We start from the raw sequence: 57,671 nt of genomic DNA, 5'->3' as shown, positions 1-57,671 counted from the left end.
TTTCTCCTCGGCTCCGGGCTACCGGGATCATAACCGGCCCGCTGTCAGGGAGATGCTCAGACAGGTGGGACATCTTGAACTGGATGATGAAGGTCTTGCGGTAAAAGGCCTGATTATCCGCCATCTTGTCCTGCCGGACGGGTTGGCGGGAACGCGGGAAACCCTGTCGTGGATTGCCGAAAACCTTGGGACGGAAACCCACATTTCGCTGATGCGCCAGTATTTCCCGGCCCATTTGGCCGTGGATATGCCGTCGCTGGGCAGGAAGATCACCGACGACGAGTACGCCGAGGCGGTGCAGGCGCTGGAGGATTTCGACCTGGAGAACGGCTGGGTGCAGGATTGAGCGAAGGAGTCTATGAGGCTATGGAGAGCACAGGCAAGCATTCGGGCGATTGTCATATCTTTGAGATCTGCGCAAAGATCGAAGCCCAAACTGCGGAACTCTATCATTACTACAGCGAGCTTTTTCACGAGAATCCCGACGCGGCCCAGTTGTGGCACAAGACGGCGATTGAAGAGGAAAATCACCTCCGGCAGTTTGAACTCGCCGACAGGCTCTACCGGAAAGCCGATTTTGCCCTAGCGGTCGATACCGATAGAGCTGAACGGGTATGCCACAAGCTGGGTGCGCTCCTGTCCCATGTCCGGCAGCAGCCCCCCGATCTGGAAACCGCCCTGGTTCGGGCCATCGAGATGGAGGAATCGCTGGCCGACCTGCATGTGGAGAGTGTCGTCAGGTTTACCGATGGTTCCATTCAAAAGATTTTCAGGGCGATGATGTCTTTCGATCAGGAACATGTCCAGTCGCTGAAGAGATTCCTGGCCATCATAACCCTTGCGCGGACGGATATGACCGGATGAGAACGGTAGGGCTGCTGGTACTATCCAACATCTTCATGACCTTTGCCTGGTATGCCCACCTCAAGAACCTGCGGACCCGGCACTGGCTGATCGCCGTGGCGGTTTCGTGGGGGATCGCGTTCTTTGAATATCTGATTCAGGTGCCGGCCAACCGCATGGGTTACGGCCGTTTTTCCCTGGCGCAGTTGAAGATCATGCAGGAGGTCATCACCCTGTCGGTCTTTGTACCCTTTGCCGTACTGTACATGGGCACCACCCTGACCTGGAACTATCTCTGGGCCGGTTTTTGCCTTGCCGGAGCAGTTTTTTTTATATTCCGCTAATCACAAGAAGGAGTCATGCATATATGCCGAAACGTACCGACATCAAGAAGATCCTCATCATCGGAGCCGGCCCGATCGTCATCGGCCAGGCCTGCGAATTCGATTACTCCGGCACCCAGGCCTGCAAGGCGCTGAAGGAGGAGGGGTTCGAGGTGGTGCTGTTGAACAGCAACCCGGCCACCATTATGACCGATCCGGATTTTGCCGACCGGACCTACATCGAGCCGGTAACCCCCGAAATCCTGGCCAAGATCATCGAACGGGAGCGGCCGGATGCCGTGCTGCCTACCCTGGGCGGCCAGACGGCGCTGAATACCGCCGTGGCGGTGGCCGAAGCAGGGGTCCTGGACAAATTCGGCGTGGAGTTGATCGGCGCCAAGCTGCCGGCCATCAAGAAGGCCGAGGACCGCACTCTATTTAAACAGGCAATGGAGAAGATCGGTTTGACCGTTCCGTCTTCCGGCCTGGCCCACAACTACCGGGAAGCCATGGAGGTCGTCAAGTCGGTCGGGTTTCCGGCGATCATCCGGCCGTCGTTCACTCTGGGCGGCACCGGCGGCGGGATCGCCTACAACATGGAAGAGTACGAAAGGATGGCCCTGGCCGGTATCGACGCATCGCCGACCGATGAGATCCTGGTGGAGGAGTCGGTCATCGGCTGGAAGGAATACGAACTGGAGGTAATGCGCGACACGGCCGACAACGTGGTGATCATCTGCTCCATCGAGAACTTCGACCCCATGGGGGTCCACACCGGCGACTCCATCACGGTTGCCCCGGCCCAGACCCTGACCGACAAGGAATACCAGATCCTGCGGGATGCGTCCCTCAAGATCATCCGCGAGATCGGCGTTGATACGGGCGGCTCCAACATCCAGTTCGGCATTAACCCCCAAAACGGCCGCCTGGTGGTGATCGAGATGAACCCGCGGGTTTCCCGGTCGTCGGCCCTGGCCTCCAAGGCCACCGGCTTTCCCATTGCCAAGATCGCGGCCAAGCTGGCCGTGGGATATACCCTGGACGAGATCACCAACGACATCACCCGCGAGACGCCGGCCTGTTTCGAACCGACCATCGATTATGTGGTCACCAAGATACCCCGCTTTACCTTTGAGAAATTTCCGGCAGCCGATGCCATCCTGACCACCCAGATGAAATCGGTGGGTGAGGTAATGGCCATCGGCCGCACCTTCAAGGAGTCGTTCCAAAAGGCCCTGCGCTCCCTGGAGATCGGTTCCTCCGGTTTCGAGTCGCGCCTGTTCGATCTGGGCGCCGAAACCCGCCGGGCCCTGACTGCCGAGGAACAACAACTCCTGGTGGAGAAGTTGCGCGCCCCCAATTGGGAACGGCTCTGGTACGTGGCCGACGCCCTGCGCAGCGGCATGACCGTGGCCGAGATTCACAAGAACACCGCCATCGACCCCTGGTTTCTGCATAATATCCGCCAGATCATCGAGATGGAGAGCCGGCTCAAGAAGGTCGAGCCGAAAAGCGAGGGTAGGGAAGAGCTGAAACAGATCATCCGCGAAGCCAAGCAGATGGGTTTTGCGGACAGGTTTCTGGCGCAACTCTGGAAGATGGGCGAGGACGAATTGCGTGCCCTGCGCTGGTCCCTTGGGGTCCGTCCGGTGTACAAGCGGGTGGACACCTGCGCTGCCGAGTTTGTGGCCTATACCCCGTACCTGTACTCGACCTACGAGGAGGAGTGCGAGGCCGAACCGACCGACCGCAAAAAGATCATGATCCTGGGAGGCGGCCCCAACCGCATCGGCCAGGGGATCGAGTTCGACTACTGTTGCGTGCACGGGGTCTTTGCCCTGGCCGAGGACGGTTACGAGACCATCATGGTCAACTGCAACCCGGAAACGGTTTCCACCGATTACGATACCTCCGACCGCCTCTACTTCGAACCGCTGACCCTGGAAGACGTGCTGGAGATCGTGGCCAAGGAAAAACCGACGGGCGTGATCGTGCAGTTCGGCGGCCAGACGCCCCTCAAGCTGGCTGTGGCGCTGGAGAAGGCCGGTGTGCCGATCATCGGAACCTCCCCGGATGCCATCGACCGGGCCGAGGACCGGGAGCGGTTCCAGGAGATGCTCCACAAATTGGGGTTGCGCCAGCCGGAGAACGGCACGGCCCGCTCTTTCGAAGAGGCCGAGAAGGTGGCCAACCGCATCGGATATCCGGTCGTGGTACGGCCATCCTACGTGCTGGGCGGGCGGGCCATGGAGATCGTCTATAACGTGGAAAACCTGCTGCGCTACATGACCACCGCCGTTCAGGCTTCCCCTGAACACCCCATCCTGATCGACAAGTTCCTGGACGAGGCCATCGAGATCGACGTGGATGCCCTTTGCGACGGCAGCGAGGTGGTGATGGGCGGCATCATGGAACATATCGAGGAGGCGGGCATCCACTCGGGCGATTCGGCCTGTTCGCTGCCGCCGTACTCCATTTCAGCCGAAACCGTGGCCGAAATTCGCCGCCAGACCGTTCTGATGGCCCTGGAACTGAACGTCAAAGGGCTTATGAACGTGCAGTATGCCGTCAGGAACGGCGAGATCTACATCCTGGAGGTCAATCCGCGGGCCTCCCGCACCGCTCCTTTCGTCTCCAAGGCTACCGGCCGCCCCCTGGCCAAGGTTGCGGCCCGGATCATGGCCGGTAAAAGCCTCAAGGAATTGGGGGTCTCCGGCGACATCGTGCCGAAACATATATCGGTGAAAGAGGCGGTCTTCCCCTTTGTCAAATTCCCCGGTGTGGATACGATTCTCGGCCCCGAGATGAAATCCACCGGCGAGGTGATGGGCATCGGCGACACCTTTGCCGAGGCCTTTGCCAAGTCGCAGCTGGGGGCCAACGTGAAGATGCCCATGTCCGGCAACGCCTTCATCAGTGTTCGTGACGTGGACAAGAAACATGTTGTAAGCACGGCGGAAAAGTTGTATAAAAATGGTTTCGGCATCTTGGCAACCGGCGGTACTGCCGCGTTTCTGGAGGAAAAGGGGATCCCGGTCCGACGGATCAACAAGGTCATGGAAGGGCGCCCCCATGTGGTCGATGCCATTAAAAACGGCGAGATCAGCTTCGTGGTCAATACGACCCAAGGCGCCCAGGCGGTGGCAGATTCCTTCTCCATCCGGCGGGAGTCGCTGATGCACGGCATTGCCTATTACACCACGGTGGCCGGTGCCAGGGCCGCAGTAGACGGCATCCTCACCCTGAAGGGGCAGGATCTGACGGTCCGGACCCTGCAGGAATATTTGAACGGTTAGCGCCACCGGGTAGAGTGCCGCTGTTATCATACATTGCCGGTTTTGTATCAATTTTGTGTTCAGGAGCTTATGAGTAGATGTCCCATTCCATCCCATTGACAAAAGAAAGTTTTGAGGCTCTGCAAGAGGAGTTGAAACGCCTGATCCGCGAGGAGCGCCCCAAGGTTATTCAGGATATCGCCGAGGCGCGCAGTCATGGCGATCTTTCGGAAAATGCCGAGTACGATGCCGCCAAAAATCGCCAGGCCTTTATTGAAGGACGCATTCAGGAATTGAACGGCAAGCTGGCCCGCGCCTACGTTGTGGATCTTTCCGGCATGAAGCCGGACAAGGTGGTCTTCGGTTCTACCGTAACCCTGTACGACACAGCCTCCGAGGAGGAGGTGAGCTACAAGATCGTCGGCGAGGATGAGGCGGATATCAAGCTGAGCAAGATCTCGTGTACGTCCCCCGTCGGTAAGGCGTTGATCGGCCACAAGCTGGACGATACCGTCAAGGTGACGGTCCCGTCGGGGACCAAGGAATACGAGATCATCGACATCAAATACGAATAAATACCCTTTCTGCAAGGAGAGACAATCATGGCGGATACGATCACCAAGAATATGACATTTTTTGAAGTTATGCGCATGCACCCCGAGGTGGTTTCGGTGCTGCAGAAGTACAACCTGGGATGCATCGGCTGCATGGGCGCCCAGAATGAAAGCCTTGAACAGGGGGCCAATGCCCACGGTATCGACGCCGATGCGCTGGTGAAGGATCTCAACGCAGCCATTGCCGCCTGATCCCGTAGCGGGCCATCCGTTACCTCAAGCCCCCAGGGAATCCCTTCCTTGGGGGCTTTTTACGTTTTGCGCAGGAAGTGGTATATAATAAAAAAAGAGTAGCTTTACGGAAGGGGTCGCCATGCGCCTCTTTATCGCCATCGAGCTTCCCGACACCATAAAACGGCACCTTGAAAAGATACGTGCCCACATCCCCGGAAGCCGTTGGGTGCCGATGGAACAGATCCATCTGACCCTTGCGTTCCTCGGCGAGGTCGACGAAGTCACGATTGAACGGCTGACCGGGTCGTTGGCCGCGATCCAGTCACCCGGATTCAGCCTCCGGTTCAGCGGCGCCGGTTGCTTCCCCGATCGTAGCCGGCCCCGGGTGCTGTGGGTCGGGCTGGAACCGGAACCGCGCTTGAACAGACTGGCCTCCCTGGTTCGCGAAACGGTGCTGGCCTGCGGCATCCCTCTGGAGGAGCGCCCCTTCTCCCCTCACATAACCCTGGCACGCCTCAAGCTTCCCGTTCCCCGCGAGGTGGAGGCCTTTCTGGGCGACCACGGGAAGATGTGTCTTCCGTCGGTTGACGTGCGGAGGTTCATCCTCTTCAAGAGTCTCCTGACGTCGCAGGGAGCCGTCCATACGCCTTTGAAGGCCTTTACGCTTTCGCCGACGTAGGAGGGTGGGAATAGCCATCCGGTCAATCGGAGAACCTCCCCGCGAAGGTCGGGAAAGTCCCTGCCCATAAGTCTCCGCCATTACCCGTTTGAGGTGGATTTTGGCGCTGCTATGGTGTATAAAGAGCACATTATCTCTGACTGCGAATATCGGAAAAATTGCCGTCTCATGGCCCAGGCCATTCATCATCCCGTGCCTTTGATAAAACCGCCCGCCGTTCCGGCGGAGCGCAAACCGTATCGGTATCGAGAGCCTTTCCGTGCCAAAGCTGACCCTTTCAGCCGAAAACGCCCTGATCATTCCCCCCGAACTCCGTAATCATCTTGGTGTCGGGCCGGGTGACGCTGTTTCCGTGGAGATGGGGGAGAAAGGCATGCTGGTGCTTCGTGCGTCACGGGAATCCGTTCCCCTCCCTCCCCGGGAAAAGGAAAGCGGGGCTGCGGCAGGACCGGTTCACCCGCAGGAAGACGGCGCGGCGCTCAAGGAGGCCATTGCCCGCAAAAACCTCCAGACCCGCATGCAATTCATCAAGGGGGTCGGGCCGAAGCTCTCGGAGCTTTTGGAAAAGCGGGGGGTGATGTGCGTCGAGGACGCCCTGTACCTGCTGCCGCACCGTTATGAGGATCGCCGCGAGTTGACCCCCATCGTCCGTTTGAAACCGGGCACCAGCGCGGTCTTTTCCGGCAAGGTGCTTTCGGCGGATATCACGGCCACCAAGGGGGGGAGGCGGTTCTTCGAGGCTCTGGTTGCGGACGACAGCGGTACCATCGCTTTCAAGTGGTTCAACGCCAACCCGACCTTCATGAAGCGGGTCTGGAAACCGGGCCGGAGCGGCATCTTCACCGGCGAGGTATCTCAGTTCGGCTACCAGCGCGAGGTGCACCACCCGGACGTGGAGTGGCTGGAGGAGGGGAAACGCGTTCAGGATGTGCTTGCGGCAGACCCGGTCAACTTCGGGCGGATCGTGCCGGTCTACCCGCTGACCGAGGGGCTGGGCCAGAAGGTCATGCGCAAGGTGATGAAAGAGGTGGTGGACGGCTTCCTGGGCTCGCTTCAGGAATTGGTGCCCGCGGCCATTTTGGAGCCACTGTCGCTGCCCGGCCTGCGGCAATCCGTGCGGGATCTGCACCTGCCGCCGCCGGAAGCCGGTCTGGACGACCTCAATCAGGGGCGTACCCCGGCCCACCGGGCCATCGCCTTTGACGAGTTTTTTTTCTGGGAGTTGGGGCTGGCACTCAAAAAAAGAGGGGTTGCGTTGGAAGAGGGTATTGCCTTCCAGGTGACCCATCGCTACACGAAACAATTGGCCCGGTTGCTCCCCTTCGAGTTGACCGGCGCCCAGCGCCGGGTTTTGTCCGAGATCAAGACGGATATGATGGCGCCTCATCCCATGCACAGGCTGGTGCAGGGAGACGTGGGGAGCGGCAAGACGCTGGTGGCGCTGATGGCGGCACTGGTTGCGGTGGAAAACGGCTATCAGGTGGCCATCATGGCCCCCACCGAAATCCTGGCCGAACAACACTGGCACACTATCCACCGTTTTTGCACCGAACTGGGCATTGAAACCGTGTTGATCACCGCGGGCATGAAAGGCAAGGCCAAGTCCGAAGTTCTGGCGCGCGTAGCCAACGGCAGCGCCCAGATTGTTATCGGCACCCATGCCGTGATTCAGGAAAAGGTCGAGTTTGCCCGCTTGGGACTGGGCATCATAGACGAACAGCATCGCTTCGGCGTTCTACAGCGGGGTGTCCTCAGAAAAAAAGGGTGCAACCCCGATATCCTGGTGATGACCGCCACCCCGATCCCCCGGACCCTTGCCATGACCCTGTTCGGCGACCTTTCCTTGTCGGTTATCGACGAGCTTCCGCCGGGACGTACGCCCGTGGAAACCCGAATAGCCTTCGAATCCCGGCGGTCGCAGGTATACGCCGCGATCCGCGATGAAGTACGTCAGGGGCGGCAGGCCTACGTCATCTATCCGCTGGTGGAGGAAACCGAGAAGTCGGACCTCAAGGCCGCCAGCCAGATGGCCGAGCTTCTGAGCCGGGACGTATTCCCCGATTTGCGCATCGGACTGCTGCACGGCCGTATGGCGCCGGACGAGAAGGAAACCGTGATGGGGTCCTTCAAGGCCCGCGACCTGGATATTCTGGTGTCCACCACGGTTATCGAGGTGGGAATAGATGTCCCCAATGCCACGGTAATGGTCATCGAACATGCCGAGCGTTTCGGCCTCTCCCAGCTCCATCAATTGCGGGGTCGGGTGGGACGGGGCAGTGCCAGGTCGCGCTGTATCCTGTTGACCGCCGGCAAGCTCTCCGAGGATGGCGAGAGGCGGCTCAAGGTCATGGAGTCTACGACCGACGGTTTTCGCATTGCCGAAGCCGACCTGGAAATTCGCGGTCCCGGCGATTTTCTCGGTATTCGCCAGTCGGGCATGCCCGATTTCCGGGTGGCCAATATCCTGCGGGACGGCAGCCTTCTGGAGCAGGCACGGCAAGCGGCGTTCGGCCTGCTGGAGCGTGACCCCGAGTTGTCGGCTGCGGGCCACGCATCCCTCAAGGATGAGCTGTTGCGGCGTTGGGGACAGCGGCTGGAACTGGCGTTGATCGGGTAGTTTTTATTTCTTAACAGGAAATGGGATGTTTGCTGCATGCGTCTACTGACTGGTTCTGATGTTTTCAAGCATAACTTTGATAATTCCGTCATAACTATCGGTAATTTCGACGGAGTCCATCGAGGACATGCCGAACTGTTTCGACAGGTGAAGGTTGCGAGCGCCCAGCGCGGACTCCCCTCGGTTGTGGTAACCTTTGATCCGCACCCGCTGGCGGTGCTGGCGCCCGATGCCGCTCCACCACTGATCACCACATTCGCCCAGAAAAAACTCCTCATTGCCGAAACAGGAGTTGACTGCCTGGCGGTGATCGAATTCACGCCCGAATTCTCCCGAATGCCGGCTGAGGCGTTTGTACGCGATATCCTCGTAGGATTTCTGGGGATGAACCATATCATTATCGGCCACGATTATGCCTTTGGGAAGGATCGCCAAGGGAACCAGGCTACTTTGGAGCGCCTGGGGAGTGCATGCGGCTTTACCCTGGAGGATATAAGCCCGATCGGGGAGGGGGAGGTCGTTTTCAGCAGCAGCCTGGCGCGTCGCCTCATCAACAGCGGAGACATGCCGGCCGCCAGCGGCATCCTGGGGAGGTATCACGTCATCTCCGGCACGGTCGTGCACGGGCGGGAGATCGGCCTTACCCTGGGATTCCCCACTGCGAACATCTCGACCCGTAACGAACTGGTGCCTCCCGATGGCGTTTACGCGGTCATGGTTTCCGTGGATGGCCGCATTCTCAAGGGTGCCTGCAACATCGGCAACAACCCGACCTTTGAAGGTGGCGGGCGCACCATCGAGGTCTTTCTGCTGGATTTTTCCGGCAAACTCTACGACCGCGAGATTGCCATCTGTTTCGTGCAACGCCTGCGGGGGGAAGCGAAATTCCCGGACGCCGCTGCGCTCATCAAAGCTATTCAACAAGATGTGGCCACGACCAGAACGGTCCTGGACTCGGCCGATAGCAGCCTGATCAAGCCTTTACTCTCCCCGGTACGGATCGGAGAATGATGTGAAGAAGCATACTTTTGACCTGAAATTCTGGCTTGGGATCGGCATCAGCGTCTTTTTCATGACGCTTCTTTTCAGGAAAATTGATTTTCACCAACTGGCCGCCGCTCTGGAAATGGTGGATTACCGCTATATCGCCCTGGCAGTCGTGTTCACCTTTATCAGCTATTTCTTGCGGGCGGTACGCTGGCATTATCTGCTGATCTCCGAAAAGGTCATCTCGCTGGCTTCGCTCTATCCGGCAACCATCATCGGATATATGGCCAACAACCTTCTGCCGGCCCGGCTGGGCGAGTTCGTGCGGGCGTATGTGCTGGCCCGGCGCGAGGGATTGGAAACTCCGGCGGTCTTCGCGTCCCTGGTGATCGACCGGTTGTTCGACGGATTTACGGTACTTCTGATCCTGCTGGCAACCCTGTTCACCCTGCGCCTGCCCGGTGACATGGCCGACGCCGAAACGGCGCTGAGAGCCGGCGGCCTGGTAATGTTCCTGCTCTACTGCGGTGTGCTTGTATTCCTGTACCTGCTGAAACGGCAGACCATGAGGACCCTTGGTTTGGTGTCCTGGGTACTGAAACCGTTTCCCCAAAGGGTGAGCGAACGTGTTATTCCGCTGTTGGGCTCGTTTATCACCGGAATCAGGCTGTCCAGTCGGAGTGGGCATATCCTGGCCATGCTGGTGTCGTCTCTTTTGATCTGGACGTTTGCGGTGCTTCCGGTGGATATGGCGCTCCGAGGGTTCGGTATTCACCTTCCCATTACCGCGTCCATGTTCATTCTGGTTCTTTTGGTATTTGCCGTCATGGTTCCGGCCTCGCCCGGCTTTATCGGCACCTACCACTACGCCTGTTTCAAAGGACTTTCCGCCTTCGGCATTGCCGACAACACCTCGGTCAGCATCGCCCTGATCATTCACGGTACGGCTTTCTTCCCGGTTATCATCGCCGGTTTCTACCATCTCTGGAGCGGTGGTATTTCGCTTAACTCGGTTCGAAAGGCTGGTGAGGCTGCATGAAGAAGAAAATCTCATTCGGTTTTTGGAAACACATTCTCCCAGAGGGCGTGGACCCATACCTGATCCTTGCATTCACCATCCCCTTTGCCGTCTATATGGCGACCCTGGCCCCCTCGGTGACCTTTTTCGACAGCGGCGAATTCCTGACCGCCACATATTCCCTGGGATCGGCCCACTCGCCGGGCTATCCCCTGTTTCTCATGTACGCGAAACCGTTTACCTGGCTGCCGTTCGGCAATATCGCCTTTCGCATCAATATGGCCACGGCCTTTTCTTCATCCCTGGCCTGCATGAGCGTGTATCTTCTGACGATCCACCTCCTCAAGGAGGTGCGGATTGCGGAAGATGAACGTTTAGCCGGCTTTGCCGTCAAGGCGGCGGGGTTGGCCGCGGCGCTCGCCTTTGGTGTCACCCCGCGGCTCTGGCTCCAGTCAAATCACGATAAACCCTATCCGATACTGGCCTTTATCACGGCGATTATCTTTCTCCTGCTTTTGAAATGGCGAGAGCATTTCAAAAACGGCAATGAGCAGCCGGCCTATATCTACGCCTGTACCTTTCTGGCCGGCATGAGTATGGCGGCCCACCAGTCGGTCGTTCTGCTCCTGCCGTCCTGGTTCTTGCTGATCATGCTGACCGACTGGCGTATGATCCTGCGGATCAAGGAGTTGATCCTGGCAACCGCCTTTGCCCTGTTCGGTTTTTCCGTACACCTGTATCTGCCGTTGCGGGCAACCCAAAATCCGTTGCTCAACTGGGGCGATCCCAAGACCTACGGGCAGTTCATGTGGCATTTTCTGCGCAAGGGCTACCCGTCCGAGCCCCACCCGCGGGACGCGGCCTTGTGGTGGGCACAGATCAAGGCTTTCAACATCCCTCACGAATTTACCTGGCTGGGCGGGGTGCTGGCCGTATTTGCCCTGGTATGTCTCTGGCGACGGCAGAGGGAGGTGGTCATAGTCTATGGGGTGGGCGTTGTTACATTTCTCGCCGTCATCGCAGGTTATCTGAACACCCCTTATGAAACCATTTTTCTGACCGAGGAGTTTTTTACTCCACTCTATCTCCTGACCGCCGTGCTGATCGGCGTCGGCCTGTTCCATCTGCTCGGGTTTGCGTTGCGCAAGGCGCAGCTTCCCGGGCACTATGACCTGCGGGTGTATCTCCTGGCAGGGGTCATGTTCTTCGTACTCCCGGTTTCCCTGTGCGCCGTGAACTATTACGAGAATGATCAGCACAACAACTATATTGCCTACGATTATGCCACCAATTCCCTGCGATCCCTGCCCCAGAATGCGATAATGTTCACCTGGGGCGACAGCGGCGCCTTCCCGCTCTGGTACCTGCAAGGTGTCGAGCGGATGCGCGAGGATGTGGACCTGCCCCATACACCACATTTGGTATTCGACTGGTACCTTGATTCCATGCCGCGGGTATTCCGTAATTCCAACCTGAGAAGGGTGGATACCCAATCGCTGGACCCTGAGAACTGCCTGCGCATAGCCATTGCCGAAAAGATCGATCAGCGGCCGGTGTTCATAGACTTTTCGACCCGCTATTCGGTCACGTTCAATGAGTATATTCCGGTTCAAAAGGGACTCGTCTATCGCATCCGCCGCAGTTCCGAACCGGTGGGGCTACCCGATATCTCGGTATGGGAGAACTATAATAACCGGGGAATCCTGGAGAAGATATCCTTCCTTGACCTGGATACCGGCAAGGCGATCCTGATCTACGCCAACAGCTATCTTGAAACCGGCGAATTCCTGCTCAGTATCGGCCGTTCCAACGAGGGGATGCGGATGCTGGTCATGGCGGAGCAGATCTCACCCGAAATGAAGCCCAACGTTCAACAGGTACTCGTGCGCTATGGCCTCGCGAGATAACGGCATGCTTTCCTCTCTGAGCGGATCAAGTATGGTTTTCGGGATCATCGGCCATCCCGTGCGCCACTCCCTTTCCCCTGCCATGCAAAATGCCGCCCTTAAGGCAAGCGGCTGTAACGGCGTCTTTGTTCCGTTCGACGTTCATCCGGAGCACCTGGGTGAAGCTGTTGCCGGCCTGCGCGCGCTGGGGCTCAGGGGGGTGAATGTGACCATCCCCCACAAGACCGCCGTCATACCGTATCTGGACGAACTTGACGAAAGCGCTGCGGCGGCAGGCGCCGTCAATGTCATCAGCAATGAGCACGGCCGCCTGATCGGCTACAATACCGACGGCGACGGCCTGGTAAGATCCCTGGCCGATGAATTTGCCTTTGCACCCGAAAACAGCACGGTCGTGGTCATCGGGGCCGGCGGCGCCGCCCGCGGGGCCGTTGCCGCCATATGCCGGGCCGGCGCCCGGCGGATCATTATCGCCAATCGCAGCAGGAAAAGGGCCGAAGACCTGGTTGCAGCCGTGGCGGGTCGCTACCCCGATACCATTCTGACGGTGGTCGAATACGGCGCGCCGTTGACCTCTTTCCTTCCTGATGCCGATCTGGTGGTGAATACCACATCACTCGGCATGAACAACGAGGCCATTGCCGGCCTCGACCTCGGGGCGCTTGACCGTAGCGCGGCCGTCTACGATATGGTCTACGCGCCGCCGGTTACGCCGTTGCTCCGGGAGGCCCATCACGTGGGGCTGCGCCACGCAAATGGACTCGGGATGCTGGCGGCCCAGGGGGAGTTGGCCTTTCGTATCTGGACCGGGATGATGCCGCCTCCTGGCCTTATGAAACGCGTTCTGGCCGGAATATGCGCATCATGACTTGGATTTTTTTGTAATTATCTTGACAAACCGACCGCATTACATATACTAACTAGCTTTCACTTTTAAGCGCTGTCGTTTGACGACGGATACGGATTGATACATGAAGATAAGTGTTGACCATCTTCAGGAAAAAGCGCTTACCATACAAATAGATGAGTCGGCTGACGCCTTTCCGGTGCTTTCGGGGATGCAGGCCGACGGTTCCTGCGTCTTCAGCGGTCCGGTCAAAGGTCAGATCAGTGCGGTGCGGGAATATGATCATGTGCGGGTTGCGGGCGCCGTCGCCGTACCGGTGACGCTGACCTGTTCCCGTTGTCTTGCATTGTATGAAAAACAGATCGGTGCGAACTTCACGATCTTTTTCCGCAAAGGCGCGCCGGGCCTGGAAAGGGACGAGGATGAGGTCGAGCTGAATGAGCAGGATCTTGTCTCGGCCACCTACAGCGGTGACGAGATCGACCTTACCCATGAGATCGAAGAACAGGTCGCCATGGAGGTTCCGTTTAAGCCGTTGTGCAGTGAGGCATGTAAGGGGTTGTGCCCGACGTGCGGGAAGGACCTGAACCAGGGCGACTGTTCCTGCGGGCGCGACGAAGTGAATTTCAAGTTCAGCGCCTTGAAGGATTTCAAGGTTTCCCGATAATTATCAAGGTGCCGGCTTTGCCGTGCCACCGAAAAAAGGAGAATCGACATGGCAGTACCCAAGAAGAAAACCTCCAAATCCCGGAAAAATATGAGAAGGGCTCACGATTTCCTGACAACCCAGTCGGTTTCGTCCTGCCCCCAGTGCAAGTCTCCCAAGCTTCCCCATCGCGCCTGCCCGACCTGCGGCACGTACAAGGGTAAAGAAGTCATCGATCTCTCCTCGGCGCAGTAACCGTCTGTCGTCCGTGTTACTACCGGGAATGATGAGAGTTGCCGTTGACGCAATGGGGGGGGATAATGCCCCGGCCGTGGAAGTTGCGGGAGCCGTTGCCGCCTGTCGTGAATTTGGCATAGCGATCACGCTGGTGGGGGACCGTGCCAGACTTGAGGCCGAATTGTCCCGGCATCAGGCCAATAACGGTCTCGACATAGACATCTTCCATGCCAGCGAGGTCGTCGGGATGCACGACTCGGCCTCGGATGCGGTGCGCAAGAAGAAAAATTCTTCCGTACGGCTGGCGTTTGAGCTGGTCAAGGAGGGGAAGGCCTGCGCCGCAGTCAGTGCCGGAAACTCCGGCGCCACCATGGCCGCCGGCATGTTCGTGCTCAAGCGTATCAACGGCATAGAACGTCCCGCCATTGCCCAGATATTCCCGACCCTCAAGGGACAGACCCTGGTGCTGGATGTGGGGGGCAACGTCGACTGCAAGCCGCAACATCTTGCCCAGTTTGCCATCATGGGCGAGGTCTATGCTCATTATGCCATGGGGATCACCAACCCCGCCGTCGGTCTTTTGTCAAACGGCGAGGAGGACTCCAAAGGCAACGAGCTTACCCGTGAAACCAATGCCATCCTGCGGGAGACGTCACTCAACTACGCCGGCTATGTGGAAGGGCGCGATCTTTTCAAGGGAACCGTGGAGGTGATCGTCTGCGACGGTTTCGTGGGGAATGTGGTGCTCAAGCTGTCCGAAGGGCTGGCTGAGGCGGCGGGTATGATGTTGAAGGAAGAGATCGTTAAGAGTTGGGTGTCGAAACTCGGCTATCTCTTTGTGCGCGGCGCTTTCCATCGATTCAAAAAGATAGTCGACTACGCCGAATATGGCGGCGCACCTCTTTTGGGCATCAACGGTGTGGGCATGATCTGTCATGGCGGCTCCAACGTGAAAGCCATCAAAAACGCCATCCGTTTTGCTCACGATTATGCCAAAAGCGGCGTCACCGAACGGGTGGCCGAGAAGCTGTCGGAAAACAGCATGGTCAATGCGGCCCGCGACAACCAGAAAACGCAGGCAATCGCATGAAGGAGTGTGCCATGTCGAGAGCCAGGATAATCGGAACCGGTTCGGCCCTGCCGGACAAGATCATAACCAACCGCGATCTGGAACAGATGGTTGAAACCAACGATGAGTGGATTACCACCCGAACCGGCATTAAAGCGCGCCGGATCGCCTCGGAAGGGGAATATACCTCGACCTTCGCCGTTGAAGCCGCTCGCCGCGCCCTTGCCATGTCCGGAACCGGCGCCGACGAGCTGGATTTGATCATCCTCGGCACCGTGACCCCTGATTTTCCTTTTCCGGCCACCGCATGCATCATACAAAAAGAACTCGGAGCACATAAAGCGGCGGCGTTCGATCTCTCGGCCGCCTGTTCCGGTTTTCTGTACGGCCTCTCCATCGCCACAACCTATATCCGTGCCGGCGTGGCAAAAAAGGCCCTGGTCATAGGTGCCGAGGTCTTGTCGCGCGTGGTTGACTGGACGGACCGCAATACCTGCATCCTCTTCGGGGACGGTGCCGGTGCGGCGGTCATAGAGGCCGTCGAGGGAGAAAACGGCATCCTTTCCACACACCTGTTCAGCGACGGCTCTCACTGGGACCAGCTCTACCTGCCCGGCGCCGGGAGCAGGAATCCCGCTTCCAGTCCGCGCACCATCGACGAACGTCTCTATTACATCAGGATGGAAGGCAACGACGTGTTCAAGCACGCCGTTCGGGCCATGGAAGAAGCCGCAACCGCAGCCCTTGGCGCTAACGGCATGTCGCCTTCCGATATATCGCTCTTCATCCCGCATCAGGCAAATCGCCGCATCATCGACGCCACCGCCAAACGTTTGGGGCTTTCCGAAGACAAGGTGTTCGTGAACCTGCACAACTACGGCAATACGTCGGCCGCTTCAATCCCGATCGCCCTGGACGAGGCGAACCGTTCCGGCGTCATCAAGGCAGGCGACATCATACTGATGGATGCCTTCGGCGGCGGGTTTACGTACGGTTCCGCCCTGGTCCGCTGGTAGGTTGCACCTTCCGGTTTCTGTTCGTAGAGGGAATCCAAACGACTATCAATTTATTGAAAGGTGTTCTCATGGGTAAAACCGCTTTCATATTCCCTGGCCAGGGTTCCCAGTATCCGGGTATGGGCAAGGAACTGGCCGATGCCTTTCCGGTTGCCCGGCAGGTGTTTGAAGAGGCCGATGATGCGCTTGGCGTGAAGCTGTCCGCCACCTGTTTTGCAGGCAGTGAAGACGAATTGAAGCTCACCGCCACGACCCAGCCGGCCATCCTGACCGCAAGCATCGCCGTTCTGCGGGTGGTCGAGCAGGAAACCGGCCTCAAGGCCGACTACCTGGCCGGGCATTCCCTCGGCGAGTATTCGGCCCTGGTCTGTTCGGGCGCCCTTGGCTTTGCCGATGCCGTCAGGACCGTCCGGGCGCGCGGCACCTTCATGCAGGAAGCGGTGCCGGTCGGCACCGGCACCATGGCTGCCATGTTGGGTATTGAGAAAGAGATGCTTGAGGATATCTGCCGCGAGGCGGCCCAGGGAGAGATTGTCGCCCCGGCCAATTTCAATTCGCCCGGCCAGATCGTTATCGCCGGACATAGCGCCGCTGTGACCCGCGCCATAGAAATCGCCAAAGGCCGCGGCTTCAGGAAGGCCATGTTGCTGCCGGTCAGTGCCCCGTTCCATTGCGCCCTCATGAAACCGGCCGCCGAACGGCTCGCCGGGGTGCTGGATAAGGTGGCGACCAACCCGATGAAGCTCCCGGTGGTCGCCAACGCCGATGCTGTGCCGAATAGCGACAATGGCCGTGTCAAAGAACTGTTGGTGGCCCAGGTATGCGCCCCGGTCCTGTGGGAACAGTCGGTGAACGCCATGGTGGGGCAGGGTGTGGAGAAATTCGTCGAGATCGGTCCCGGGAAGGTCCTGTCGGGCCTGGTCAAACGAATCACAAAGGAAGTGGAAATCGCAAATATCGAGGATATTGCCGGCCTGAAGGCGTTCACCGCGTAACCGCAATCAAACCAGGGGGAGACTATGCTCGATATCAACGAAATCATGAAGATCCTGCCGCATCGGTATCCGTTTTTGTTGGTGGATCGCATAGTTGAACTGGAAACAGGCAAACGCATCGTCGGCATAAAGAACGTTACGGTCAACGAACCGTTCTTTCCCGGGCACTTTCCCGGACACCCGGTCATGCCGGGGGTTCTGATCATCGAGGCCATGGCCCAGGTGGCTGCAATCCTGGCCTATGTCTCGTCCGACGAAAGTGTTCGCTCGAAGGTCACCTATTTTGTAGGTATAGACAATGCCCGCTTCCGTAAGCCGGTCGTTCCCGGAGACCAGCTTCGCCTTGAACTTGAGGCGGTCGGCTGCAAACGCGGCATCTGGACTTTTTCCGGCAAGGTGCTGGTAGCCGGCAAACTGGTCGCCGAAGCGGATCTGAAAGCGACTTTTGCCGACAAATAACGTTGAGTACTATTCTCACTTCAGCGGCATGAGTTGCTGAAAGAAGAAAGGAGTAGATAATGCCAAAAGATAGAGTAGCCGTTATCACGGGTGCATCCCGTGGCATAGGCCGGAGTATCGCCCTGGCCCTGGCAGCCCAGGGGGCCACAATCGTTGCCGTTGATATGGATCAGGCTGCAACCGATGCCGTCGTCGCCGAACTGAAGGCCGCCGGCGGGAAAGCTCTGGGGGTTGTGGGAAACGTAACGGTCCCCCAGGACGCGGAGCGGATGATCGAGGCCGCCATGGAGGCCTTCGGGCGGGTCGACATTCTGGTGAACAACGCCGGCATTACCCGTGACGGTCTTCTCGTGCGGATGAAGGACGAGGACTGGGACGCCGTGCTCACGGTCAACCTGAAAGGCGCATTCCTGTGCACCCGTGCCGCTTCCAAGGTGATGACCAAGCAGCGTTACGGCCGGATCATCAACATCGCTTCCGTCGTCGGCCAGATGGGAAATGCGGGCCAGGCGAACTACTGTGCAAGTAAGGCCGGCCTGATCGGGCTGACCAAGTCCAATGCACGTGAACTTGCCAAACGCAGCATCACGGTCAATGCCGTTGCCCCCGGCTTTATCGCCACCGCCATGACCGATGCCCTCTCGGACAAGGTGCGTGCCGAGTTGACCGCCCAGATTCCCCTGGAACGCTTGGGCAGCGCCGACGATATTGCCAATGCGGTAGTGTTCCTTGCCGGCGAGGCTTCGGGTTACATCACCGGGCACGTTCTTTCCGTCAACGGCGGGATGTATATGTAACGATTCCAGGAGGTTGTTGAAAAACAGCCATCAGGCCTTCATCCTCGAAAGCCCTTTCGTGCGGCGTAGCGCTGCTACGCCTCCTCAGGTCATTCTGCGGGTGCGACGATCTGACTATTTTTGAACAACCTGGGGCTTTTCAACAACCTGCTAATCCGGAATCAAATAAATCTTTGACTTTTGATTCGTTCATTGTTAAGAAGCTGTAGCTCAAATCGACGACGACCTGTTACGGGTTACTACAACACGGAGGTGAAAGATGTCTGACATTGCAAAGCGAGTAAAGGAAATAGTTGCGGAACAATTGGGTGTGGAAGAGGCTCAAGTGGTTCCCGAGGCATCCTTCATGGATGATCTTGGTGCCGATTCGCTGGACACCGTTGAACTGGTCATGGCCCTTGAAGAGGAATTCGATATCGAGATTCCCGACGAGGATGCCGAAAAGATCCAGTCTGTTCAGGATGCCATCGAGTACATCACCGAGCACAGCTAATTCGCGAGGCAGATTACGGAACAGGGGAGGGGATACGCTCCCCTCTTTTTGTTTATCCGGGTCACTAATCTACCAGGAGTACACAATCATGAGAAGAGTTGTAATTACCGGCGTTGGGGTCGTTTCTCCTTTGGGATGCGGGAATGCCAAAAACTGGGATGCCCTTGTAAATGGCAGGTCCGGCATCGGTCACATTACCCGTTTTGACGCCTCGGCCATGCCGGTACGCATTGCCGGCGAGGTTAAGGACTTTAATCCCGAGGACTTCATTGATAAAAAAGAGATCAAAAAGATGGATCTCTTTATTCAGTACGCACTGGCCGCTTCTCAGTTTGCCATGGAGGATTCGGGCCTGGCCATCACGGAGGAGAACGCCGAGCGGGTCGGTGTGCTCGTTGGGGCCGGCCTCGGCGGACTGCCGACCATCGAAAAGTACCATACGGCACTTCTCGAGGGCGGCTACAAGAAGATTTCACCCTTCTTTATCCCGATGCTGATCATTAATCTGGCGCCCGGCCACATCTCCATAAAGTACGGTGCCAAAGGACCCAATATCTCGTCCGTTTCGGCATGCGCCACCGCCACCCATTCCATCGGAGATGCCTACCACATCATCAAGCGGGGCGACGCCGACGCCATGATCGCCGGGGGAACCGAGTCAACGGTAACACCGCTCGGTATCGGCGGCTTCGCCGTCATGAAGGCGCTCTCCGACCGTAACGACGATCCCCAGGCCGCTTCGCGCCCCTTTGAGAAGAATCGCGACGGTTTTATCATGGGAGAAGGCGCCGGAATCGTGATCCTGGAGGAGTACGAGGCTGCCAAAAAACGCGGCGCCAAGATCTACGCGGAAGTCGTCGGCTATGGCTTGACCGGTGACGCCTACCATCTGACCGCACCGGCGCCGGGTGGCGAAGGGGCGGCGCGCTGCATGAAGATGGCCCTCACCAATGCCGGGGTCAATCCCGAACAGGTGGGCTATATCAATGCCCACGGAACCTCGACGCCCATGAACGACCTGTATGAAACCATGGCCATCAAGACCGTTTTCGGCAACTATGCCCACACGGTGAAGATTTCCTCGACCAAGTCCATGACGGGCCACCTCCTGGGCGCTGCCGGAGGAATCGAGGCGGTTTTCAGCTGCATGGCCATGGAAAAGGGTGTGGTCCCGCCGACCATCAACTACGAGGAACCGGACCCTGAGTGCGATCTCGATTACACCCCGAATACCGCATGCGAGGCCAAGATCGAATACGCCATGAGCAACAACTTCGGCTTTGGCGGCACCAATGCCTCGCTGCTCTTCAAGAAGGTCTGACATGAAAATCGCGTTAGGAAGTGACCATGGCGGCTTCGGCCTGAAACAGTCTTTGATTCCTTTTCTGCAGGGCCGGGACATTGAGGTGGCCGATGCAGGCACCAACTCGGAAGATTCGGTGGATTACCCCGATTTTGCCGAGCGGGTGGCGCTCCTGGTTGCCCACGGCGAGGCGGATGCAGGCATTCTGGTCTGCGGAACCGGCATCGGCATTTCCATTGCCGCCAACAAGGTGCCCGGTATTCGCGCCGCTCTGGTGACCGATGTCTTTATGGCCCGTATGTCCAAGGAGCACAACAACGCCAATGTTCTGGTGCTGGGTGGCAGGGTGATCGACGAAACCACGGCTCAGGAATTGGTGACCGCCTGGCTGGAGGCCTCCTTTGAAGGGGGACGGCATCAGAAACGGCTGGACAAGATCGCCCAACTGGAACAAAAATATCGTTGCAGTTAAGCACCTGCCGGGTGCATTATAGCTATATAACGGTAGCGGGACTTGTTTTCATCAAGTCCCGCTCCCTGTTTTTCACCCCCTGTTGTCTGAATCCATACCCTAAAGGAGTAGACGCCCCATGTCGATTCTCGACCAATTTGACCCCCAGGTCGCCGAAGCCATTCGCCACGAAACCGAACGCCAGGAGAATAATCTGGAGCTGATCGCTTCGGAAAACTTTGTCTCCGAGGCGGTGCTTGAGGCCCAGGGCAGCATCCTCACCAACAAATATGCCGAAGGCTATCCGGGCAAACGATACTACGGCGGCTGCGAGCAGGTGGATGTGGTCGAGAACCTGGCGATCGAGCGTGCCAAGGAGCTGTTCGGCGCCGAGCATGCCAATGTTCAGCCCCACTCCGGCTCCCAGGCCAATATGGCGGTCTATTTTGCCGCTTGTAAGCCCGGAGATACCGTCCTGGGCATGAACCTCTCCCATGGCGGCCACCTGACCCACGGCAGCCCGGTGAACTTCTCCGGCAAGCTGTTCAACATCGTGCCCTATGGCGTTTCCCCCGAGACCCAGACCATCGATTACGCCGAAGTGGAACGCCTGGCCGAACAACACAAACCGAAGATGATCGTCGTAGGCGCCAGCGCCTACCCGCGTATCATCGATTTTCCCGCGTTTCGCGCCATTGCCGATAAGGTCGGGGCGGTGGTCATGGTCGACATGGCCCATTTTGCCGGCCTGGTGGCGGCAGGGGTGCATCCCAGCCCGGTTCCCTATGCGGAATACGTGACCACCACCACTCACAAGACCTTGCGCGGCCCGCGCGGCGGTATGATCCTCTGCCGCGAGGAACTGGCCAAGGGTCTCAATTCCCAGATATTCCCCGGCATCCAGGGCGGCCCCCTGATGCACGTCATCGCCGCCAAGGCGGTGGCCTTCAAGGAGGCGCTCCAGCCGGAGTTCAAGGCGTATCAGCAACAGATCGTGAACAATGCCAAGGCGTTGGCTGAGGCTTTGATGAAAAAGGGCTTCAAGCTGACCAGCGGAGGCACCGACAACCATCTGATGCTGGTCGATTTCTCCGGCACCGAGATCACCGGCAAAGCGGCCGAGGAGGCCCTGGACAAGGCGGGCATCACGGTCAACAAGAATACCGTCCCCTTTGAAACCCGCTCTCCGTTTGTCACCTCCGGTATCCGGGTCGGCACGCCGGCCGCCACGTCCCATGGCCTGAAAGAGACGGAAATGATTCAAGTCGCTGATTTTATTGCCGATGCCGTGGCCAATATCGGCAACGATGAGAAACTAGCCGCCATCAAGGTGCAGGTCAATACCATGATGAAGCGGTTCCCGCTCTACGCCAACCGGTTGAAGTAGGAAAGATTCCGCCACTTTTGGGGTCAGGACCCGTCGGGCAACCGGCGGGTCTTTTTGTTGTGCGCCCGGTAGGGCGCGTGGGGCGTAAGCCCCATTGATTCAGTTGTGGTGACTGGATCAAGACTTGGAGGTGCAAGTCCTCTACGGCCCCTGATGGTGGGAACCGTTGCAACATCTATGTCAGAACCCGGCGTTCAGCGGAACGAGTTATGGAGTCCATCACAAACTTCTTTGAAACGCGCCTGAAACTCACGGTCAACCAGGATAAAAGTGCTGTTGACCGTCCCTGGAAGCGAATCTTTCTCGGCTTATGGTTCAATGATGTCGAAATATTTTAAATATAATGAAATTATTGTTGAAATGTTTGTTTTGACAGGTTACAGATACCTCATCTCCTCTTCCCGAGAAGAGCAGCTAAAAATGAGGAAGGAGTCTGTATGCTGAATTTGAAAAGTTTTCTGCTTGCTCTCGTTGTTTTTATTATTGCCGGGTGCGGCAATGATGGTGGCGGCAGTACCGCTTCGGTAAGCGAGACTGTTGCGGCTGGTTACAATAGTAACGGCACCACGGACGTCGCCTGCTACTGGGTCGGGACGACCAGAACCGATCTGGGCGATGGGACCCACTCCAGCATGGCGCTTGCCGCACAAAAGGTCAACGGCACGGTTTACACGGCTGGGGTGTATAAAAACGACGCAGGGGTAACCATCCCCTGCTACTGGGTCGGGACGACAAAGATAGACCTGGCGGGGGACGGTACACACACAGCCGTCGCCACAGGGATTTTTGTCGCCAACGGCACGGTTTACACGAGCGGCTATTATAACGATGGGACCAAAGACATCCCCTGCTACTGGACCGGCACAACCCGGACCGACTTGGCGGGCGACGGCACACATCGCGCCGATGCCTCTGCAATTTATGTTGCCAACGGCACGGTTTACACTGCCGGCTTTTATTATAATGGGACAACAAACATCTCGTGCTACTGGGCTGGCACGACAAAGACCGACCTGCCGGTCGGCACGGGTACGAGTGCTCTTGTAACTGCAATAACCGTTTCAGGCGGCACGGTTTACACCGCCGGAAGCTATTACGACGGCACGAAAAGGGTTCCCTGCTATTGGGCCGGCACAACAAAAACCGACCTGCCCGGCGACGGCACCAATGAGGCCTCTGCAGCCTCGATTGCCGTATCGGGCGGTACGGTCTATACCTCGGGAAGCTATTATAACGGCACCACAAGCATTCCCTGTTTCTGGACGGGAACCACCAAGACGGATCTGGCCAATGATGGTACGCATGAGGCCGCCGCCGAGGTGATTACCGTATCCGGCGGCACGGCGACCGCCTATGGATTCTATGACAACGGCACGGTAACTCGTCCGTGTTCCTGGACCGGCGCCACCAGGACCGATCTTGGCATCGGGACGTATGAGGGTGCGATCGTGTCAATTTTCACCCTGAAGTAGCCCGGTAGGGTCGTGAAGAGAGAGAACTCCGGAACTATCGTTGCAATAAAAAAGCGTGCTTGGCCGATTATGGTCAAGCACGCTTTTTTATTGTCGCCTGTACGCCCACCGCTGTTATGTGCAACCAATACCTGACATTCAAATCCTTGCCTGAAATAGCTGGAAGCGATCAAGAATGTCGATGTAGCTTCTATGATCTGTTCCGGATAGGCATCGCCGAAATCTGCCGGAGGAATAAAGGCTCCAAGTTCTTGACGCTGGTCTACCAAATCGACGACGGGTGCAAAATGAGGCCCCTGGTGGAATTCAGGAGCCTCGCATATATGAACCAAGCCTTTGATACATCCTACTTGACGAAACTGGGACTACTCTCACTCCTCACCCGGTTTCACAGCTTTCAGCACTAACGTGAACCGCCGTGTACGGAACCGTACGCACGGTGGTGTGGGAGGACGGCGGGAGTAATCCCGCCTCCTACCCGATGAATATGGTGGCAGTGACGTCTGATCCTCTCGTCTTCCTTGACTTTGTTCCCGCTCTTTGGCTAGTATGCCAAGTTATGAAAAAGCTAACCAGACAGATACGGGTCGGATCGGTTCTCGTTGGGGGCGACGCCCCTTGCGCGGTCCAATCCATGTGTTCCACCGATACGCGGGACGTTTCCGCCACCCTTGCCCAGATTGCCGGATTGGCCGCCGGCGGTTGCGAGATCATTCGCTGCGCCGTGCCGGACATGGATGCGGCCGTGGCCCTGGGAGCGATCAAACGCGAAAGTCCCATTCCGGTGATCGCCGACATCCATTTCGACTACAAGCTGGCCTTGCAGGTGCTGGAGGGGGGCATAGACGGGCTGCGGCTCAATCCGGGCAATATCGGCGACAAGTGGAAGGTGGGCGAGGTGGTCAAGGCGGCGGCGGAACGCCAAGTGCCTATCCGGATCGGCGTCAATGCCGGGTCGCTCGAAAAGGAGTTGCTGGAGCGTTTCGGGCACCCCACGGCCGAGGCCATGGTTGAATCCGCCCTGGGCCATGTACGCATCCTGGAGGAATTGGGGTATCAGGAGATCAAGATATCCCTCAAGGCTTCGGATGTGATGAAGACGGTTTCCGCCTATCGGCTGCTCTCGGAACGGGTCGACTATCCTCTGCACATCGGCATCACCGAGGCCGGAACCATCTTTTCCGGGACGGTCAAGTCATCGGTCGGCCTCGGTATCCTCCTGGCCGACGGCATAGGCGATACCATGCGGGTTTCCCTGACCGGAGATCCGCTGGACGAGGTCAGGGTAGGGTACGAGATCCTGAAGAGTCTCGGGTTGCGCCAACGCGGCGTCAACTTTGTCTCCTGTCCCACCTGCGGCCGATGCCAGATCAACCTGATCAAGGTCGCCGAAGAGGTTGAACGCCGTCTTCAGGGAGTGGACAAGCGGATTACGGTTGCGGTCATGGGCTGTGCCGTCAACGGCCCCGGAGAGGCCCGCGAGGCGGATGTGGGTATTGCCGGCGGCAAAGGGGAGGGTCTTTTGTTCCGCAACGGCGAGATCGTCCGCAAGGTGCCGGAAGACAAATTGGCCGACGCCCTGCTCGAAGAGATCGAAAAACTCTAAACTTCGTACAACCCAGCCGGAGAAACCACTGCCATGGGGAAACGCTATCTCGTTATTGAGGACGACGCTCTGAGCCGCAAGGTTCTGGAGAATTTCTTTTCCGAGTTTGCCCGCTGCGATACCGCGGAAGACGGCGCGACAGGTTATGGGCTTTTCGAACAGGCCATTCTGGAAAATGAGCCCTACGACCTGATCTGCACCGATATTACCATGCCGGGGCTCAATGGTCATGAACTGATCAGGAAGATCCGCGACCGGGAGCAGTCGCTCCCTATTCACGGCTATATGCACACGACGATCTTCGTGATTTCTGCGAGCAATTGTTCCAAAGACATGGAAAACGCTTTGCTGGACAGCGACTGCGACGATTATATCGTAAAGCCGTTTCGGCAGGAGATGCTCAAGGCACTGCTCGAAAAAAACAACCTGCTCGACTATAACATCCCCTGAGGTGACAATGCTTTATTCCCGTTATTTTATTCCCACCGTAAAAGAAACCCCTTCCGATGCCGAGGTGATTTCCCACCAGTTGATGCTTCGCGCCGGCATGATCCGGAAGCTGGCGGCCGGTATCTATAATTATCTGCCCATGGGGTTACGGTCCATCCGCAAATTCGAGAATATTGTCCGCGAGGAAATGAACCGGGCCGGGGCTATCGAGATGCTCATGCCGAGTGTCCAACCTGCGGAGCTCTGGCAGGAATCGGGTCGTTGGACCTTTTACGGCAAGGAACTGCTGCGCTTCAAGGATCGCAAGGACGGTGAGTTTTGCATGGGGCCGACCCATGAAGAGGTCATTACCGACATGATCCGCCGCGAGATCAAGAGTTACCGGCAGATGCCGATCAATTTCTATCAGATCCAGACCAAGTTCCGTGATGAGATCCGTCCCCGTTTCGGCCTGATGCGCGGCCGGGAATTCATCATGAAGGATGCCTACTCCTTCGACGTGGACAGCAGCGCTGCGGACGATTCCTACGAACGCATGTACCAGGCCTATGTACGTATCTTTGAACGGTGCGGACTGAACTTCCGCGCCGTTGAGGCGGACTCGGGCACCATTGGCGGATCATTCTCCCACGAGTTCATGGTGCTGGCGGACTCAGGCGAGGATGCCATCGTCTCCTGCGACTCCTGCCGCTATGCGGCCAACGTGGAAAAGGCCGAGTCGCGGCCGCTGCACCCGGTTCCGGCCACTGATTTGCTGCCGCTGGAGAAGGTTCCGACACCGGACATGAAAACCATTGCCGATGTTGCGGCGTTCCTGAAGTTGTCGGCCGACAAGACGGTCAAGACCCTGGTGTACGCCTCGGGCAGCGGCGACTTCGTCATGGCGCTGCTGCGCGGGGACCATGAACTGAACGAGATCAAACTCAAGAACAGCCTGGGCTGGGACGAGATCGAGATGGCCTCCGAGGAGGCAATCCTGCGTATCACCGGTTCGCCCATCGGCTTCCTCGGTCCCATCGGACTCAAGGAGAAGATCCCGGTCATCGCCGACCTGGTACTCGAAGGCATGGCCGATGTCGTCATGGGCGCCAACGAAAAGGATATGCACTTCATCAACGCCAACCTGGGACGTGATTTCTCGGTCGAGCGCTTTGCCGATATCCGCACCGTCGTGGCCGGCGATGGCTGTCCCCGCTGCCAGGAGGGAAAACTGGAAATGTGGCGCGGCATCGAGGTTGGACACGTCTTCAAGCTGGGCACCAAATACTCCACCGCCCTCAATGCCACCTATCTGGACGCCGATGGCAAAGAGCAGGTGATCTTCATGGGGTGTTACGGCATCGGCATCGGCCGTACGGTTGCTGCGGCCATCGAACAGAACCATGATGAAAACGGCATCATCTTCCCGCTGCCGCTGGCCCCGTTCCATTGCTCGGTGGTGGCCTTGAACGCCAAGGATAGCGGCGTCATGGCTGCGGCCGAAGAGATCTATCTCAAACTGGAGCAGCAAGGGGTGGAGACGCTGTTCGATGATCGCGACGAACGGCCGGGAGTCAAGTTCAAGGACAACGACCTGATCGGTATCCCGCTGCGCATCGTGGTCGGCAGCAAGGGACTGGCCGAAGGCAAGGTCGAGGTCAAGATCCGCAAGACCGGTGAAGTGCTCCTGTTGCCGGTGGAAGAGGCCATAGCAAAGATCCGTCAACTCGTTGACGAGGCACTGGCCTGAGAAGATTATATATAATCCTGAATCCGTGATGCCGGAATGCCGCAGTGGCCGGAAGAGCCGGTGCCCGCACGCCGCCTGTGTCGCAGCACGTCACTCACTCTGTAGGGCCTTCGACTGGTTGCCGGCATCTTCTCAAAGGCAAAGGCTGAGGCCTTCCGGACAAACGGAGACATGAAGGCGTTGCGGATTCAGGACAATCACCGTGTTATGAGGTTGTGATGCAGAACTCCATATGGGACCCCCAGCATGAATGCATGCCCCGAGACGAGATTGGGCAGCTCCAGCTTGAACGGCTTCAGGCGACCCTCAACCGCGCCTACAAGAACGTAACCTGTTACCGCACGAAGTTCAACGAACTGGGTATTGTTCCCGAGGACATCACCTCTCTGTCCGACCTGGCAAAACTTCCCTTTACCACCAAGGAGGACCTGCGCCTCAATTATCCGTATGGGATGTTCGCCGTACCGCTCAGGGAAGTGGTTCGCATCCATTCGTCATCAGGCACCACCGGAAAACCGACGGTGGTGGGGTATACCAAGAACGACCTCAAGACCTGGTCGAACCTGGTGGCCCGCTTCATGACCGCAGCGGGCGTCACCCACGACGACGTGGTGCAGATCGCTTTCGGCTACGGCCTGTTCACCGGCGCCTTTGGCCTGCACTACGGTTCGGAAACCATCGGTGCGGCCGTGATCCCCATGAGCGGCGGCAACACGGAAAAGCAGATCATGATCATGCAGGACTACAAAAGTACCGTGCTGGTCTGTACGCCGAGCTATGCCGTCACCCTGGCCGACCGTATGGAAAAGATGGGGATCGACCCGAAAACCTTGTCCCTCAAGGTGGGCCTGTTCGGCGGGGAGCCCTGGTCGGAGGCCATGCGGCGAGAGATCGAGTCGCGTCTCTGCCTCAGCGCCACGGACAATTACGGCCTGTCCGAGGTCATCGGCCCCGGCGTAGCAGGAGAATGCGGCTACAAATGCGGCATGCACATCTTCGAGGACGCCTTTATCCCGGAGATCATCGATCCCGATACCTGCCAGGTGCTGCCGCCGGGAAGCGTCGGCGAACTGGTGCTGACGACCATCAGCAAGGAAGCCTTTCCCATGGTCCGCTACCGGACGCGGGACATTACCAGCCTTGACTATGACGTTTGCGAATGCGGACGGACCATGGTGAGGATGAAGAAAACCATGGGGCGCTCCGACGATATGCTGATCATCAAGGGGGTCAACGTCTTTCCGTCGCAGATCGAAGAGGTGCTGGTGGCCATCGAGGGGTGCGAACCCCATTACCGGCTGGTGGTTGACCGCAAGGGGGCCATGGATGTTCTGGAGGTCTGCATCGAGGTCACCGAACATATCTTCTTTGACGAAATGAAAAAACAGCGGGCCTTCCTGGAGATGGTGGAGAAGAAGATAGACTCCGTGCTGGGAGTCGGCGTCACCGTCAAGCTGGTGGAGCCCAACAGTATTCCGCGAAATGAGGGAAAGGCCAACCGCGTCATCGACAAGAGACAGTGGTGATGGGCTGAAACCGGCGATACTTGCCAAACGGGCCATGTCTGCAAAGACACGGCCCGTTTGGCATGTGCAAAAACAAGAGGGGAGGGGGGGAGAGAGCCCCCCTTGCTCACGTGTCCTGTGATTTGCGAAAGCGGTTGCGGTATTCCGCGAAATCAGGAACGGTCCGCTGATAGCCGGAAGACATGAGCGGCGACGAGATCACGAAGTCGGCAGTGGTACGGTTGCATGCCACCGGAATGTTCCAGACTACGGCAATTCGCAGGAGCGCCTTCACATCCGGGTCATGGGGCTGGGGTTCGAGCGGATCCCAGAAGAAAATGATAAAATCGATTTCCCCTTCGGCAATCTTGGCGCCGATCTGCTGGTCTCCGCCAAGGGGGCCGCTTTGAAGTTTGACAATGGGAAGTTTGAGTGCGTCTTCAAGCAATGTTCCCGTGGTCCCCGTGGCGTACAGTTTGTGCTGGGCAAGCAGATTCCGGTTAAAAAGGGACCATTCGATGAGGTCCCGTTTTTTGTTGTCGTGGGCGACCAGTGCAATCCGTTTGGGCGGAACGGTCTCCCTGTCTTTCGACTGTTTCGTCATTTCAGCCTCCTGTTGAATATGAACATCATACCAGCATATTGACGTCGCATTTGCCAACGAAAAAAACGATAACCATACAGGAATAACCAACTAATTGTTGATGGTTGGAGGTTCTGTTTGATTGCTTACAAATTTAATGGTAATCTCCTTGCCATGCATACCATGGCAAACATCATTATTCTATCTGGATTGATATTCGGTCTCATCCTGTTTTTTTTCTCACGTAGCCGATAATCCTCCTCCCCACGTCCTGATGCTGCAAAAGGGAAAGGCCACTTCTCCTGGGAAAAGTGACCTTTTATCTGTTGGCAAAGCCAAAAGCCAGCCCAAAAGAGGGCTGAAACACTGTGGGATTATAACCCGCAACCAGATTCGGATGGTCGGATAAACATGACTTTGATTAAATGGGACAACAGCCTTAGTCTTAAAGTGAACGTTCTCGATGAACATCACCGGCATTTGGTGGGCCTTCTCAATAAGTCTTATAACGCCATACAGTTGAATGACAAGCACATCATCGAATTGATTCTGGGCGAGCTTTTTGATTACGCAAAGTATCACTTTGGCACGGAAGAACATCTTATGCATGAAAACGACTTTCCATCGCTCCTGAGCCATGAGAAAGATCACAATTATTTTTTCTATCAAATCGATGAATTGCAATCAAAACTTCGGTCGGGTGAATCGTTGTATAATGTTCAGATAGTGGTGTTCCTGAGGGATTGGCTGGTGAATCATATCCTTGTCAAGGACAGGGCGTTGGCTGATTACCTTGTCGGCAATGGAGCCCTCTGATCTCTTAATCGACGAATTGCACTCCGATCTGATCGGAGCTTATTCGCACGACCTTGCACCGATACGTTACCGGGGACAACAATAAGACATTTAGCGTAGCCGTTTCACCCACTTGAATATCATCATGATCGGCAACGGTCATTTCAATGGCTGCGCCCGTCGTGGAGATATTGTCCACCAGGCAGTTATACGTTCTGCCCTTTATATCCAACTGACACTTTGTTAAGAGTGCGACCCTGTTGTCACTTCGCTGTTTTTCACTCATAAGCTTTTCACGTCATATCTGTCACAACATCCGGTTGACGTATGTGATCCTTTCTCAACGACTTATTGTGTGTTGCCCTCATCGTGCGGCGTGGTCTTCTTTCTAAAATAACTTTATTCCTTTATATTATATCATGTTATGAATCAAGAGCGAACAATTAATTAGAATAGGCGCCAAAATAAATCTATCTGTTTTCATGGGGTGTAACCTTTTCCGATTTTGTGCGTTTAATACCTATATGATTTTTTTCCTCTAACAAAGGATATATTTCGTAGCTAACCTAGATGCTACATCCACGCTGCCGCAGCTTGGAAGGAGGGAATGTCTGTCATGAAATTAATTATCGCTACCGTGGTTATCGTGTTCACAGCCGTCGTTTTCGGCATTTACAACCGGCGTTGGGCGACTGCATGCGCTTTTTTCGTGCTGCATATCGCCCTGGGTGGCTTCGTCATCGGCTGTATGTCGCACTGGGCATCGGAACACCGACACGTGGCATCTCCAACCATGTTGTATAATGAAACGGGCATGCACGCTTCCGTGATGAAACCATTAATAGTGATTCGGGGCTGATGTAGCTGTTTTTTTAGGAGAAATTCATGCATGTCGTTGCCATTTGTCGCTGGAAAGAGGAGTCTGCCGAATTGGCCCAAGCACTCGCCGGGGCTCTCGGAATAACGGCCTATGAAGCACGGCCACGGATGCTTGGCGGCGGACCTGCAGTTGTGGCCAGTTTCGCCGATCCGCAACGAGCCGCCGATCTGGCCAAGAAGCTGAATCAGAGCGGGTTCACCACGCTGATCTTCGACGCCACGGGGGTCCGCAACGGAGTCGGCCATTTCGTCGTCCGCCGTTTTGAATTTAAAAAATGGGCGCTACGCATTGAGGCGAGCAACGGACCACAAGATGAGATTCCCTACGAAGAGATTGACCTGCTCCTGCCGTGTACGAGCATCGTCGGGGTCTCCGAGACAAAAACCGTCACCGAGCGCAAGCTCAGCATTAGCAAGACCATTCTTTCCGGGGGCCTGCCGATGACCTCGAAGGTCGAGCACCAAGAGGAAGTATCGTCCGAGGAACGCAGCAAGTTCCTTCATCTTTATGCTGTCGGCCGGCGGTCGCCGGTCATCTTCAGCCAGAACGGCATGTCCTTCGATGGCTTTGGCGATGCCATGAAGTTGTCGCGAGAGTTGAACTTTACCCATCTGACAGGCGAACTGCGCCGGTTATGCCCTGGAGCCGTTTATGACGACCGGCTCCTGAACCGGGCCGGTCAGGCACGTTTACTCGGGCCGGGGTTGAATCCGGAGACCAACCTGAACCTTGCCGTGGAGATTCTTGCGCTAGGTTTGCGGGAACAAGGAACTAATAAGGGGGAGTGGAGATCTTGAAACTCAAAGCAGTACGCGCGGTCGGAATTTTATCATAAATTTGGAGGTGCATCCTGTCGTGATAGGGGTACAATTTAACACGGCCCGAAATTGGGGCATATCTTTACCAGGGCCAATTCGCAAAAACGGTTTGTAGGGCGAATTTGAAAGCCACTCAAAAAGGGGTATTGGAATTCAACAACGCTTTTTATTTAGCCCCTGGATTTTCAAAAATCGGTCACGGGAATTCTTTGCAGATAATCGTTCTTATCGTACTTTACATAATATAACTTATGGGACATTTATGGTTGTCAACAGTACCTAGTCTCCAGAGGATTTCTGCCCCTTGAAAAATACTGAGATTAGGCGTAATAATGAAAGCCACGAACCAGATACCGGACTAACCCGCTGATCCGAAAGCTCCTGCCCGGATGTCATTTTCAATCAAAAACATTATGGATAAAAGAAACTTAGCTCATATCAAGAACGCCTTCAGAGTCGCTGCAATTTTTCTGTTGTTTGTGCTGATCAACCACGTACAGATTTGCATTGCCGGCCAACCCAAAGCATTGCCTCAAGCCTCGGTGGTCTCTTCCAATGCAAATTTGAACGAGCTGGAACAGTTGATCGATAATGCAGAGGATATCTATGAAAAAGCGAAAGTAAATCGCTGGAAACATCTCGACAAAAAGATCAATTCAATCGTCAAGACAGAACAGATACTTCCTGGTATGACCAGTGAAAAGGACATGCCCTACTATAAAAATCTTATCGGAGTCGTTTCGGATCTTGAGCGAGCCATAGTTTCACAAGACAGGCTAATTGCCATGAAATCGGCAAACAAGGTGATGATGTTGGGTGCCCGTCTGGCCGAAGCACACAATTCTCCCATACCGATAAATGTGGCGGTAATCGGCTATTACGGCCGTAAGTTGGAGGTCCAGTCAGAGACCGAGGGCGTCACCGACCTTTCCGACACGGTTACCAAGTTGCACTTGTCGTGGCAACAGTTGATCCCCCTGGTCACGGCCTACGGCGGGATAAAGGAAGTAAAAAGATTCGCAGAGATCATGAAGCGCCTCGAGTCTGCAAAGAAACCTGATGAATATGGCAAACTGGCTTCCTCTGTGGTTGATGAAGTTTATACTATTGAGAAGATTTTTAAAAAATAAGGCGCTTACCGCCTACGGACACGACTGCGACGACTTCTGGACCGTCTTTCACCGTATGGTCTTCTGCTGATCGTGGGTGCACGTTATCGCGAACATGGCCTGTTAAGGGCTTTGCGCTCCAGGAATTACCGACTTTTCGTTGCCGGTCAAGGGGTATCCCTGGTCGGAACCTGGATGCAGCAGGTTGCCATGAGCTGGCTCGTCTATCGCTTGACCGGTTCGGCCCTTCTCCTCGGCGTTGTCGGTTTTACCAGTCAGATCCCCACCTTCCTCATAGCACCGTTCGCCGGCGTTCTGGCCGACCGATGGGATCGCCGTCACCTGCTTATTATCAATCAGACACTGGCCATGCTCCAGGCCGCCTTTCTGGCTACTGCCGTCCTGACCGGTTTCATCCAGATCTGGCTGATTGTCCTGCTCAGCCTGCTTCTCGGCATCATTACGGCATTCGAAATCCCCATACGACAGTCCTTTGTCGTGGACCTTGTCGAACATCGCGAGGACCTTGGCAACGCCATTGCCCTCAATTCATCCATGGTGAACGGCGCACGCCTCATTGGGCCATCCGTTGCCGGGGTGCTGGTCGCAACGGCGGGTGAAGGTGTCTGTTTCATTGTCAACGGCATCAGTTACCTGGCGGTCATCATGGCGCTCGCAGCCATGCGTATCGAGCCCCGCCCTCCCCGACTGCAGCAGCGGCGCATCCTGCACGAACTGCGCGAAGGCTTTGGCTATGCTTTCGGTTTCGGTCCGATACGAAGCATCTTGTTACTCATAGCCTTTGTAAGCCTTATGGGGATGCCGTACGTCGTTCTTGTACCGGTCTTCGCAAAGCAGATCCTCCACGGCGGCGCCCATACCTTCGGCTTTCTCATGACCGCCGCCGGCAGCGGGGCGCTGGTAGGCACCCTGTACCTTGCTTCCCGCAGGAATGTGGTGGGCCTCGGCCGGATAATCGTTCTGTCCGTCATCCTCTTTGCCGCCGGTATCGCATTATTCGCCATTTCGAGTTACCTGCCCATCTCCCTGGCCGCCCTCGCCATTACAGGGTTTGGGTCCATAACCCTGGTGGCATCATGTAATACGATCCTGCAAACCATACTGGAGGAAGACAAGAGAGGCCGGGTCATGAGTTTTTTCACCATGTCATTCATGGGCATGGCTCCGTTTGGAAGCCTCGGCGCCGGGGCCTTGGCCGACGTCATCGGCGTCCGGTATACCCTGTTGATCGGGGCCGGTTTTTGTCTGGCCGGTGCAGTGATGTTTGCCCGGAACCTCCCCAAAATCCGGGAAAAAATCCGCCCTATTTATGTGCGCATGGGGATTATTCGCGAAGTTGGATTCGGCGTGGACACTCTGGACGGACCGCCGCAGGCACAAGAGGAGTAACATGAACTGGGGCCCGCAATATTGCGATAGGGCCGCCATGATCCGGGACAGGGTGAGCGGCCGGCTTCACAAACCCGTTTTAGTTGAGCGATCTGCGTAATTAAACTTGCAATTTTGCGTTACTATCAGTAATGTAAGAAAGTTTCACAACCAATGCAATGAGGAGCCCCCTTCGGTATGAGCAAAGAAGAAGCGATTGAAGTAGAAGGAACAGTTATCGAGCCACTGCCCAATGCCATGTTCCGTGTCAAGCTGGAAAACGAACATGTGGTTCTTGCCCATATTTCCGGTAAGATGCGAAAATACTTCATTAAAATTCTTCCCGGCGACAAGGTGACCGTAGAGCTGTCCCCCTACGACCTGAGCCGTGGCCGGATTACCTATCGCGCCAAATAGAATCCCGTACGATCCGGCTGGTACGATAGCCCGTCATCAAGATGGGCTTTGTCGTATCCCGATATCCAATCCAATCAATCAGTGAGGAACGAATGTACACAGTAGCAGATCTGAAAAAAGGGCTGAAAATCACTCTTGACGGCGACCCTTACCTCGTCATCGCCTTCGACTTTACCAAGCCGGGTAAAGGCCAAGCTCTCTATCGCACCAAGATGCGCAACATGATCAATGGGACCATCCTCGACCGTACCTATCGTTCCGGCGAGACCTTCGAGCCGGCCAGCCTGGAAGAGCGCCAGATGGAATACCTCTATAAAGAGGGCACCCACTATACCTTCATGGACCAGCAGACTTACGAACAGGTCGTCATGGAAGAAGATGCCATGGGCGATGCCAAGAACTTCATGCTGGAAAACCTCAAGGTTGACGTCATGCTCTTCGGTGAAAAGGCCATCGGCGTAGCGCTTCCCAATTTCGTCAACCTGCGGGTCATCCAAACGGAGACATGGGCCAAGGGCGACACCAGCGGCAACGATTCCAAACCGGCCACGGTGGAAACCGGCTACGTCCTCAGGGTGCCGCCGTTCATCGAAGAAGGTGAGCTGATCACCATCGACACCCGTACCGGCGAGTATTCAACCCGTGTCAAAGGGTAAAATCGCTGTCCAAAGTTTTAGCTAAGCAACAAAAAAGCCCGCGGCAAGCGGGCTTTTTTGTTGCCCTTTAACAGGTTCAACCCCAAATTTGTACATCCGATGGTAGTTTACTGTGTCAGACATGATCGATTGAGCTTGCTGGGCAGACTATGATAGTCTGCTGTTGTGCCAGATTTTGTCAATAGAGGGATAATTCATGTCATCTTTTCGTCGTGCAAATCTTCACCTGCGCGCCAAGGTACTACAGACAGTCAGGGAGTTTTTCGTTTCTCGCGGGTTCCTGGAGGTTGAAACGCCGTACCGGATCCCGGCCAATGCCCCCGAAGAGTATATCGAGCCCTGTCAGGCAGGTGCCGGTTACCTCCATACCTCGCCGGAACTCTGCATGAAGCGGCTTTTGTGCCGGGGGTACGAGAAGGTCTTCCAGATTTGCCGCTGTTGGCGGGACAACGAACGAGGCAGGCGGCATGTGCCGGAATTCACCATGTTGGAATGGTACCGGGCCGATAGTGATTACTTTGATCTCATGGAAGACTGCCGGGGGTTACTGGAACAGGTGGTACGGACGGTATGCGGGGGAACAACGTTAACCTACCAGGGAAGTGAGATCGGTTTCGGTACCGGCATACGACGGATAACGGTCCGCGAAGCGTTTGCGCGTTTCGGCGGGACCACGGTGGAGGCAGCACTGCAAGACGGCACCTTCGACGAAATCATGGTCACTGCCATAGAACCGGCCTTGCCGCAGGATACGCCGGCCATCTTGATGGATTATCCGGCCGCGCTGGCCGCACTGGCCCGCCTCAAGCCCGGCGACCCGACGGTCGGCGAGAGGTTCGAATTGTATGCCGGCGGCCTGGAGCTTGCCAACGGTTTCAGCGAGCTGAATGATCCCTATGAACAACGGGCACGCTTCATGGAAGCCAATGACCGGCGCTTCCGTACAGGACTCCCTCCCCTCCCCCTTCCGGAGCCGTTTCTGGCCGACCTGGAAAACCTGCCGCCTTCGGCCGGTATCGCCCTGGGCATCGACCGGCTGGTCATGCTCTGTGCCGACGCGGAAAGGATCGACGACGTCATCGCCTTTACGCCGGAGGAGTTGTAATGTCCCGGTAGGCAACCCGCTCGCCCTGGTAGGTGGTCAAAAACACCAGGTCTCCACTCCGTTCCGGCGTATCGGGTAATACCGGTACCTTTCCCTTTCCCCCCGGCAGATCGATCACAAAGTGAGGAACCGCCAAACCCGAGATGTGGCCCCGTAGCGCCTTGATGATCTCGAGGCCGCTGGCCAGGGGAGTACGAAAATGAGCGGTTCCTCTTACCAGGTCCATCTGGTGAAGGTAGTATGGCCGGACCCTGATCTCCAGAAGCCCCGACATCAGTTCACGCATGGTGGCGATGTCGTCGTTTACCCCCTTCAGAAGCACGGTCTGGTTGCCCAGAGGTATGCCGGCGTCGGCCAGCAGGCGGCAGGCCCCGGCGGAAGCCGCGGTGATCTCGGCTGGGTGATTGAAATGGGTGTTGACGTAGAGCGGATGGAAGTGTTTCAGCATGGTGCAGAGTTCCGGCGTCACACGCTCCGGCAGGGTGACCGGAATGCGGGTGCCGATGCGGATCACGGTGACATGGCTGATGGCGCGCAGACGGGTAAGGATGTGGTGAAGCGAGGCATCGTCGAGCATGAGCGGGTCGCCGCCGGAAAGCGTTATATCGCGTATGGCCGGGGTCGCGCCAATGTAGGCCAGGGCTTGGTCCAGCCTCTCGCGGCCAAGGGAGGGATCGCTGCACCCCACGAGACGTTTTCGCATGCAGAAACGGCAATATACCGGGCAGCGGTTCGATACGAGCAGTACGGCCCGGTCGGGATAGCGATGGATCAATCCGGGGACCGGGCTGAGCGAAACCTCGGCAAGCGGGTCGGGAAGCTGGCCGTCATCTTCAAGCTCCCGAACATCGGGAATACACTGTCGCCAGATCGCATCGTCCGGCTCCCGGATGAGACCGGCGTAGGACGAGGACACCAGGAATGGGTAGCGGGCCGCCACTGACTGGATGGCAGGCATTATTTCCTTGTTTATATTTAATTTATCAATAGTTATACTTGAATGGTTGATGTATTTCATGAATTTATACTTTCCGATTGAGGTCGAGTCGATTCGTGGGGGACGGCAATCCGTCTGCATGACCGAATTCTCTTGAAAATAACCATATTATGTGAAATATACAACAGATTAAAATCATCGGTTGCGCAGTGACGGCGGTATCCATGTACACGAAATATTTTGGATTCAAAGAAAAACCATTTACCCTTACGCCCAATCCCCGTTTCATTTTCCTCAGCAAGCACCATAAGGAAGCGTTCGCCCATCTCCTGTACGGTATCAACAGCCATTACGGCTTTATTGAACTGATCGGGGAGGTAGGCACCGGCAAGACCACGGTATTGCGCACCCTTCTGGGGCAGCTTCAGGACAAGAACTATCGTACCGCTCTGATCTTCAACCCCAGCTTGACCGGGGTGGAGTTGCTGCGCAGCATCAACAACGAGTTCGGTATCGACGCCAGCAGCCACTATGCCAATGAACTCCTGGCGGTCCTGAACCGCTTTCTGCTGGAGGAGAACACCAACGGCAGGACCGTTGTCCTGGTTATCGACGAGGCTCAGAACCTCGATCCGGCGACTTTGGAGCAGATTCGCCTCATCTCGAATCTGGAAACCGAGGATGACAAACTGATCCAGATTATCCTTGCCGGACAACCGGAACTGGAGCACCTCCTGTCCAAACCGGAACTGCGCCAGATCAATCAGCGGATCGCCGTTCGCTACCGGCTCAGCCCGATCAGCATGGAAGAAACCCGCGCCTATGTCCGCCATCGCATGGAGGTGGCCGGCGAAAGCGGTGCCGTCTCCTTCAACCGGTACGCCATTAAATACATCTACCTCTATACCCGCGGCGTTCCCCGCATGATCAACATCCTCTGTGACCGGGCGCTCCTGATCGCCTACGGCGACGAGCGCCGCGATATCGGCGCCGGCATCATCAGCCGGGCCATCAGGGAGATCCTCAATCTGCCGCGGAACCGGTTTGCGCTGAAACATGCTGTTGCCATGATCGCCGTTGCCGTTGCGGTGGTGTTTCTCGCATTCATGGTCATGCGCTGGCATCCCGACCGTTTCATGCAGGCCGTCCGCTCTCCCGCCGGCGTGACAGCGGAGCCGTCTAAAGCAAAAACTTCTGTCAAAACAAGCGACTCGTCCGTCAAGGCTGCGCCGTCATCCGCATCGAATAGCCGGCAGCTCTCCGCGGTGGAACAGGAACTCCTTTCCTACGACCAGGCCAGCACCCATCTGCATGCCCTGAACGCCCTCATGGGTCGATGGGGGGCACCGTCCTACGCCACGGCCGGCGTCCGTCTGACGACACCGGACACCTTCGCGCGCCTTGCCGCCAAGGGCGGCTTGCGCCTGACCCTCTTTAAAGGAACGCTGGACGAAGCCATCCGTTTTAATCTCCCCTTCCTGGCGGTTACCAGGGTATCGGGCGATCTGGGTCCCTACTGCCTTGCCGTGACGGCGGTCCGAGACGATTCCGCGACGGTTTCCCCCGCCCTGTTCGGCAAAAGCGTCCTTGATAAAAAGGAGTTGGCTTCGCTGGTAAACGGAACCTTCTACCTGGTTTGGAAAAACGTCGGCCGTATTCCGGTCACCATCACACCCGGAGAACGGCGGAACGAGATCGGCACCCTGCAACGACTCCTCAGGCAGGCCGGACCGTACCACGGTCCCTTCGACGGAATCTACGGCGGCGCAACCGAGGCGGCTGTGCGGGAGTTCCAGCGTTCTCGCGGCATTGCCGAGGATGACATGGTGGGCGAACAGACCTTGGCTGCGCTTGTATCGTACGACAGGAGCGCCAGGATTCCATCCCTTACCGGGAATTGATGCGGTGAACAGATGAGTTCCATTCTCAAGGCTCTTAAAAAACTGGAAGCGGAAAAAACGGCCCATACGCCGGATGCCCTCAGGATCGATACCGAGATCCTGCGTGGCTCAGGCCCGTCCCGCTTTCCCTATCGCAATGTTGCGCTGTTGGCGGTGCTGTTTTTCGTATGCGGTTCTGCGTTCACGTACCTGTATGTGAAACGCGGGGCTCATCCGTCCGGCAACCGTACCGGCGCCCCGCCGCCCCAGGCGATGCAGAATCCCCCGGCACCGGGTGAGAGGTCTCGAATACAGATTCCCGCAGAAGACGGCAACGCTCCGAGCATGCAGGTCGAGCCGTTGCGCCGCCCCGCGCCGCATGTAAAGCCCCGCAGGCATGCCCGCCCCGCTACACCGGCCGTGGCGCCGCCGAAGCCGGCTGCCGTGCCCACACCGGTTCAGGCAGCGCCGGCCAAACACATACCCACCCTCAGGGTGGACGGCATCGCCTACCATATCGGCAGTGCCGACAGTCTTGCCGTGGTCAACGGAACTACGGTATATGCGGGAGCGGTTGTCGATGGGGTAAAGGTTGAAAATATCGGGAAGGATCGGATCAGGTTCAACTATGAAGGGGAAAGGTTTGAAATCCCCTTGGGCAAGTCCAATTGATTTACGTCAGCGTACTATCACCTTGACGAACTTTACCAGATAATCCACACCCGACCAGATGGTCAACAGGGTTGCGATCCAGAGATAAAACATCCCCACATTATGCATGTTGACATGCACCAGCGGATTGTCGATCCCAAATAGCCAGTTGTAATCGTAATGCAGTATCAACCCCAGAATGGCGACAATCTGGAAGATCGTCTTGAATTTGCCCAGATCGCTGGCTGGAATGACGATCCCCTCGCTCGACGCAATCCCCCGTAGCCCGGTAATAATAATCTCACGACCCAGAACCACCAGCACCATCCATGCAGGGACCCTCCCAAAGGGGAGGATCATGATCAAGGCTGCCATCACGATCAGCTTGTCGGCGATCGGATCGAGAAACTTGCCGAAAACCGTAACAATCCCCATGCGCCGCGCCAGGTAACCGTCGAGCCAGTCGGTGATGGACGCCAGGGCAAAAACCGCCGCCGCCCAGAAGCCTGCCGACTGTGTAGGCGAAAGGAGCAGGAACGCCATGAGCGGTATGGCGGCGATCCGCAGCATGGTCAGCATATTGGGCAGATTGAGAATGGGATGGGAATTGGGCGTCGTCATGGGTTCAGTTGGCCTGATAGGATTGCATGTAGGATAATACCCGGTTGACATAGGTGCGGGTCTCTGCGTACGGAGGAATGCCCCCGAATTTGGCTACCTTGTTGAGCCCGGCATTATAGGCGGCCACAGCCAGGGAAACGTCGCCGCGGAACGTATCCAACAGAAAGCGGAGGTATTTCACCCCTCCCTCAACATTGTCCTTGGGATCGAAGCTGTTGCTGACCTTGAGCGATCGTGCGGTGCCCGGCATGAGTTGCATCAGTCCGCTGGCCCCCTTCCGGGAAACGGCGTTGGGATTGTAACCGGACTCGGCATGGATGACCGCCTTGATCAGACACTGGCTGACCCCGTACTTGTCCGAACAGGTCTTGATGATCTGGTCGTATTCCGCGGGGTTGACCGAGGCGGCGAATTTCAATCGCGTACGCAATTGCCGGTCTTTTTTGAGGTCGCGCATGAAAATCTTGAAGCGCTTGTCCGTCGGCGCATCGGTAAAGTGGACGATTCCTTCCGAATCTTCATAGCGGTAGATATCGGCATGGACGGCCCCGGTCGCGCCCCATGCGATCCACAGGCCCGCCAGTACCGCGAGAGCAACCTTCTTGTTGCTGATGATCCGGTCCCGTTGCATAGTTTTACATAATCCCAAATAAGAATGAATAGTTCAAGAACAAATACGCGTCCTGCGCTTACCCGTGGCGCCTGCCGTAGCGTTCCAGCCGGTCGTTCATCTCGCCGGCCAGTCCCCGATGGACCATATCCCAGGAAAAACGCCACTCCCAATTTCCAAACGCCGTACCCGGAAGGTTCATGCGGGCTGTGCCGGGCAGGGCCAGGATATCCTGAAACGGTATGACAACCGTGTGAGCAACGGACATCAGGGCGGTCCGGATGACATCGGCAACAATATCGCGCCCGTTCGATCCGATGTAATTCCGCACCAGACTGCGGCGGTGTTCATCCTGACCGGTATACCAGCCCAGCGTGGTGTCGTTGTCGTGCGTGCCGGTATAGACCACGCAGTTTCTGACGTGATTGTGGGGCAGGTAGGGATTGTCCGGGCCGGAATCAAAGGCAAACTGCAGGATCTTCATGCCGGGAAAGCCGAACCGGTCGCGCAGGGCCTCCACCTCAGGGGTGATGACCCCCAGATCTTCGGCGATGATCGGCAGGTCCCCAAGGGCGGAACGGACGGCCTCGAACAAGCGGCCTCCCGGCGCAACCTCCCACCGCCCCCGTTCTGCGGTCGGCTCATTGGCCGGTACCTGCCAGGCCGCCTCAAAACCGCGGAAGTGATCGATGCGGACGCAGTCGAACAGCGTGAAAGCCTGGCGGAAGCGTTCGGTCCACCAGGTAAACCCCTGATCCTCCAACCTTTTCCAATTGTAGAGCGGATTTCCCCACAACTGACCGGTCTTGCTGAAATAATCGGGCGGAACGCCGGCCACGGCGGTTGGCTTGCCCTGGTCGTCCAACAGAAAGAGGTCGCGGTTACGCCAGACATCGGCCGAGTCATAGGCCACAAAGATCGGGATATCGCCGATGAACGAAATCCCACGGCTGGCGGCATAGTCCCGCAGAGATTGCCATTGACGGGAAAACTGCCACTGCAGATATTTCTGCGCTCCGATCTCGGGCCCCAGTTTGACCGAGGCCTTTTCGTAGGTTTCCTCCGTTAAGAGCGCCGCTTCCCGAGGCCATTTCTGCCAGCTCTTTCCCTTGTAATGCTGTTTGAGCGCCATGAAGAGCGCAAAATCGTGAAGCCAGGGCGTCGTGTTGCAAAAATGCCAGAACTCTTCTCTCCGAGAGCCTTTTTCGACGGTAAGGAAGGTTGCGGCAGCTTGGTGAAGCAGGTTGGATTTCAGATCGGAGACAGCGCCATAGTCAACCCGCTCTTCGGAAAAACGGCCTCCATACACCTCAAGCGGCAGGTCGCCTTCTTCGGCAAGCTGGTGGAGGTCTATCAAAAGCGGGTTGCCGGCAAAGGCCGACAAGGCGGAATAAGGCGAGTTGCCGCAGGCGGGCGGGGTCAGGGGAAGCAGTTGCCAGTGGCGCATCCCCATGGCAGACAAGAGATCAACAAACCTTCGCGCATGGTCTCCCAACGTGCCGATGCCGTCGTGTCCTGGAAGCGATGATGGATGGAGTAAAACCCCGCAACTCCGTGCCTTCAGCATGATTGCCTCCTGAAGCGTGGTTTCTGCAATAAAACACATACAACTGAAGTTTGCAAATAAAATCAATATTTTGACAAACATTAAAATATGATTCAATTATTAATTCCTTTGGAGTATAGTCCTCAAAATCCTCAACATTTCAATAACATCTTTTCCATGGCCCCATGAACAAGCAACCCTTGGACATACCGACCGGCGCTATCGATACCAGGCTACTGGCGTCCCTGATCATCGAGCTCAATATTTCGCGCCGTCATTTCAAGGCGTATCCTGCCGGACATCCCGTCATCGATGCCTCCCTGAACAAGGTTATCGCGCTTTATGCAAGGCTTATGGAGGCGCATGACGAAATTATCATTGCCACCACAAAAAATGCCCTGCTGGTGGAAAACGCTTCCCTCGACGAAGCTAATCTCGTTTTTCGCGATTTTGCCGGCGTACTTTTCGAGCACGGCATCGGCGCGCTGGTTCTGCGGAAATATCTGACCGTCGAAGAGCTCAGGAGCTTCAACCTGATCCTGGGACTCAAACGTGAGGAGGTCAACGACCAGGGGGGGATCGAAAAAGTCTGGGAACAGTCACGCATCGGTGCCATTGGGATCCGCGCCATCCGGTATGACCTGTTCAGCACCACCGAAGACGACGTGCCGGCCGGTTCCGCGAAGACGGAACCATCCGGCGCAGGGCTCTGGGAACGTTTTGCCCGGGGGGTGCTGGATGGCTCCCTGTGGGCTGGGACCGGCGACGACTCAGGCATCGGTCCCAAGCAGTTGGCCCAGGCCTTCAACCGCCGTTACCGCGAATCATCCGCCGGTGAAGAGAATGAGTACATTGACGTTTTTGCCGATCTACTTGATCATGAGGAGAGCGACCTGGCAGACGGCGGCAACCGGCAGACTCCCGGCAGCCAGATTGCAACCTTTGTGGCGAACCTGGATCCCGGACTTCGCAGCAGGTTGTTATCCAAGACCTTCACTACCGACGAACTGAGTAATAACACGGCGTTCGAAGAGATCATCGGCCACATGCCGCACCATGTGATCGAGGGCATACTGGATGATATAGACAATAACAACATCAATGTTCCGCCCGCCATCGTGGCGATCTTGCGGGGTTTTCCCCAGCAAACGGCCAGGGGAACGCACGGCTCGGTGACCTTGGCCCAATTGGCCGGTGCGGATGCGCAGGAAAAACTGCGTATGATGTTCAGCGAACATGCCGCGGAGGAACAGGCTGCAGAAGAGAGCCCACCTGCGGCAAAACGCCATCCCCCTCCGCCGTCCCGGCAGGAATTGGAGCTTTTGCGGGAAACCATGCAGCCCGGCTGGCTGGAAAGCCATGTGGGCGAGATAATCCTGCGCCTGGCAATAACCGGGGACGATCCGACGGAAACGGAAAACCTGGCCCGGAACCTGGGGGATATGTGCGGCTACCTGCTCCAGACCGGCGACTACCACCAACTGCTGGGCATCATTGAACAGACGACCACCCCTCCCCTCCCTCCCCTCTTCCGTGATCTCCTTTGGGAGCGGTTCAGCCGCCGCGATTTCCTGGATGAGATTTTGAACGGCCTGACCACCTGGGGCAAGAGCCGCTTTGACGATATCCGTCTGTTGGTCGAGACGATCGGGACCCCGTTCATCGAGCCGCTCCTGGACAGTCTGGCCGTGGAAGAAAGCATGTCTTTGCGCCGCTTCATGATGGATTGCCTCCTTGAATTCGGCCCGGCCGCCAAGGAACCGATCCTGGCGCGCCTTGACGACCAGCCGTGGTATTATCTGCGCAACCTTCTCATCATGCTGCGCTCGCTGGACGACCCTGAGATCATCCCTCACATCAGGCCACTGGTCATGAACAGGAATGCCAAGGTCCGGCAGGATGCCTTGCGCACGCTGCTTTCCTATAACGATCCGATTGCTGAACGCCAGATCCTGCGGGATTTGGAAAACAGCGACAAGGAAGTCCGGCTGGCGGCCATCGGCATGGCCGAGAAGAGCCAATCCACCGATGTCTTCAAAAAGCTTCTGGCAATTGTCACCAAAAGCGGCCTCTCGCCGTTGGATGTGGAGCTGAAAAGTACCGCCATCCAGTCCCTGAAAGAGATCGGGCGGGAGGAGGCGCTGCCCGAACTGCTCAAGATACTGGGTTCCATGAACCTGATCCGCGCCAAGGCGTTGAACCGGCTCAAGCTGGAGATCGTCCGTTCCCTTGAAGGATATCCCGCGAAAAGCGCCGTGCCGATCCTGGAAAAGATTGCCAGGGGCAATGACGAACTGGCGCAACAGGCAGAAGAATCGTTGCGTGCAGTGAGGATGAAGTCACATGGGCAGTGAAAACTTCATCATACAGGAATCCATCCGGTCGTTGCTCTCGGCAACGGCAAATGCCGCACTTTACTCCATGGGGCACCCCCAGGTGGCCCGCCTGGCCGAGGCGGCCTATAAAGGTATCGGCGCCGCTCTCGCCGTCTCGCGGCAGATATCATTGACGGTTATCGAGAGTGAGCTGATCATCAACGGCGAACCTCCCTCCAACAGTCTCTCCCTGAACCGTTTTGCCGAGGTACTCACATCCAGGGGCATCGGCTACGTGAAGTTCATGGAGGGGCTTGACCGGGAAGAGGTTATTGCTCTCATTGCCGGGCTGGCCATCCAGGAAAGCGAAAAAGCCACGCTCGGTCCCAGCGAGCATATCCGGCTCGGTCGCGTGGAACTCCGGGAGGAAAGCGGCAACGAATATTCCGTCGATTCCCCCATCTCCAGTGGTGACGGCGCTCCGCACCCGCGCCGGATGTCCTTGCGGGAGATGCCTGCTGAAGAGTTGGTCCGCTTTACGGAGATCTATGAGGCGCTCAAACGAAAGCAGAAGATGAAGGTTGCCGGTATCTCCGATATCGTTTCCGGCTTTATCGCCGCCTTACAGCAGGAGGGAGAATCCCGACTGGTTGGGGCAACCATGCACAGCGACGAGGAGTATGCCTTCACCCATTCCGCCAATGTCTGTATCCTCAACCTGGCCCAGGCCGCGTCGCTTGGCATTGAAGGGCAGATGCTGCACGACATCGGCATCGCCGCCATGTTGCACGATATCGGCAAGCTCTTCATTCCCGAAGAGATCCTCATCAAAAAGAGCAAACTGACGCCTCGTGAGTTTGACCTTATGAAGGAGCACCCGGTGCGGGGCGCCCGCCACCTTCTGGAGATTCCCGGCGTTCCCCGGCTGGCTGTGGTGACCGCTTACGAGCACCACATGAAATACGATCTTTCCGGCTACCCCCGGGCACCCGAGGGATGGCGCCTCAACCTGTGCAGCCAGATCACCATGATTTCCGACTTCTTCGACGCCATGCGGACACCGCGCCCCTACCGCAAACCAATGGACCTGCGAATCATCGTCAAACGGATACTGGACTCGTCCGGGAGCGATTTCCACCCCTTGCTGGCGCGGAATTTTCTGAACATACTCAAGCGCATGGTTGACGCGCGCCGCTCCCGATAATCCCCCCTCCCTTCTTGACATTCCCCGCTGTCGTGCTTACCTAACATAGTGTAGAGCGATAACATCATATTTCATCCAGAAGGAAAGAATTATGGACTTCAACCGTCTGACGCAAAAATCCCAGGAGGCTTTTGCAGAGGCTCAGAACAAGGCCGTAACCTGCGGCCATGTGGAGGTGGATGGCGAACATCTGCTCTGGGCATTGCTGGAGCAGCAGGATGGCTTGGTGCCGCGCCTGTTGACCAGGATGGATATCCGGCCGGAAATGATCAGGAACGAGGTCGAGGCGGAACTGGACCGGCGCCCGCATGTCTCGGGCCCCGGAGCCGAGCCGGGCAAGATCTACGTCTCCCAGCGGCTGTCGCGCCTCCTGGTGGCCGGCGAGCACGAGGCCAAGCGGCTCAAGGACGAGTATGTGTCGGTGGAGCACCTGTTCATGGCACTACTGGGCGAAGGGGACAAATTCCCCTCAGGCCGGATACTCAAGCAGGCCGGCATAGACCGGGAAAAATTCCTCAAGACCCTGACCGACGTGCGGGGCAACCAGCGGGTAACCTCCGCCAACCCGGAGGCCAGTTACGAGGCCCTGGAGAAGTACGGCCGTGATCTGGTCAAGATGGCCAGGACCGACAAGCTCGATCCGGTCATCGGCCGGGACGAGGACATCCGCCGGGTGATCCGCATCCTGTCGCGCAAGACCAAGAACAACCCGGTGCTGATCGGCGAGCCGGGGGTCGGCAAAACCGCCATCGTGGAGGGTCTGGCCCAGCGTATCGTGCGGGGCGACGTGCCTGAAGGACTCAAGGACAAGACCGTCTTTGCCCTGGATATGGGTTCCCTGGTGGCCGGTGCCAAATACCGCGGCGAGTTCGAGGAGCGTCTCAAGGCGGTCCTGAACGAGGTCAAGGAAGCCGAGGGACGCATCATCCTCTTTATCGACGAACTGCACACCATCGTGGGAGCCGGCAAGGCCGAAGGCGCCATGGACGCCGGCAACATGCTGAAACCGATGCTGGCCAGGGGCGAGCTGCACTGCATCGGCGCCACGACCCTCGACGAGTACCGCCAGCATATCGAGAAGGATGCCGCACTGGAGCGCCGCTTCCAGCCGGTTTTAGTGGAACAGCCCTCGGTGGAGGACACGGTTTCCATCCTGCGGGGACTCAGGGAACGATTCGAGGTGCACCACGGCGTCAAGATCCAGGATAACGCCCTGGTGGCGGCCGCCACCCTCTCCAACCGCTACATCACCGAGCGGTTCCTGCCGGACAAGGCAATCGACCTGGTGGACGAGGCCTGCGCCATGTTGCGTACCGAGATCGATTCGCTTCCATCCGAGTTGGACGCCATATCCCGGCGGGTCATGCAACTGGAGATTGAGGAACAAGCTCTGAAGAAGGAGAAGGACCCGGCCAGCCGGGAACGGCTGGAGGCGCTCCGTAAGGATCTGGCTTCGGACCGGGAGAAGGCCACTGCCATGCGGGCCCGCTACGATACGGAAAAAGTGGCCATCCAGCGCGTCCAGGGGCTCAGGGAGCAGATCGAGAAGACCCGCCGCGACATCGAGCAGGCCGAGCGTTCCTACAACCTGGAACAGGCCTCCAAGCTCAAATACTCCGAGCTGCCGGGCCTGGAGACCGCACTGAAGAACGAGGAGGCGGCCCTGAACGAAAAACAGGGGGGTCAGAAGCTCTTGCGGGAAGAGGTCACCGAGGACGAGATCGCCGAGATCGTGGCCCACTGGACCGGCATTCCAGTGACGAGGCTGGTGGAGGGGGAACGGGACAAACTGCTGCGCCTGGAGGATATTCTGCATCAGCGGGTGGTGGGACAGGACGAGGCGGTCCGGCTGGTGACGGATGCCGTGCTGCGCGCCCGTTCCGGCATCAAGGACCCGCGGCGGCCCATCGGTTCGTTCATCTTCCTGGGACCAACCGGGGTCGGCAAGACCGAGCTTGCCCGCACCCTGGCCGCGGCCCTGTTCGACTCGGAAGACAATATGGTTCGAATCGACATGTCGGAATACATGGAGAAGTTTGCCGTGTCGCGCCTGATCGGCGCACCTCCCGGTTATGTGGGCTATGAGGAGGGAGGGCAGTTGAGCGAGGCGGTGCGGCGCAAGCCCTACAGTGTCCTTCTCTTCGACGAGATCGAGAAGGCCCATCCCGATGTGTTCAACATCCTGCTCCAGATTCTGGACGACGGCCGGGTTACCGACAGCCACGGCCGCACGGTCAGCTTCAAGAACACAGTCATCATCATGACCTCCAACATCGGCGCCCCCCATCTGCTGGAGGGGATCACCCCGGATGGAGATATCCGGGAGGACGCCCGCAAAGCGGTCATGAACGAATTACGCGCCAGTTTCCGGCCCGAATTCCTGAACCGGGTGGATGATATCGTGCTCTTCAAGCCGCTGCACCTGGACGAGGTGGTGCGTATCGCCGACCTGCTGACAGAGCAGTTAAAGGAACGGCTGAAAGATCGCCACATAAATCTTGAAATATCCGACGAAGCAAAACGCTTCATCGCCCAGGCCGGTTACGATCCGGTCTACGGCGCCCGTCCGCTTAAACGTTATTTGCAACGGGAGTTGGAGACCCGCGTGGCACGGGCCATTATTGCCGGAAATGTGGCGGAGGGGAGTGAGTTGCGCGTGGAACTCAAGGATGGGGCGTTGGTGGTACATGGGGGAAATTAAGCAGATGCCAATAAGGCAGCAACCTGCTTATTACCCCCTCAATTGTTGGATTTCCCCGTGTTGCCTCCGATCAAAGCTTCATCCGCTATATCACGTATGGCGTACAGAGGACGGGGCTTTGGAACGACGGGTTCAGGATCCATATACACAAAAAAATTTTAGTTAAACCAACTTGTCCGCGTATGGCCTCCCTCGGCAACGACGTAATTTTCTGCATAAAATGCATTATTAACCAGCAATAACAGCTGTTTGAACGGAAACAGCCCGCCAATTGTTTTTTATCAAATCCTGATAATTCAAACCCATATGCGTCAATATTATTGTAATTCTATAAAAAACAATATAAAATTTGATAACGCCATATCACCATAAATTTGTGCGGCTGCAAATACCATGATTTCAGAGACCAACTCAAGACGGTTACCTCTGTAAAACGAGGCTTAACATGGGATCTCAAATAAAAATACCGGAAGACCATTTTCCTGTTAACGGAACATATCGACCCCAAAGGAAATCAGATTTTGCTCTGAATGTGCAGGAGAGTGCTAAAAATCTGCTGAGTCAGGTTTTAGTCGGGGTCGGCCTCATGAAATCATCTGGTAGTAACGCCCCATCGACCTTACATAAAATACTATCAAATATCAATAATGCGGGTAAAATTGCTGCGGGTGAACGCCAACTATTGGGCAATTTATTAGTCCAATCCGGTCACATAACGCAAGATCAACTGGATTTTGTGTTAGCGGAGCAGAAGTATTCGGGTGAAAAAATCGGCGATATTTTTATTCGTTTAGGAATATTGACGGAACTGCAAGTGAAGTCAATCTTAAGCTTCCAATCCAACCAAGGCAAAGCAACCGATTCACCTTTACGTCTTGGCGATTTATTGGTGGAAACAGGTCAAATTTCAAAGGCCGACCTGGAATACGCTTTACATAAACAGAAAACGTCACATAAAAAACTTGGTGAAATATTAATTGATGAGGGATACGCATCTTCATCTTGTGTCGCACACGGAATCAAGCTGCAAAAAATGCTGATCACAGCATCATTGGCAGCTATTATTTCAATGGCTTCCGTGAAATCAAGCCATGCGGGGAATACAGAATCAAATGTCAGCCCCCAAAATATTATTCAAAGCGTGCTTCATGAATCCAGTCAGTTTTCCCATTTTTCCCCAAAAGAGCTTGAATTATGGGATCTGATCAATAATTACAGGCGGGAAAACGGCTTACCGCCTATCAACAGCTCTCGTTCTTTGACTAAAGTGGCGAGAGTCCATGCTATTGACCTTTACTCCAATACTCCCGCACAGGGACACGATAACCGCGGATTGGGCTGTTCGCTGCATAGTTGGTCGGGCAAGGGAAATTGGCAAGAGGTCTGTTACACAAAAGACAATAAATATGCCGAGTTCATGTGGGATAAACCTCGGGAAATCACTAACTTTACCTATACGGGAGATGGGTATGAGAACGCGTATTCCACCTCCGACAAAGAAATAAACCCAAAAAGAGTACTGGAAGCGTGGAAAAACAGCCCAAGTCATAATGCGATTTTGCTGGAAAAGGACCAATGGGCCGGAAGTAAATTGTCCGCATTAGGTGTAGGAGTTTATAAAAATTATGCAATAATTTGGCTTGGAACCGAATCAGATCCAGCGGGACCGGTCAATACAACGATGACTTTGGCAAGCAATTAAATCATCTGGGGCTTCACCTGTCACTTGGTATTCATCGAAAAACAATATAAACCCGGCGGATGCCTTAAAGGCGATGAGATTCATGTCAACGAAAAACAATCATAAACCATTAATGGCGGCCACTCGTTATATAAGGTGGTCTATTATAGTTTTTGTTTTAATTGCATCCGGTATTTTTATTCATTCTTTTGTTAAAGATAAAGAGGTACACGGGGGGGATGCTCACAAAACATCCGTACAAGTTCCCGTAGAAAAGCTGCAGGAACCAACTGAAGCCGATAGTGAGATATCTGGGAAATACTATGGATTGTGCGCTAAAAACAGTATTCGCTCAGTAAAGGATTTCCGTAGTACGGTTGAGAATGATCCGGTACTGGCGCGTCATTTTGAGGGATTCAACTGGCAAACAGCTCATCTGGGAAAACAGGACAATGAAATCTGGACATATGTCTCTTACAGAAAAGACGAGATGATCAGGAGGACGTCCAGGCCGGTCAGATTACCGAAGGGCGATGGGTACATAACCGATGGGACCCGCATGGTCCGAACTTTTTGTTGCAATGACTATATTGCCGCCCCACCTCCCGGCAAAGCAAATCCCGGACCTTCGGAGCGGGTTGATGGACCTCCCCGCCGGATTGCCGGTCCTGTTGAAGGGACACCGGTCGACCCAGTATCTAATCTACTTCCACCACCCATCGATAAATCTTTAGAGTCTTTTCCAACCAGCTATACGCTTACTTTTTTTGGCGGCGGTGGTGGTAATGGTGGTAATGGTGGTTTCGGTGCTTATAGTTCCGGGACTAAGCCCAACGACACTATTACAGCGACACCCGAACCGTCCACTTTCATCCTTTTGATTGCAGGCATTACCGTCATTGCATTTCTGGGAGGTATTCCCAAAAGGCTGGGGGCCCGTTCCCAAAAAGACGAAGGAGACTTCAATCATTGAAATCATTTTTGATTCGAACTTCAGCTGGAATTGACTAAGATGCTCCCCCTGCCATGAAAGCAGGGGGAGCATCTTACATTGGGACTCCTGAAGAAATCGCCTCATTTTCAAACCGAGAGACTTCCAGAGATTCTTACGCAATAAACAAAAAACTCTAAAGCACGAATGAAGCGACCCCGTTCAACCAGGCCGGCTTTTTTCCATTTTCTTCGTTTATCCCCTCTCCGCTTGACAAAATCACCCCACAGGAGAATAATTCAAAACTTTCGTGTATACAAAACCAGAAGGGACTGTGCGTTATGCTCATCGAAAGTGACTTTCTCGTCATCGGCAGCGGTATTGCCGGACTCTCCTTTGCACTCCAGGCCGCCGATCACGGCAGCGTTGCCCTCGTAACCAAGCGTGATATATCAGAATCCGCCACCAAGTATGCCCAAGGCGGCATCGCCTCGGTCTTCTCCGCAGAAGACTCCTTTGACGCCCATGTGGATGACACTCTGGTGGCCGGGGCCGGCATCTGCCACGAGGATGTGGTCCGCATGGTGGTGGAAGAAGGTCCCCAGACCATTCGCAACCTGATCGAATGGGGGGTCAAATTCACCACCGGCAGCGGCAGCGACGACTACGATCTGACCCGTGAAGGGGGGCACAGCGCCCGCCGAATTCTGCACGCAGAGGACATCACCGGCCGGGAAATCGAACGCGCCCTGGTGGAGGCCGTCCGCCAGCACCCCAACGTCCAGGTGTTCGAACACCACATCGCCATTGACCTGATCACCCAGGCCAAGATCGAGCGCCGTCCCCTGGAACAGAATCGCTGCCTGGGCGCCTATGCCCTGGATATCAATGCCGGCGAGGTAAAGACCTTTTCGTCCAAGATCACCCTGTTGGCCAGCGGCGGAGCCGGCAAGGTCTACCTGTACACCTGCAACCCGGATGTGGCGTCGGGCGACGGCGTCGCCATGGCCTACCGGGCCGGAGCAACCATCGCCAACATGGAGTTCATGCAGTTCCACCCCACTACCCTCTTCCATCCCCTGGCCAAGTCGTTCCTGATCTCCGAGGCGGTGCGCGGCGAAGGAGCCATCCTGAGGCGCCGGGACGGCACGGCTTTTATGGAGAAATACCACAAACTCAAGGACCTCGCCCCGCGGGACATCGTGGCCCGCGCCATCGACAACGAGATGAAGACCAGCGGCGATGACTGCGTTTTTCTGGATATCACCCACGAACCGGCTGATTTCGTGCGCAGCCGGTTCCCCAACATCTACCAGACCTGCATGGAGTTCGGGCTGGACATGACCAAGGAAGGTCTGCCGGTCGTACCCGCGGCCCACTACCTGTGCGGCGGCGTGGCGGTCAACACCGACGCGGAGACCGATATCCCCGGCCTGTACGCCATCGGCGAGGCCGCTTTCACCGGGCTGCACGGCGCCAACCGTCTTGCCAGCAATTCACTGCTGGAAGCGGCGGTCTATGCCGGCAAGGCCTATCGCCACGCCATACAGGCGGTAAAAAAACTGACCAACGGGCATCCAGAATTGCCGGTATGGGATTCGGGCACCGCCACAAACAGCGATGAGATGGTGGTGGTATCCCAGAACTGGGACGAGATCCGACGCAGCATGTGGAACTATGTCGGCATTGTCCGCTCCGACAAGCGACTTGAACGGGCCATGCGGCGTATCCGGCTGATTCAGGACGAAATCGAGGAGTATTACTGGAACTTCATCGTCACGTCGGACCTGATCGAGTTGCGCAACATCGCGACCGTGGCCGAACTGATTGTGACCTGTGCCCAGATGCGCAAGGAATCCCGCGGCCTGCATTACAATATCGACTACCCGGAGCGGGACGATATGGGCGGCAAAAAGGATTCATTCATCAAGAAGCAATTTTAGGAGGTTGTTGAAAAACAGCCATCTCGCCGCCGTCCTCGAAAGCCCTTTTGTGCGGTGTAGCGCTGCTACGACTCCGCAGGGCCTTCTGCTGGTGCGACGATCTGACTATTTTTGAACAACCTGGTTTTCAACAACCCGTTAAATCTTGTTCGTAATTAACTGCCGTAAAAACTGGATGCGTGACCAGTTGGGGGGGATTCATTGGACATTAATGAAATTCGCATCAGGATAGACCTGCTGGACGACGTACTGTTACGCATCTTCAACGAGCGCGCCCGCCTCGCCCTGGAGATCGGGCACCTCAAAAAGGGGCTGAGCCTGCCGGTCTTTGACCCGGCCCGCGAAAAGCGCATCTTTGCCCGCATGAAGACTGAGAACCCCGGCCCGCTGGACGATGGGGCCATCGTAAGGTTATTCGAGAGGGTTGTGGACGAATCGCGCCGTCTGGAACGCATCATGTCGCACGCAGAAGAAGAGGCATAACCGCTTCGCCTCGGACGCGGAGACAGATCGGAAACACTTCATGTATCAGATGAGAGGAGTTTGTTCAATATGTTGATTATTATGAAAAAACATGCAGCAGAAGAGACGCTTGACCAGATAAAGGAATATCTCATCACCCACGATTTCGACATTCATCAATCAACCGGCGCCAACCGTACGATCATCGGCGTCATCGGCAATACGGACACGTTGGACGATCACGAGATCGAGGCCATGCCCGGAGTAAGTCAGGTGGTGCGGATCAAGAAGGACGACTGAAAATCTGCTGCGGGGCCGTTCTGCGGCGTTGCCGCTCGCTCGGAAGCTCAACGTACCAAGGGGTACGCCTCGCATCCTCCCTCGCTTGCGCCTTGCATAACGACCTCCTCGCGACGATTTTCGAAAACCTGTTAGGCGGCGTCCGGGCGGGGGGCTAGGTTAAATTGGTCAGCATATTCATGATGTCTTCGCTTTTGAGGGGGACCTCAATCTGCTCCCCGTCCCTCATCCGCTTAAAGGCAGCCCTGCCCGAGGCGACCTCGTTCTCTCCGATGACGACACTGTACCGTGCGCCCAATTTGTCGGCGCGGCGCATCTGGCTCTTCAGGCTCTTGCCCTCGTACTCCAACTCCACCCGCACCCCCAGGCCCAACAGTTCATGCATCAGCCGGAAGGCAAAATCACGTTCCCCTGACCCCATGGTGGCGATGAACAGGTCCGGCTGACGGGAGAAGTCCTTGTCACCCAGAAGCAACGCCACGCGTTCGAATCCGATGGCAAAGCCGATACCTGGAATGGCCGGCCCCCCCAGTTGCGATATCAGGCCATCGTAGCGCCCTCCGGCCGCCACGGCCGATTGGGAGCCCAGAAGCCCGGTTACCAGCTCGAAGGTGGTGCGGGTATAGTAATCCAGGCCGCGCACCATGCGGGGGTTGATGCTGTACGGGGTGGCGGTGGAGTCCAGGTAACCCTTGACTCCGGCGAAGTGCTCGGAACACCCCCCACAGAGATGATCCAGCATGGAAGGCGCGCCAACGGTAGCCTCGATACACCCCGGCACCTTGCAGTCCAGGATGCGTAACGGGTTGGTGGTGAAGCGCCGCTTGCAGTCCTCGCAGAGGCTGTCCAGACGTTTCTCCAGGAATGCCACAAGCGCCGCGCGGTATGCGGGACGGCACTCGGGACACCCCAGGGAGTTTATCTGCAGGGAAGGTTCGTCCAGTCCGATCTCCCGAAAGAATTGCACCAGCATGTTCAGCACCTGGGCATCGGCCAGGGGAGCGGTGACGCCGGTGATCTCTGCGCCGATCTGGTGAAACTGGCGGTAGCGCCCTTTCTGCGGGCGTTCATAGCGGAACATGGGACCCAGGTAGTAGAGCTTGGCCACGGGGTCCTGGGCATACAGCTTGTGTTCGATGAAGGCCCGCATGACACTGGCCGTTCCCTCGGGACGCAGGGTAACGCTGTTGTCTCCCTTGTCGGTAAAGGTATACATTTCCTTCTCGACGATATCCGTGGCGTCGCCGATGGAGCGGCAAAACAGCTCGGTTTTTTCCATGATCGGCACGCGGATTTCGGAAAAGCCGTTCAGCTCGAAAACGCGGCGGGCTGCCTGTTCTATATACTGCCACCGATCCGATTCTGCCGGAAGGATGTCGTTGAATCCTTTAATTGCCGTAATGGACATGGGGGTTCCTCAGGTTGATAAGATAGAAACTAGATGGGAATGGGTCAGGGGGAGAGTGCAAAATGGCTGACACAGTTCTTTCCGCTGGATTTTCCGGAGTACATGGCCTTGTCGGCCATTTCCAGAAGCTCATACTTGGACAGGGTGTCATCGGGGCAACAGGCATAGCCGATGCTGCAGGTCAGACGAATATTGTAACCCTCAGACGCCATGAATACATGGGACTCGACCCTTTTACGAATACGTTCGGCCACCATATGGGCGGCATCACATCCCGTTTCCACCAGGATGACCGTGAACTCGTCGCCGCCATAACGGATCACCACGTCGATTTCGCGCACCGTTTTCTGCACCAGAGAACCCGTTTCCCGCAAAACCCGGCTTCCCACCAGGTGGCCATAGGTATCGTTGACGTTTTTGAAGAAGTCGATATCGAGAAACAGGACGGCGAGATGCGAGGAATAGCGTTCGGCCCGCTTCAACTCATGATTGAGTGCGACCTCCAGATAGCGGTGGTTGAACAGGCCGCTCAGGTCGTCGATAAAGAGCATGTCCTTGGCGCGGGAATAGGTTTCCGCATTCTCGAAGGCTTGTGAAGACTGTTCCAGCAAAAAGAGGATGTTTTTCCGTTCAAGCTGGATATCGGGCAACCGGCCGACCGGTTCGCTGAACAATAGCATCACTCCGTGAAACATTCCCCTGTTGCAGACGTATATCAGGCAGACCTCTTCGAGTGCGCCCGTAGCCTCGTCAGGAAGCATAAGCGTGTCGATCCGGTGGCTTGCCGGCATTTCTTCGGGTAATACCGACATAACGATCTTGCGGTAATATTCAGCGCTATCGGTGGTAAGCCCGCGCACCTCTTTTAACTCAAGTTTACTGTCGGCCTGGAAGAAACCGAGATAGCGCCCGACACCCAGCTCGCGAGCCACCGCCTCGACCATGAGATGATAAATCCGCTCCAGTTCGAGACAGCTGGCTATGGTCTGGCTGACCTGAAACAGGCTGACCATCTTCTTGAGTTCTACGTTTTCATTCAAAAGCCTGCGCTGTTGTACGCACAAGGCAACGGAATGACGGAATTCATCCGGGTTGACCGGTTTGAGCAGATAATCCCGCGCACCGTGTTTGAGGGCAAAAATGGCTGATTCCAGGTTGGTGTTGCCGGTCACCATGATGACGTCGATATCGGGATTTGCCCCTTTGACGCGGGACAAAACCTCCATACCGTCGATCTCGGGCATGATCAGGTCGGTAATCACCAGATCGTAGTGGTTTCCGGCAAGCATCTCCAAACCTTCGCCGCCGCCGGACGCGCACTCCACTTCATACCCTTCCTTTCTCAACAAGTCGGAAAAGGCATCCCGAAAAAAACGATCATCTTCTATAATAAGGATTCTTTCCATGAAGTGGGCCCGTGGATGCGTTAAAAATAATTATACCTAATCTCTTTACCGCATTTAAGCAAGATATGTCAATTCATGATGCGCGGAATCAGTCGGGACGATAGGGGGTTGCTACATTCCAGGAAACACCGTCGCTGGTCAGATCGATGGTGCCGTCCAGATCCGTGCGCCACGTGCGGATGCCGCGCCCTCGCAGCCGTTCAAGGGTCTGCCGCGCCGGCAGCCCGAAGTTGTTGCCCCGGCCTGCCGAGATCAGGGCCAGCGCGGGAGAAACCCTGCCGAGAAGCCTCTCCGACGTGGAGTAGCGGCTGCCGTGGTGGCCCGCTTTGAGCACCGTGGACGTCAGCTCGGCGTTACCTGCCAGTATGCGCTCTTCAGTGGGAAAACCGGCGTCGGCGGTGAAAAGCATACTGAATGAGCCGAA

At 56.5% G+C, this 57,671-nt stretch carries 55 protein-coding genes and 1 pseudogene (2 of these 56 running past the window's edge); 47 read left to right on the top strand and 9 right to left on the bottom strand.

Annotated features, from left to right (window positions below; translation table 11 throughout):
- The 29 genes and pseudogenes from LDN12_RS09255 to LDN12_RS09120 all read left to right on the top strand — a co-directional run.
- Positions 1–346, top strand: partial view of a radical SAM protein gene (locus tag LDN12_RS09255; RefSeq protein ID WP_223922387.1) — the final stretch only. Its footprint begins 557 nt before the window's first position; 346 of the gene's 903 nt are visible here — the last part of the coding sequence; its start codon lies beyond the left edge, outside the window; it ends in the stop codon at positions 344–346.
- Positions 347–366: 20 nt separating this feature from the next.
- Complete coding sequence (locus LDN12_RS09250) at positions 367–864, top strand: hypothetical protein (protein WP_223922386.1); 498 nt, start codon at positions 367–369, stop codon at positions 862–864.
- Complete coding sequence (locus LDN12_RS09245) at positions 861–1,187, top strand: DMT family protein (protein WP_223922385.1); 327 nt, start codon at positions 861–863, stop codon at positions 1,185–1,187. The genes LDN12_RS09250 and LDN12_RS09245 overlap by 4 nt, the downstream gene beginning before the upstream one ends.
- A 23-nt stretch (positions 1,188–1,210) precedes the next feature.
- Entirely contained in the window at positions 1,211–4,462 is a 3,252-nt protein-coding gene (carB, locus tag LDN12_RS09240) for a carbamoyl-phosphate synthase large subunit (protein WP_223922384.1), read from the top strand.
- 77 nt (positions 4,463–4,539) lie between these two features.
- Positions 4,540–5,016 (top strand): transcription elongation factor GreA, encoded by a 477-nt coding sequence (gene greA / locus LDN12_RS09235; protein WP_223922383.1) that lies wholly within the window; start codon positions 4,540–4,542, stop codon positions 5,014–5,016.
- 27 nt (positions 5,017–5,043) lie between these two features.
- A complete protein-coding gene (locus LDN12_RS09230) occupies positions 5,044–5,247 on the top strand; it encodes a DUF1858 domain-containing protein (RefSeq protein ID WP_223922382.1) in 204 nt (67 codons plus the stop codon).
- A 121-nt stretch (positions 5,248–5,368) separates the two neighbouring features.
- Positions 5,369–5,908: an RNA 2',3'-cyclic phosphodiesterase gene (gene thpR, locus LDN12_RS09225; protein WP_223922381.1), complete on the top strand. Its 540-nt coding sequence runs from the start codon at positions 5,369–5,371 to the stop codon at positions 5,906–5,908.
- Between the two features lie 259 nt (positions 5,909–6,167).
- Positions 6,168–8,525: an ATP-dependent DNA helicase RecG gene (gene recG, locus LDN12_RS09220; RefSeq protein ID WP_223922380.1), complete on the top strand. Its 2,358-nt coding sequence runs from the start codon at positions 6,168–6,170 to the stop codon at positions 8,523–8,525.
- Positions 8,526–8,561: 36 nt separating this feature from the next.
- Positions 8,562–9,536: a bifunctional riboflavin kinase/FAD synthetase gene (locus LDN12_RS09215; protein WP_223922379.1), complete on the top strand. Its 975-nt coding sequence runs from the start codon at positions 8,562–8,564 to the stop codon at positions 9,534–9,536.
- A 1-nt stretch (position 9,537) separates the two neighbouring features.
- A complete protein-coding gene (locus LDN12_RS09210; RefSeq protein ID WP_223922378.1) occupies positions 9,538–10,551 on the top strand; it encodes a lysylphosphatidylglycerol synthase transmembrane domain-containing protein in 1,014 nt (337 codons plus the stop codon).
- Positions 10,548–12,437 (top strand): DUF2723 domain-containing protein, encoded by a 1,890-nt coding sequence (locus LDN12_RS09205; protein ID WP_223922377.1) that lies wholly within the window; start codon positions 10,548–10,550, stop codon positions 12,435–12,437. Before LDN12_RS09210 ends, LDN12_RS09205 begins: the two co-directional genes overlap by 4 nt.
- A gap of 4 nt (positions 12,438–12,441) precedes the next feature.
- Positions 12,442–13,305 (top strand): shikimate dehydrogenase, encoded by an 864-nt coding sequence (aroE, locus tag LDN12_RS09200; protein WP_223922376.1) that lies wholly within the window; start codon positions 12,442–12,444, stop codon positions 13,303–13,305.
- Positions 13,306–13,408: 103 nt separating this feature from the next.
- Positions 13,409–13,951 carry a DUF177 domain-containing protein gene (locus tag LDN12_RS09195; protein ID WP_223922375.1) on the top strand — a complete coding sequence of 181 codons (543 nt, stop codon included), beginning with the start codon at positions 13,409–13,411 and terminating at the stop codon, positions 13,949–13,951.
- A 48-nt stretch (positions 13,952–13,999) separates the two neighbouring features.
- Positions 14,000–14,185, top strand: a complete 186-nt coding sequence (gene rpmF, locus LDN12_RS09190) for a 50S ribosomal protein L32 (protein ID WP_223922374.1) — start codon at positions 14,000–14,002, stop codon at positions 14,183–14,185.
- Positions 14,186–14,216: 31 nt separating this feature from the next.
- Positions 14,217–15,257, top strand: a complete 1,041-nt coding sequence (gene plsX / locus LDN12_RS09185) for a phosphate acyltransferase PlsX (RefSeq protein WP_223924048.1) — start codon at positions 14,217–14,219, stop codon at positions 15,255–15,257.
- Between the two features lie 11 nt (positions 15,258–15,268).
- Positions 15,269–16,252, top strand: a complete 984-nt coding sequence (locus tag LDN12_RS09180; RefSeq protein ID WP_223922373.1) for a beta-ketoacyl-ACP synthase III — start codon at positions 15,269–15,271, stop codon at positions 16,250–16,252.
- Positions 16,253–16,320: 68 nt separating this feature from the next.
- Positions 16,321–17,247 (top strand): ACP S-malonyltransferase, encoded by a 927-nt coding sequence (gene fabD / locus LDN12_RS09175; RefSeq protein ID WP_223922372.1) that lies wholly within the window; start codon positions 16,321–16,323, stop codon positions 17,245–17,247.
- A gap of 24 nt (positions 17,248–17,271) precedes the next feature.
- The gene (gene fabZ, locus LDN12_RS09170) at positions 17,272–17,706 is read left to right on the top strand and encodes a 3-hydroxyacyl-ACP dehydratase FabZ (RefSeq protein ID WP_223922371.1); all 435 of its coding nucleotides are present in this window, start codon (positions 17,272–17,274) and stop codon (positions 17,704–17,706) included.
- A 59-nt stretch (positions 17,707–17,765) separates the two neighbouring features.
- Positions 17,766–18,503 carry a 3-oxoacyl-[acyl-carrier-protein] reductase gene (fabG, locus tag LDN12_RS09165; RefSeq protein ID WP_223922370.1) on the top strand — a complete coding sequence of 246 codons (738 nt, stop codon included), beginning with the start codon at positions 17,766–17,768 and terminating at the stop codon, positions 18,501–18,503.
- A gap of 259 nt (positions 18,504–18,762) precedes the next feature.
- Positions 18,763–18,996 (top strand): acyl carrier protein, encoded by a 234-nt coding sequence (gene acpP, locus LDN12_RS09160; protein ID WP_223922369.1) that lies wholly within the window; start codon positions 18,763–18,765, stop codon positions 18,994–18,996.
- A gap of 88 nt (positions 18,997–19,084) precedes the next feature.
- A complete protein-coding gene (gene fabF, locus LDN12_RS09155; protein ID WP_223922368.1) occupies positions 19,085–20,317 on the top strand; it encodes a beta-ketoacyl-ACP synthase II in 1,233 nt (410 codons plus the stop codon).
- A gap of 1 nt (position 20,318) precedes the next feature.
- Complete coding sequence (rpiB, locus tag LDN12_RS09150; RefSeq protein ID WP_223922367.1) at positions 20,319–20,771, top strand: ribose 5-phosphate isomerase B; 453 nt, start codon at positions 20,319–20,321, stop codon at positions 20,769–20,771.
- 118 nt (positions 20,772–20,889) lie between these two features.
- A complete protein-coding gene (glyA, locus tag LDN12_RS09145) occupies positions 20,890–22,137 on the top strand; it encodes a serine hydroxymethyltransferase (protein WP_223922366.1) in 1,248 nt (415 codons plus the stop codon).
- Between the two features lie 167 nt (positions 22,138–22,304).
- A pseudogene (locus tag LDN12_RS17995) lies at positions 22,305–22,454 on the top strand (group II intron reverse transcriptase/maturase); the annotation flags it as partial.
- 120 nt (positions 22,455–22,574) lie between these two features.
- Positions 22,575–23,609 carry a hypothetical protein gene (locus LDN12_RS09140; protein WP_223922365.1) on the top strand — a complete coding sequence of 345 codons (1,035 nt, stop codon included), beginning with the start codon at positions 22,575–22,577 and terminating at the stop codon, positions 23,607–23,609.
- Between the two features lie 559 nt (positions 23,610–24,168).
- Positions 24,169–25,215 carry a flavodoxin-dependent (E)-4-hydroxy-3-methylbut-2-enyl-diphosphate synthase gene (gene ispG / locus LDN12_RS09135; protein ID WP_223922364.1) on the top strand — a complete coding sequence of 349 codons (1,047 nt, stop codon included), beginning with the start codon at positions 24,169–24,171 and terminating at the stop codon, positions 25,213–25,215.
- Positions 25,216–25,248: 33 nt separating this feature from the next.
- Positions 25,249–25,665 carry a response regulator gene (locus tag LDN12_RS09130; protein WP_223922363.1) on the top strand — a complete coding sequence of 139 codons (417 nt, stop codon included), beginning with the start codon at positions 25,249–25,251 and terminating at the stop codon, positions 25,663–25,665.
- Positions 25,666–25,672: 7 nt separating this feature from the next.
- Positions 25,673–27,394 (top strand): proline--tRNA ligase, encoded by a 1,722-nt coding sequence (locus LDN12_RS09125; RefSeq protein ID WP_223922362.1) that lies wholly within the window; start codon positions 25,673–25,675, stop codon positions 27,392–27,394.
- Between the two features lie 218 nt (positions 27,395–27,612).
- Positions 27,613–28,920 (top strand): phenylacetate--CoA ligase family protein, encoded by a 1,308-nt coding sequence (locus LDN12_RS09120; protein ID WP_223922361.1) that lies wholly within the window; start codon positions 27,613–27,615, stop codon positions 28,918–28,920.
- Positions 28,921–29,026: 106 nt separating this feature from the next.
- Here the strand turns inward: LDN12_RS09120 and LDN12_RS09115 are convergent, their stop codons facing one another.
- A complete protein-coding gene (locus LDN12_RS09115) occupies positions 29,027–29,503 on the bottom strand; it encodes a methylglyoxal synthase (RefSeq protein ID WP_223922360.1) in 477 nt (158 codons plus the stop codon).
- Between the two features lie 390 nt (positions 29,504–29,893).
- Between LDN12_RS09115 and LDN12_RS09110 the strand changes: the two genes are divergently transcribed.
- Positions 29,894–30,298: a bacteriohemerythrin gene (locus LDN12_RS09110; protein ID WP_223922359.1), complete on the top strand. Its 405-nt coding sequence runs from the start codon at positions 29,894–29,896 to the stop codon at positions 30,296–30,298.
- 4 nt (positions 30,299–30,302) lie between these two features.
- On the opposite strand, the gene LDN12_RS17990 is transcribed toward LDN12_RS09110, so the two are convergent.
- Positions 30,303–30,563, bottom strand: coding sequence for a PilZ domain-containing protein (locus tag LDN12_RS17990; protein WP_223922358.1), 261 nt, complete (start codon positions 30,561–30,563; stop codon positions 30,303–30,305).
- A gap of 330 nt (positions 30,564–30,893) precedes the next feature.
- On the opposite strand from LDN12_RS17990, the gene LDN12_RS09100 reads away from it, so the two are divergent.
- The 7 genes from LDN12_RS09100 (at position 30,894) to epmA (ending at position 36,651) form a co-directional block, all read left to right on the top strand.
- Positions 30,894–31,136, top strand: a complete 243-nt coding sequence (locus LDN12_RS09100; protein ID WP_223922357.1) for a hypothetical protein — start codon at positions 30,894–30,896, stop codon at positions 31,134–31,136.
- 26 nt (positions 31,137–31,162) lie between these two features.
- Complete coding sequence (locus LDN12_RS09095) at positions 31,163–31,954, top strand: hypothetical protein (RefSeq protein ID WP_223922356.1); 792 nt, start codon at positions 31,163–31,165, stop codon at positions 31,952–31,954.
- A gap of 434 nt (positions 31,955–32,388) precedes the next feature.
- On the top strand, positions 32,389–33,105 hold the full coding sequence (locus tag LDN12_RS09090) for a hypothetical protein (protein ID WP_223922355.1): 717 nt from the start codon (positions 32,389–32,391) through the stop codon (positions 33,103–33,105).
- A 72-nt stretch (positions 33,106–33,177) separates the two neighbouring features.
- On the top strand, positions 33,178–34,494 hold the full coding sequence (locus tag LDN12_RS09085; protein WP_223922354.1) for an MFS transporter: 1,317 nt from the start codon (positions 33,178–33,180) through the stop codon (positions 34,492–34,494).
- 177 nt (positions 34,495–34,671) lie between these two features.
- The gene (gene infA / locus LDN12_RS09080; protein ID WP_223922353.1) at positions 34,672–34,890 is read left to right on the top strand and encodes a translation initiation factor IF-1; all 219 of its coding nucleotides are present in this window, start codon (positions 34,672–34,674) and stop codon (positions 34,888–34,890) included.
- A gap of 92 nt (positions 34,891–34,982) precedes the next feature.
- Complete coding sequence (gene efp, locus LDN12_RS09075) at positions 34,983–35,546, top strand: elongation factor P (RefSeq protein ID WP_223922352.1); 564 nt, start codon at positions 34,983–34,985, stop codon at positions 35,544–35,546.
- A 196-nt stretch (positions 35,547–35,742) separates the two neighbouring features.
- Complete coding sequence (gene epmA / locus LDN12_RS09070; RefSeq protein ID WP_223922351.1) at positions 35,743–36,651, top strand: EF-P lysine aminoacylase EpmA; 909 nt, start codon at positions 35,743–35,745, stop codon at positions 36,649–36,651.
- Here epmA and LDN12_RS09065 read toward each other — a convergent pair.
- Complete coding sequence (locus LDN12_RS09065; protein WP_223922350.1) at positions 36,632–37,669, bottom strand: KamA family radical SAM protein; 1,038 nt, start codon at positions 37,667–37,669, stop codon at positions 36,632–36,634. The two genes, epmA and LDN12_RS09065, sit on opposite strands and share 20 nt — an antisense overlap.
- 143 nt (positions 37,670–37,812) lie before the next feature.
- Between LDN12_RS09065 and LDN12_RS09060 the strand changes: the two genes are divergently transcribed.
- Together LDN12_RS09060 and LDN12_RS09055 are read left to right on the top strand one after the other, a co-directional pair.
- On the top strand, positions 37,813–39,489 hold the full coding sequence (locus tag LDN12_RS09060; RefSeq protein ID WP_223922349.1) for an ExeA family protein: 1,677 nt from the start codon (positions 37,813–37,815) through the stop codon (positions 39,487–39,489).
- A 12-nt stretch (positions 39,490–39,501) separates the two neighbouring features.
- On the top strand, positions 39,502–40,140 hold the full coding sequence (locus LDN12_RS09055) for a general secretion pathway protein GspB (protein WP_223922348.1): 639 nt from the start codon (positions 39,502–39,504) through the stop codon (positions 40,138–40,140).
- Between the two features lie 6 nt (positions 40,141–40,146).
- Here the strand turns inward: LDN12_RS09055 and pgsA are convergent, their stop codons facing one another.
- From pgsA to malQ, 3 genes are read right to left on the bottom strand one after another with little or no spacing between them, the layout of a single operon-like run.
- Positions 40,147–40,740, bottom strand: a complete 594-nt coding sequence (pgsA, locus tag LDN12_RS09050) for a CDP-diacylglycerol--glycerol-3-phosphate 3-phosphatidyltransferase (RefSeq protein ID WP_223922347.1) — start codon at positions 40,738–40,740, stop codon at positions 40,147–40,149.
- Between the two features lie 4 nt (positions 40,741–40,744).
- Entirely contained in the window at positions 40,745–41,371 is a 627-nt protein-coding gene (locus LDN12_RS09045) for a lytic transglycosylase domain-containing protein (protein WP_223922346.1), read from the bottom strand.
- A 58-nt stretch (positions 41,372–41,429) separates the two neighbouring features.
- Positions 41,430–42,917 (bottom strand): 4-alpha-glucanotransferase, encoded by a 1,488-nt coding sequence (gene malQ, locus LDN12_RS09040; protein ID WP_223922345.1) that lies wholly within the window; start codon positions 42,915–42,917, stop codon positions 41,430–41,432.
- 164 nt (positions 42,918–43,081) lie between these two features.
- Between malQ and LDN12_RS09035 the strand changes: the two genes are divergently transcribed.
- The 8 genes from LDN12_RS09035 to LDN12_RS09000 all read left to right on the top strand — a co-directional run bounded on the left by LDN12_RS09035 (position 43,082) and on the right by LDN12_RS09000 (position 54,433).
- Positions 43,082–45,250, top strand: coding sequence for a HEAT repeat domain-containing protein (locus LDN12_RS09035; protein ID WP_223922344.1), 2,169 nt, complete (start codon positions 43,082–43,084; stop codon positions 45,248–45,250).
- Positions 45,240–46,415, top strand: a complete 1,176-nt coding sequence (locus tag LDN12_RS09030) for an HD-GYP domain-containing protein (RefSeq protein WP_223922343.1) — start codon at positions 45,240–45,242, stop codon at positions 46,413–46,415. The genes LDN12_RS09035 and LDN12_RS09030 overlap by 11 nt, the downstream gene beginning before the upstream one ends.
- A gap of 91 nt (positions 46,416–46,506) precedes the next feature.
- Positions 46,507–49,116: an ATP-dependent chaperone ClpB gene (gene clpB / locus LDN12_RS09025; protein WP_374045046.1), complete on the top strand. Its 2,610-nt coding sequence runs from the start codon at positions 46,507–46,509 to the stop codon at positions 49,114–49,116.
- A gap of 445 nt (positions 49,117–49,561) precedes the next feature.
- Positions 49,562–50,818 carry a CAP domain-containing protein gene (locus LDN12_RS09020; protein WP_223922342.1) on the top strand — a complete coding sequence of 419 codons (1,257 nt, stop codon included), beginning with the start codon at positions 49,562–49,564 and terminating at the stop codon, positions 50,816–50,818.
- An 82-nt stretch (positions 50,819–50,900) separates the two neighbouring features.
- The gene (locus LDN12_RS09015) at positions 50,901–51,770 is read left to right on the top strand and encodes a hypothetical protein (protein WP_223922341.1); all 870 of its coding nucleotides are present in this window, start codon (positions 50,901–50,903) and stop codon (positions 51,768–51,770) included.
- Positions 51,771–52,069: 299 nt separating this feature from the next.
- Positions 52,070–53,671: an L-aspartate oxidase gene (nadB, locus tag LDN12_RS09010; protein WP_223922340.1), complete on the top strand. Its 1,602-nt coding sequence runs from the start codon at positions 52,070–52,072 to the stop codon at positions 53,669–53,671.
- A gap of 201 nt (positions 53,672–53,872) precedes the next feature.
- A complete protein-coding gene (locus LDN12_RS09005) occupies positions 53,873–54,154 on the top strand; it encodes a chorismate mutase (protein ID WP_223922339.1) in 282 nt (93 codons plus the stop codon).
- Between the two features lie 69 nt (positions 54,155–54,223).
- Positions 54,224–54,433 carry a hypothetical protein gene (locus LDN12_RS09000; protein ID WP_223922338.1) on the top strand — a complete coding sequence of 70 codons (210 nt, stop codon included), beginning with the start codon at positions 54,224–54,226 and terminating at the stop codon, positions 54,431–54,433.
- A gap of 154 nt (positions 54,434–54,587) precedes the next feature.
- On the opposite strand, the gene hisS is transcribed toward LDN12_RS09000, so the two are convergent.
- The 3 genes from hisS to LDN12_RS08985 form a co-directional block, all read right to left on the bottom strand.
- Positions 54,588–55,841: a histidine--tRNA ligase gene (gene hisS, locus LDN12_RS08995; protein WP_223922337.1), complete on the bottom strand. Its 1,254-nt coding sequence runs from the start codon at positions 55,839–55,841 to the stop codon at positions 54,588–54,590.
- A 44-nt stretch (positions 55,842–55,885) separates the two neighbouring features.
- Positions 55,886–57,247 carry a diguanylate cyclase gene (locus LDN12_RS08990; protein ID WP_223922336.1) on the bottom strand — a complete coding sequence of 454 codons (1,362 nt, stop codon included), beginning with the start codon at positions 57,245–57,247 and terminating at the stop codon, positions 55,886–55,888.
- Positions 57,248–57,335: 88 nt separating this feature from the next.
- Positions 57,336–57,671: the 3' portion of a DNA internalization-related competence protein ComEC/Rec2 gene (locus LDN12_RS08985; protein ID WP_223922335.1), read on the bottom strand. It continues 2,076 nt past the right edge of the window; the window shows 336 of its 2,412 coding nt (coding positions 2,077–2,412); the start codon falls outside the window, past its right edge; the stop codon is at positions 57,336–57,338.

This window comes from Geobacter sp. AOG2, assembly GCF_019972295.1.
In the GTDB taxonomy this organism is placed as follows: Bacteria; Desulfobacterota; Desulfuromonadia; order Geobacterales; family Pseudopelobacteraceae; genus Oryzomonas.
Note: the sequence above shows the minus strand (reverse complement) of the source record. Positions and strands in the feature narration are given on the sequence as shown.

Excerpts from the sequence above, each read along its gene's own strand:
- thpR (WP_223922381.1), top strand. The coding sequence starts at position 5,369 with ATGCGCCTCTTTATCGCCATCGAGCTTCCCGACACCATAAAACGGCAC.
- LDN12_RS17990 (WP_223922358.1), bottom strand. The coding sequence starts at position 30,563 with ATGAGTGAAAAACAGCGAAGTGACAACAGGGTCGCACTCTTAACAAAG.
- greA (WP_223922383.1), top strand. The coding sequence starts at position 4,540 with ATGTCCCATTCCATCCCATTGACAAAAGAAAGTTTTGAGGCTCTGCAA.
- nadB (WP_223922340.1), top strand. The coding sequence starts at position 52,070 with ATGCTCATCGAAAGTGACTTTCTCGTCATCGGCAGCGGTATTGCCGGA.
- LDN12_RS09215 (WP_223922379.1), top strand. The coding sequence starts at position 8,562 with ATGCGTCTACTGACTGGTTCTGATGTTTTCAAGCATAACTTTGATAAT.
- LDN12_RS09095 (WP_223922356.1), top strand. The coding sequence starts at position 31,163 with ATGCATGTCGTTGCCATTTGTCGCTGGAAAGAGGAGTCTGCCGAATTG.
- LDN12_RS09100 (WP_223922357.1), top strand. The coding sequence starts at position 30,894 with ATGAAATTAATTATCGCTACCGTGGTTATCGTGTTCACAGCCGTCGTT.
- fabZ (WP_223922371.1), top strand. The coding sequence starts at position 17,272 with ATGCTCGATATCAACGAAATCATGAAGATCCTGCCGCATCGGTATCCG.
- LDN12_RS09055 (WP_223922348.1), top strand. The coding sequence starts at position 39,502 with ATGAGTTCCATTCTCAAGGCTCTTAAAAAACTGGAAGCGGAAAAAACG.
- LDN12_RS09230 (WP_223922382.1), top strand. The coding sequence starts at position 5,044 with ATGGCGGATACGATCACCAAGAATATGACATTTTTTGAAGTTATGCGC.
- LDN12_RS09090 (WP_223922355.1), top strand. The coding sequence starts at position 32,389 with ATGGATAAAAGAAACTTAGCTCATATCAAGAACGCCTTCAGAGTCGCT.
- LDN12_RS09120 (WP_223922361.1), top strand. The coding sequence starts at position 27,613 with ATGCAGAACTCCATATGGGACCCCCAGCATGAATGCATGCCCCGAGAC.
- LDN12_RS09140 (WP_223922365.1), top strand. The coding sequence starts at position 22,575 with ATGCTGAATTTGAAAAGTTTTCTGCTTGCTCTCGTTGTTTTTATTATT.
- fabG (WP_223922370.1), top strand. The coding sequence starts at position 17,766 with ATGCCAAAAGATAGAGTAGCCGTTATCACGGGTGCATCCCGTGGCATA.
- clpB (WP_374045046.1), top strand. The coding sequence starts at position 46,507 with ATGGACTTCAACCGTCTGACGCAAAAATCCCAGGAGGCTTTTGCAGAG.
- LDN12_RS09045 (WP_223922346.1), bottom strand. The coding sequence starts at position 41,371 with ATGCAACGGGACCGGATCATCAGCAACAAGAAGGTTGCTCTCGCGGTA.
- LDN12_RS09115 (WP_223922360.1), bottom strand. The coding sequence starts at position 29,503 with ATGACGAAACAGTCGAAAGACAGGGAGACCGTTCCGCCCAAACGGATT.
- LDN12_RS09065 (WP_223922350.1), bottom strand. The coding sequence starts at position 37,669 with ATGAAATACATCAACCATTCAAGTATAACTATTGATAAATTAAATATA.
- LDN12_RS09000 (WP_223922338.1), top strand. The coding sequence starts at position 54,224 with ATGTTGATTATTATGAAAAAACATGCAGCAGAAGAGACGCTTGACCAG.
- LDN12_RS09020 (WP_223922342.1), top strand. The coding sequence starts at position 49,562 with ATGGGATCTCAAATAAAAATACCGGAAGACCATTTTCCTGTTAACGGA.
- carB (WP_223922384.1), top strand. The coding sequence starts at position 1,211 with ATGCCGAAACGTACCGACATCAAGAAGATCCTCATCATCGGAGCCGGC.
- rpiB (WP_223922367.1), top strand. The coding sequence starts at position 20,319 with ATGAAAATCGCGTTAGGAAGTGACCATGGCGGCTTCGGCCTGAAACAG.
- LDN12_RS09035 (WP_223922344.1), top strand. The coding sequence starts at position 43,082 with ATGAACAAGCAACCCTTGGACATACCGACCGGCGCTATCGATACCAGG.
- rpmF (WP_223922374.1), top strand. The coding sequence starts at position 14,000 with ATGGCAGTACCCAAGAAGAAAACCTCCAAATCCCGGAAAAATATGAGA.
- aroE (WP_223922376.1), top strand. The coding sequence starts at position 12,442 with ATGCTTTCCTCTCTGAGCGGATCAAGTATGGTTTTCGGGATCATCGGC.
- LDN12_RS09195 (WP_223922375.1), top strand. The coding sequence starts at position 13,409 with ATGAAGATAAGTGTTGACCATCTTCAGGAAAAAGCGCTTACCATACAA.
- fabF (WP_223922368.1), top strand. The coding sequence starts at position 19,085 with ATGAGAAGAGTTGTAATTACCGGCGTTGGGGTCGTTTCTCCTTTGGGA.
- fabD (WP_223922372.1), top strand. The coding sequence starts at position 16,321 with ATGGGTAAAACCGCTTTCATATTCCCTGGCCAGGGTTCCCAGTATCCG.
- glyA (WP_223922366.1), top strand. The coding sequence starts at position 20,890 with ATGTCGATTCTCGACCAATTTGACCCCCAGGTCGCCGAAGCCATTCGC.
- LDN12_RS09250 (WP_223922386.1), top strand. The coding sequence starts at position 367 with ATGGAGAGCACAGGCAAGCATTCGGGCGATTGTCATATCTTTGAGATC.
- LDN12_RS09030 (WP_223922343.1), top strand. The coding sequence starts at position 45,240 with ATGGGCAGTGAAAACTTCATCATACAGGAATCCATCCGGTCGTTGCTC.
- ispG (WP_223922364.1), top strand. The coding sequence starts at position 24,169 with ATGAAAAAGCTAACCAGACAGATACGGGTCGGATCGGTTCTCGTTGGG.
- LDN12_RS09110 (WP_223922359.1), top strand. The coding sequence starts at position 29,894 with ATGACTTTGATTAAATGGGACAACAGCCTTAGTCTTAAAGTGAACGTT.
- LDN12_RS08990 (WP_223922336.1), bottom strand. The coding sequence starts at position 57,247 with ATGGAAAGAATCCTTATTATAGAAGATGATCGTTTTTTTCGGGATGCC.
- LDN12_RS09205 (WP_223922377.1), top strand. The coding sequence starts at position 10,548 with ATGAAGAAGAAAATCTCATTCGGTTTTTGGAAACACATTCTCCCAGAG.
- infA (WP_223922353.1), top strand. The coding sequence starts at position 34,672 with ATGAGCAAAGAAGAAGCGATTGAAGTAGAAGGAACAGTTATCGAGCCA.
- malQ (WP_223922345.1), bottom strand. The coding sequence starts at position 42,917 with ATGCTGAAGGCACGGAGTTGCGGGGTTTTACTCCATCCATCATCGCTT.
- plsX (WP_223924048.1), top strand. The coding sequence starts at position 14,217 with ATGAGAGTTGCCGTTGACGCAATGGGGGGGGATAATGCCCCGGCCGTG.
- LDN12_RS09245 (WP_223922385.1), top strand. The coding sequence starts at position 861 with ATGAGAACGGTAGGGCTGCTGGTACTATCCAACATCTTCATGACCTTT.
- LDN12_RS09060 (WP_223922349.1), top strand. The coding sequence starts at position 37,813 with ATGTACACGAAATATTTTGGATTCAAAGAAAAACCATTTACCCTTACG.
- LDN12_RS09015 (WP_223922341.1), top strand. The coding sequence starts at position 50,901 with ATGTCAACGAAAAACAATCATAAACCATTAATGGCGGCCACTCGTTAT.
- efp (WP_223922352.1), top strand. The coding sequence starts at position 34,983 with ATGTACACAGTAGCAGATCTGAAAAAAGGGCTGAAAATCACTCTTGAC.
- epmA (WP_223922351.1), top strand. The coding sequence starts at position 35,743 with ATGTCATCTTTTCGTCGTGCAAATCTTCACCTGCGCGCCAAGGTACTA.
- LDN12_RS09125 (WP_223922362.1), top strand. The coding sequence starts at position 25,673 with ATGCTTTATTCCCGTTATTTTATTCCCACCGTAAAAGAAACCCCTTCC.
- pgsA (WP_223922347.1), bottom strand. The coding sequence starts at position 40,740 with ATGACGACGCCCAATTCCCATCCCATTCTCAATCTGCCCAATATGCTG.
- hisS (WP_223922337.1), bottom strand. The coding sequence starts at position 55,841 with ATGTCCATTACGGCAATTAAAGGATTCAACGACATCCTTCCGGCAGAA.
- acpP (WP_223922369.1), top strand. The coding sequence starts at position 18,763 with ATGTCTGACATTGCAAAGCGAGTAAAGGAAATAGTTGCGGAACAATTG.
- LDN12_RS09180 (WP_223922373.1), top strand. The coding sequence starts at position 15,269 with ATGTCGAGAGCCAGGATAATCGGAACCGGTTCGGCCCTGCCGGACAAG.
- LDN12_RS09130 (WP_223922363.1), top strand. The coding sequence starts at position 25,249 with ATGGGGAAACGCTATCTCGTTATTGAGGACGACGCTCTGAGCCGCAAG.